Below are 49,916 nucleotides of genomic sequence, written 5' to 3'. Positions count from 1 at the left end.
GCTCCCGAGCACCATGCGCCGAGGGCACGGCCAGGGGAACGTCGCTTCGCTCCGAGGGTGCCCACGTGCGCCGGAACGGGTGCCCAGGTGCCAGCGGAACGGGTGCCCATGTGGAGCGGAATGCGCAGGAGACGCTGACCTGCGGCGCTGCAGGTCTCCTTTTGCGAGGCCGCCTCCCGTTCTGCGGCGCCGCAGGTCCCCGAATGCGCTCTGGGCCCTCCGTCCTGCGGCGCTGGAGGGGGCGCTGCGACCTTGGCTGGCAGGGTCGCCGCCGGTCTTGACCCTGGCTGTTCGATGAACTGCGCATCGCGCAGTTCATCGTCCTGGGTCCAGCGCCTCGCTGGTCCGGGTCCCGGGGCGGACAGCCCCGGGTGGGGCCTGGGGCAAAGCCCCAGCACGGCGCCCCCTACGCAGCTCAGCCAAAGAGCGGATGGAGCGGAACGAACCCGAGGTAAGCCTTCGCCGCCAAGGGTTCGTCTGGTGCCAGGACGAGCTTGATCCCGAGCGTGGTCGACACCGGGCTCGCGATGCGGTGGCTGGGGAGGGCGAGATGCGCGAAGGGGGGGAATTCGAGGAGGGCGTCGTGTTTGGCCGGTGTGCATGCTCCTCGGGCGACGAGGTCGTCGAGGAGGGGGCGCCAGCGGGGATCTCCGGGGAGATGATGCAGTTCGAGGCCGAGCGTTGGCAGGACGCCGGCGCTGACGTCCAGGTGAAAGCCGAGCTGCGTGGCTTCGGGGACCAGGGCGGCGAGGAGCGAATCGAGCTGGGATCGATCGCCGGGCCATTTGATCTGGTCGAGATAGGCTGGGAGCTCGTCGCGGGGGATCGTCGTGACGAGACGGAGCGCGTCGAGGCCGCGGGAATCGAGGGGCGCGACGTGGAGGATGCGGCCTCGGCGGGGCAATCGTTTGATGACACGGACGGCTGTGTCGAAGGTGGCGCAGGGGAGCGGGTGCCCGAGGAGGAGGGAGGTTGCGCGGTCGAGGAGGTCGAGACGGACGGCGCGCCCTCGCTCGTCTTGCTCCTCCGGCGGCTGCTCGTCGATGATGTGCCGCTCGATGCAGGGGAAGGGGAGCGGCGTCGGCGCGGCGCTGGGCTCTCCTTTTACGTCGAATTCGAGCCACAGGGCAGGCACCTCGGCGTGGAGCAGGGACGCGGATGCGGCCCATTCCTGGCAGAAATCGAGGATGCCGCGCCAGGCCGGCGTGCCCCGGGCGGGAGCGTCGCGCAGCAGGGCCCGATGTCCATCCGCGCGCGCGAGCAGATACATCAGGAAATCGACACGCGTGGTTTCGTCGAGACGGCATTCGAGGGCGATGCCGGAGGCGGCTTTGGGCAGCTCTCGCGTGACGGCGTGGAGCGCGCGCCGGGCGGCGGGGACGAGCAGCGCTTCGGGGACGAGGGGCGCGACGAGGTCGAGTGTCGCGTCGGGGGCGACGATCACGGCTTGCCTCCCTTCGATACACCACGAAGCTCGAAGCCGAGATAGAGGGTTTCCAGGGCCTGCAGCGCGGCGCTCCCGTCCCCTTCTTCCCGCCGGGGATTCGCGAAGGCCCAGTACACGCCCTGGGGCGCGTTTGGGGGGAGGGCGAAACGCAGGGTGACCTTCTCTCGACCGGGCGCGGTCTCCACCACTTGCCCGATGTTCCCTCGAATGCGGATCTCCCCGTGCCGCAGCTCGCATTGCGTGAAAGCGCCCTGGAGCTTCGTCCCGAATACGGTGAGGAGCAGCTCGCCGTCCCCGGGCTCCCAGAAAAAGCCGGTCACCGTTTGTCGGCCGTAGACCCAGGGCAACGGCGTCGGCGCCAACATGTGAACTCTATGTCTAGCTCCACGCCTCTCCTCCGCGAATGCTTCGAGGATACGACGTGGATCCCTCGACAGCAGGAGTTCCTTCTCCTCCGACGAGAGATCCTGCCGCTGGGATACGACCGCGACCGGATCCCGCCGGTAGGCCTCCTGGACGTCCGGGTCCTGCGCCAGGCTCATGATGAACGCGAGCAGCATATGTGCCTCCCCCTCCGCTTTGCAGAAGCGAACCGTCAGCGCGCGCGATGGTAAAAGACGTAATTGGAGGCCATGGTGCTCGCGAGGGCGATGTCCGGCGCCGGTGAATGCGTGTAGCGGACGCGGATTTGCTCCCCGGGCGCGAGGCGCCGCGCGAAGGAGATCCAGTTGTCCCCGGGGACCACGACGTACGCGCCGCGGCCGAGGAGAGCGCCGTCGCGGCGGATTTCGAGGATCTCCTCGACGAGCTGCGCCGAGAGCGTCAAGCCCGCCTGCGGCTTTTCGATGGCGAAGGACTCGACGGCCTCGGTGTACCCGCTCCGATCGAGATCGGCCACGGCGATCGCCTCGCCCACGCCGCACGTGCTGGAGGACCACGCGGGGGTCGGTTCGAAGGCGCGCGACGTCCCCAGGAACATCACGAGCGGCGCTCCGTATCCGTAAAACTGCGGGCCCCACCGGCTCGCGAGGAGGTCGAGCGCGTCGTCGCCATTCACGTCCGCGAGGCAGACGCCCGCGCCCCAGCCTGACGTCTCCGACGTCCAGATGGGATCGGCGCTGGTAAAGGGCCAGTAAGCCATCAGGCGCGAATCGCTGCCGATGCCGCTCGCGCAGCTCGCGGGCGGGGGCGGGCTCGGGTGGAGGTTGCCCACATAGGCGGGGGGCGTCTCCGGCGGACGCGCGGGCGCGAGATCGTCGGGGGGGACGATGTCCTTGTAATGGTCGTTGTAGAACGTGACGATCCCCCGGCGGCCGCCGATCGTCCCCACGTCGACGAAGAGCGGGATGCCGCGCTCGACGCGCGCGGTCCAGGCGGCGGACGTGTCGAGGTGGACCTCGCCGTCCTCGCCGAGCGCCCCCCGATACACCGGGAGCCCCCGCGCGGCGACGAGGAGATCGAGGAATCCGTCGCCGTCGATGTCCGCGAATTTCGGGGCGAGGGCGTGCATGCGCGCGCTGGAGGTCCATGCAGGCGTGCGCGACAGCTTGCCTCCCTCGTTCTTATAGATCCGCACGCGCCCGGGTTTGGGTTTGGGCTCGGTGTCGCGCTCGGTGTCGAGCTCGAAGGCCACGCCGACGGCGAGATCGAGGTCGCCGTCGCCATCGTAATCGCCGAGCGCAGCGCCGAAGCTCGAATACCTGTCCGTGGTGCGAAAGCTGGGCCGCCGTTCGAGGGCGCCGCCGCGATTGAAATAGACCTTCGTGTACCCCAGCGTCTTCGCGTCGATCCAGGGGCCCACCGTGACCGCGACGTCGACGAACCCGTCGAGATCGATGTCCCCCACGGCGACGCCGGCGTGGTAATCTGTGTCGTCGGAGGACCAGCTCGGCTCGTTCGGGAAGTTGCCCCGACCGTCGTTGCGATACACGGTCACCGGGCGCTGATTCAGGTCGTTTCCATTGGCGACGACGAGATCCTTGAACCCGTCGCCGTCGATGTCCGCGAGGGCAGCCCCGAGCGAGTTCATGGTCGTGTCGGCGGAGCGATACCCCGGCTCCGTCGGATAAGGAGGCGTGGCCCGCGGAGGTGCCTGCGTGACGTCGCCGCCAGGCGGTGGCTCGGAAGGCGCCGTCACGAAGAGCACTCCGACGAGCGAGACGCACACCCATCCTACCCCGATCCTGGTCGCGGTGCCCCATCCCATCGCTGTCGCTCCCCTCATTGCGGTGGTTCGATGCCAAGGCCGGGCGCGAAGATCGCGGCCCAGCGATCGGGCCGCCGTACACCTCGTTGCGCCATGACCGTGTCGGCGACGGCCACGAGCGCGCCTCCGGATTCGCCGCCGGAGAGCTCGCCCTTGCGGCGGCGCGCGCAAGCCGCGTGGAGCACCATCTCGGCCCTGTCGAAGCCACGAATGGCGGCGTCGAGGTAGGCGAGGGCCTCGTCGTCCTGCCCGCGGAGCCGCGCCACGGCGGCCCGGAGCAAGGCCGCGGAGGGAGGCGCGTCGGCGCGAATCTCACGTTCGAGCCGCGACGCGATGCGCTCGGCTTCCCGCGCGAGCCGCGCGCGAAGGCGCGGGGGAGCCTCCGCCGCGGTGGCGATCGCGGTGCGCGCGCGGAGGAAGAGCATATCGATCCGGGACGGTTGCACGCGGAGCTGTTGCGAGCGGACAATCGCCCCCCACGCGTGGAGGACGCGCGTCCGTGCCATGGTCGCGTGGCCTTCGTAGAGATCCGCATAGGCCTCGATGCGGAGCGCATACATGTGCTGCACGTGCATACCGCCGCGGGTCCAGGACGCGACGCCCTCGCGCACACGGCGGCGCGCCTCCTCGACGTCGTCGGCGGCGATCCTCGTCACCGCGGACGCGCTGGAAGCGCTGATGGCCGCGAAGAGATTGCCGAGCGACGTGGCCTCGTGATGCCAGGCCGCCGTGCGCTCCGCGAGCTCGTGCAGGCGTCCCATGGCGTCGAGGGCGATGACGGCGACGACGTGCGCCATGTTTTGATATTTCGCGAGGTCGATCCTCCGGCTGCGGAGATGGCGGCCGATGGCGTCATAACGATCCAAGGCCTCTCGCCAGCGTCCCTCGATCATGGTGGTCGCGGCGCCGTACATGGAGACGGTCTCCATGAGGTCCGGATCCCCTGCGTCATTCGCGATTTCCGCCGCCCGCGCGAGGAGGCGCGCCCCCTCGGCCACCGCGGACGGCCCGCCCTGCAAGAGCGACAATTGCGCATACGTGCCGAGCGCCTGGGCAACCCGCGAAGGCTCGCCGGCGTCGAGCGCGAGACCGAGTCCGCGTATCAAAAACGCGCACGATCGCAGCGGATCGACGTCCGTCAGGGCCATGCTCACCGCCATGCAAACGTCGATCCGGGCGAGCACAGCCGGAGCGACGTCGGCGGCGGCGCGAGGCTGGAAATGCGTTCCGCGGCGCCGGATTCGAAGGACGCCTTTGAGGGCCATCATGGCAACGCTGGCCGTCGTCCGGGGCGGACGCAGGCCGAGCCCGGAGAGGAACGTCGCGAGGACACGGTTGCCCTCGTCGAGGTGCCCGCCGACGAAGAGTTGCTCGATTGCGCGACGTTGGAGATCGAGCGCCTCCTCGGGCGAGGCGCCGTCGGCGCATTCCAGGTAGAGCTCCGCCGCTTCCCGGCACCGGCCCGCATTCGCCAGGGCGTGGGCCCGTCGGACCTTGAGCTCGTGGGTCGTCTCCGGGGTATCTGCGGGTCCGCCGCGCCCCCAATCGAGCGCGAGCGCGTAGAGCTCTGCCGCGTGGGCGAAGGCCAGCGCGTCGCTCGCCCGGTCGGCCGCGGCGATCGCGTAATGCGCCGCCTTGTATCTCTCTCCGGCACTCTGGAAATGCATCGCGAGCTCCTCCGGTTCGACCTCGGGCGACGTCTCCAGCACGGAAGCCAGGCGCTCATGTCGCGCGGCGAGCGCCTCGACGTCGAGCGCGGCGAGGATCGCATCGCGGAGACGTTCGTGGGAGACCTCGCAGCCCGGGCGCTCATGCACGCTGCATACCCTGAGCAACCCCGCCGAGCGTAACGGCGTCAGCGAAGCGAGCGCCTCGTCGGCGAGCTCGGCCGCGGCGAACGCGATGTCTTGTTCGAGCGGGCGCCCGGCGACGGCCACGATTTCGAGCAGCCGCCGCGACGGCGCCGGGGCCGCGCTGAGCCGCGCGCGTATCGCCTCACGCAGATCGACCCGCGGCGCGGCGCGTGGCCCTGCCGCGCGGACGTGCCGCGCGAGCTCCTCGATCGAGAAAGGATTGCCCTCGGATTCACGCACGATCGCGCCCGCCGTCGCCTCGTCCGCCGAGGGCCCGAGGTGATCCCGCGCGAGCGCGAGCGAGAGATCCTGTGGCAAGGGCCCGAGGTCGACATCGTGGAGGCGGATCCTGCCTCCCGCGGCGGCGACGAGCTGCCCGAAGCGCGCCACGAAGACGCTCCGAAAGACGTCGTCGTCGCTGCGGTGGCAGGCGAGCAGGAGCATCGGCGGCGCGTCGGGGGGCGAGAGGAGCTCGAAGAGCAGCTCGGCGCTGTCGACGTCGCCCCATTGCAGGTCGTCAATGCAGAGCACGAGCGGGCCACGCGCGGCGAGGCGCCGGAGGAGGTCCTTGAGCGCCTGAAACGCGCGAAGACGCGCCCGCGGCGGATCGAGGGCCTCGGCGCGCTCCTCCAGCGGGGCGGGGTCGATGAGCCCGAGCACGGGGAAGATTCGCTCGAGGTCGTGCAGATTCGGCGGGACCAACGCCCTCGCTTCCTCCGGCGGAAGACTTTTCACGTGACGCGCGAGCACGTCGACGAGGCTATCGAGCGCCTTGTACGGCACCGATTCGCGGTCGTGGCAACGACCCCGGAGGACGAGGACGCCCTCCCAGCGCCGGAGGGCCGCGAGGAACGTCGACGCGAGCGCGCTTTTTCCCACGCCGGACGCGCCCGAGAGGCGGACGAGCACGGCGCGGCCGGCCGTGCTCTCCCGGAAGGCCTCGAAGAGCGCCGCCCTTTCGTGCTCGCGCCCGACGAGCGCGTGCCTTTGCCGGATCTCGACGAGCCGAGGGTGCGCGACCTCGGCAGGCCCCTCCGCCCCCTGGAGCCGAGCGGCGATCTCCTCGTCCGACGGCCGCATGCGGGGATCGCTGCGCAAGAGCGCGAGGCAGAGCGCTTCGAGATCCTCGGGCACGTGCTCGGCGACGAGCGACGGGGGCATCGGGCGGGTCGTGAGCTTGCCGCAGAGGACATCCTCCACGCTGCCCTCGAACGGGAGATGCCCGGAGAGCGCCTCATAAAGCATCACGCCGACGCTGTACCAATCGCTGGCGCGGCTCCCCGGCTCGCCCAGGATCTGCTCGGGCGCCATGTACGCAGGCGTGCCGACGATGCCCTCGTGCAAGGCCGAGAGATCACCGGACGGCAAAGGCGAGAGCTCCCGCGCGAGCCCGAAATCGAGGATCACGACCCGGCCCGCCTTCGTGAGGAGCACATTCGACGGCTTCAGATCGAGGTGCAAGACGTCGGCGGCGTGGAGCGCGCGCACGCCACGAACGAGGCGGGAGAATACGAAGCGGAGCCGCCCCACGTCGAGCGGGCGCATCGCCGCGCGCAGGAGAGCGCGCTCTTCGACGTCGCGGGCAGGCTTGCGTCGCACGAACGACGCGGAGAGGTCGCCCGTGCGGCCCGGGACGAAGCTGCTCAGCAAATGTTCGCCTTCGACGAACTCCATCGAGAGCAGCCAGCGGCCCTCGTCATAGATGAGCTCGTGGAGCATCACGAGGTTCGGGTGCGTGATGTCCGCGAGCACGCGGAACTCCTGCTTGAAGCGGAGCAGCGCCGCCGCGTCGTCCTGGTAAAGGACCTTGAGGGCGACGCGCGCGCCGTACCGGAGGTCGATCGCCTCGTACACGACGCCGAACCCGCCGGCGCCGAGGCGGCGCAGGATCGAGAATCGTTCGCTCGATTCGTTCTCTTTGCGTGGAACGCCCATGATGTCCGCGACGCGCCCGGCCTCATGGAGCCGGGGAGGCCGTTCCGCATCCGGCGAGCCCCGCGAATTCACGCGGCCACGTCGGCCGGCCCGGCGCCCGCACTTCGCCCATCGACCCGCGCGTGGCGATCGACAAGATTGTTGGATAACAACATGGGCTCACGCGCAGCGCAGATCACGGAAACCATCCCTCTCCCGCCGGGCGGACGCGAGGTGGGCGCGCCCCTCCGGCAGGCGCGCACCTGGCCGACCTTGCTCGTCTATCATCGGGATGGAACGGAGCTCGTCGAGCTCCGGCCGGGCGCCCGGCAGGTCATCGGGCGGACGTCCCCTTCCGACGTGCAAATCGACGACGATAGTTTGTCGCGTCAGCACGCTCGTTTCACGCTCCTCGAAAATGGGGGGGTGCGCGTCGAGGATCTCGGCTCGCTGAACGGCACGTGGGTGCAGGGCGAGCGGGTGACGGACGGCGTGGCGCGGAGCGGCGACGAGGTGATGCTCGGACGCGTGATCATCACGATCGAGGAGCGCGCGCCGGAGGCGAGCCTCTTGCCCGGTCTGTCGAGCTACGAGCGGCTGCGGAGCACGCTCGAAGAAGAGGTCGTCCGGGCGCGGTTCTTCGGGCGCAGCGCCGCGATCCTGATGGTGCGGGCGGGCGGTCGCGAGGGCGCACACGTGAGTCGATGGCTCGCGCGCGTGGAAACGGAGCTGCGCCCCATCGACAAGGTGGGCCTCTATAGCCTCGACGCCGTGGCCGTCCTCCTGCCGGAAGCGACGCTCAGCGCCGCCTGCGACATCGCGCAGCGGATCAGCGAGCCGAAGGAGGGAGGCCCGACGTTGCTCGTCGGCGTGGCCGCCTCGCCCGAGACCGCGACGTCCGCCGAAAAACTCCTCGAAGGCTGCCGCGCGGCCCTGCAACGCGCAGCGCCCGGGCGGCCCGTGCATGCAATGCCGGGCGGCCCGTGGACAGGGGGAGGACCGTCCGGACAACCCAATACGGGCGAGCAGCCCGTGGTGGAGAGCGCGGCCATGCGCCAGGTCTTCCTGACGGTCGCGCGGCTCGCTCGCTCGTCGATCCCGGTCCTTTTGCAGGGCGAGACGGGGACGGGCAAGGAGGTGATCGCGCGGGCGCTGCACGAGCAGAGCCCACGGCACGCCCGGCCGATGATATGCGTGAACTGCGGCGCGATCCCGCAGCAGCTCGTCGAGAGCACGCTGTTCGGCTACGAGCGCGGCGCGTTCACCGGGGCGCTGCAACAGCAAAAGGGCATTTTCGAGGCCGCGGAGGGCGGGACGGTGTTCCTCGACGAGGTCGGAGAGCTGCCGCTCGCGGCGCAGGCGGCGCTCCTGCGCGTGCTCGAGACGAGGCGCGTGGCGCGGGTGGGCTCGACGAAGGAGATCGACGTCGACGTGCGGCTCATCGCGGCGACGCACCGGGACCTCGAAGCGATGGCAACGTCCGGCAGCTTTCGATTGGATCTCCTGTTCCGCCTGAACACGATGACGCTGGACATCCCGCCGCTCCGGGAGCGCATGGAGGAGATCGAGCCGCTCGCGATGCGCTTCTTGCAGCTCGCCAACCAGGCGAACGAGCGCCGGATCCAGCGCATCCAGCCCGACGCGCTCGCCCTCCTTCGAGGGTATGGGTGGTCGGGCAACGTGAGGGAGCTGCGCAATGCGATCGAGCGGGCCGTGGTCATCGCGGAGGGGGATTCCATCTCGGTGCACGACCTGCCCGAGCGCGTCCGCGCGGCGGGGCGGCTCAATGCGCACCACGAAAAAGAGGTCCTCGTCGCGTCTGCGGAGCCCGCCCCGGCGAACGACGCAGGCGGGCTCCGCACGCGAATGCAGAATTACGAGGCGCAGGTCATCGTGGAGGCGCTCCGGGCGTCGCAGTGGAACCAGACGGAGGCGGCGCGCCGGCTCGACATGCCGCTCCGGACGCTGGTCCACCGCATGAAGGTGCTCGGCATCAAAAAGCTCGGATTCGGGACGCCCGAGCCGCCCTCGCAACCGCCCCCGTCCGACGACGAGGGTGGGAGCGACGACGACCTTCCCGTGTGAACCCGAACGCGTGCGCGGCGTGGGGGAGGGCTTGTTCCCGCGCCCGCCGCGCCACGCCGGGCTCGGTCGGGAGCTCGACGACGAACGTCGCGCCCTTGCCCGGCGCGCTCTCGACACGAATCGAGCCGCCGTGCGCCTCTGCGGCCGCGCGCGCGATGTAGAGGCCGAGGCCGAGGCCGCCGAACCGTGAAGGAGAGACCGCTCGTTCGAATCGCTCGAAGATGCGGGCCTGGTCCTCCTCTGCGATGCCAATGCCGTGATCCTTCACGAGGAGCCGGGATCCGCCTTCCACCTGCGCGACGTCGATGGCCACGGGCCTGCCTTCGCCATACACGAGCGCATTGCGGACGAGGTGCAGGACGAGCTGCTCGACGAGCATGCGGTCCCATTGCCCCCGCGGCGCGCCGGAGACCTTGATCGTGACGAGCGCGCGGACGTTCGGGCGCGGCTCCACGCGGTCGACGATCTCGCCGACGAGCGTGGCGAGGTCGACGTCCTCGCACGCGAGCGGGAGCTCGCTCGCCACGATTTGCGTGGCGTGCAGGAGCTCGTCGCAGAGGAGGGCCAGCCGCCCGAGCTGGCGGTCGAAGGTCTCCACCATGCTCGGAATGCGCGCGGGCACCTCTTCCGGGTGCTGCGAGAGGAGGCGGCGAATGTGCTGCGCCTGAAGCCGGAGCGCGGTGACCGGGGTCAAGAGCTCATGGGAGGCGAGCGAGATGAACTCGTCACACGGCGCCCGCGTGCAAGGCGGGGGTTGTCGTGCCTCGATGGGGGAGCCCGATCGGGCAGCGAGGACTGGGGAGGGATGCCGAGCACACATGGTTGGACTCCTCGACGGTTTTCCCTTGGGCATCGACCGTGCCACGGCCCGCGCCCCTTTCTTTGGCCGGATCCACGCGTAACGCGCATTTGATCGTGCCTGCTCGGTCGCTTGGCCCCTTGCGTGGTCAGGCAAGAAAAGGGGCGCGCTGCCGCTCGGTCGCCTCGGCGCGCGCCGCAGCGGGCCTCGAATTCCCCGCGAAGCGCGTCGATCCTCGAGCGCGCGGGGCGTGGATCGCGCCTTGCTCGGGCGCCCCTCGACCAGAACGCGTGATGCGCGCCGAGCGGGCCCTCACGCGAAGGGAGCCTTCGTGCGTTTTTCATCCCGAACCGGGGTGCGGCTCGGCGCCGTGCTCGCCCTCGCCACCCATGCGCATGCAGCGTCCGCCGAAGCGGACCGGGGCAGGGCTTCCGAGGCCAAGCGCGCGGCGCCCTCCAAGACGCCCTCCGCGGGGAGTTTTCTGCTCTTTCCCCCCGGGGTGGTCGTTCCTTATGCCTCCACGTCGATCGACGGCGCCCCCTCGGGCGAGCGCCAGATCGACCTCGGGCTCGGCGTCTTGTGGGGCGCCACGGACGACCTGCAAATCGAGGCGCACCTCGGGCCGATTCACCTCGGTCCGGCGCAAGGGCAGGGGCCGCATCGCCTCGTCATCACGCGCGGGCTCCTGCACACGAGGCGCTTCGAGCTCGGCGGCAGCCTCTCGATGTCGCTCGACACGAGCCGCCGCATCCCCGTGCTCTCCACGGTCCAGCCCGGCCTCGTGGCCGCGGCCGGCGCCGAGGAACGGCTCTGGTTCGACGCGGGCCTCCACCTGCCCATTTCCACGGGCCCCGAGCCGCGCCTCGGATTGTCCCTCCCGATCCGCGCCCACGTGCCGCTGTCACGCCGCGTCGAGGTGCGAATCGAAAGCGGGCTCGACGTGAACCAGCTCGGAGAATCGCCGGCGGTCGTGCCGCTCGGCATTGCATTGCGGTACAGGGCCAAGCGCTTTTTCGTGTTGCCCCACGTCAGCGGGCCGCAGTTTTACACGCCAGGAACCGGGCGCGTGGATGCCGGCACGTTCAGCGCCGGCGTCATCGTAGGGATTCCGTTGAAACGCTGAGGTGGGCCGCTCGGCGGCTCCGTCTTCGAGCGGCCGGGCGCCGTGCGGGTCCTTGGACCGGCGCGGGTTCGACCCCACCGAGGCGCGGATTATACTGCGGATATGTCCAGAGGGCAGGACGAGCCCGCGGCGTTCGGACCCTACCGTGTCCGAGGCACCCTCGGGCGCGGGGGAATGGGGATCGTCTACTGGGGCGAGCACCGGGACACGGGGCAAGAGGTCGCCATCAAGACCGTCGAGGCGGCCTTTGGGCAGGTGATCGCCAGCATTCGCCGCGAAATCCACGCCCTCGGCCGCGTCCGCCACCCCGGCATCGTGCAGATCCTCGCCCAGGGCGTGGACGACGGGCGGCCGTGGTATGCCATGGAGCTGCTCCGCGGACGCACCTTGCGCGCGCTCATCGAGGCGCGGCGCCCGGGCGAGCCCCTGTCGCACGAGGAGCTCGCGACGATCTGCGGCGTCATGCGCCGCCTTTGCGAGGCGCTGTCGTGCCTGCACGGCGCCGAGTTCGTTCACCGCGATCTCAAGCCGGAGAACATTTTCCTTCGCGACGACGGCGCCCCGGTGCTCGTCGATTTCGGGATCGCCGCCAGGTTCTCCGGAGCGAGCGGGCGCGACGCGCTCGAAACGGGCGTCGTGACGGGCAGCCCGCCCTATATGTCGCCCGAGCAGATCCGCGGGGATCTGGTGGACGCGCGGAGTGATCTGTATGCGCTCGGCTGCATCCTGCACGAATGCCTGACCGGCCATCCGCCGTTCGAGGGGCCCACGCCCCGCGACGTGATCGGAAAACACCTCGGCGAGGTTCCGGCGCCGCCCTCGGCGAGCGTGCCCGGCCTTCCCGCGGCGCTCGATCGCCTGGTCCTCGTGCTGCTCGCCAAACGGCCGCAGGATCGAATGGGGTATGCCGAGGACGTGGCGGCCGCGCTCGCGGCGTTCGCGCCCGCCGAGCCCACGCGCCGGTGCTGGGCCGAGCCTTATCTCTACCGGCCGAGCTTCATTGGGCGGCACGACGTCGTCTGGAAGCTGCAAGCGCACCTCGGCGCCGCGCGAAGCGGGGAGGGGCGGAGCGTGTTCATCGGCGGCGAGAGCGGCATCGGCAAGACGCGCCTCGTCGCCCAGCTCGCGAGCCTCGCCCAGCGGGCGGGTTTTACGGTGGTGACCGGGGAATGCGTGGCGTTCGGCGCGCACGGGGCCGGCGCGGCGCCGCTCCATCCGTTTCGACCGCTCTTGCTCGCGATCGCCGACCATTGCCGGCACACGGGCCCCGCCGAGACGGCGCGTATCCTGGGCGAGCGCGCGACCATGCTCGCCGCCTACGAGCCCACGCTCGCCACGCTCGCGCCCGCGAAGGCCGCGGCCGAGCCGCTGTCGATCTTGCCCTCGCGGACGGCCCGGCAGCGGGTCGTCGCCGGCCTGACCGAGACGTTGCTCGCTTACGCCGAGACCGAGCCGCTGCTTCTGGCGATCGACGATCTTCAATGGGCGGACGAGCTCTCCCTGCGATTCTTGCGGGACCTCGTGTTCACGCCGCTCGTGGGGCGGCGCATGCTCGTGGTGGGGACGTACCGCACGGACGAGGTGGGCGAGGCGCTCGCGGGCCTGCTCGCGGCGCCCGGCGCGAGCCGCGTCGAGCTCGGCGCCCTCGATCCGGCGAGCACGCGGCAGGTCGCCCGCGACATGCTCGCGCTCCCCGAGATGCCCCAGGCCTTCCTCGATTTCCTGGCCGACGCGTCCGACGGAAATCCGTTTTTCCTGGCTGAATACTTGCGCACCGCCCTGTCCGAGGGGCTCGTCTACCGGGACGCCGGCGGCGTGTTCCGTATCGCCGCGCGGGGACAGGATCCGAGCGCCGTGCGCGCGGCGCTCCGTTTGCCGCGGTCGCTCGCGGGCCTCCTCGAGCGGCACCTCGCCGGGCTCGACGCGCCGAGCCAAAGGCTCGCCCGGCTCTCCGCGACGATCGGGCGCGAGGTGGACGAGGAGGTTCTCCGTCGCGCGGCGGGCCTGCCCGAGGCCACGCTGATGGACGCGCTCGGCAGCCTGCGCCGCGCCTACGTGCTCGAAGACGGCGGCGGCGGGCGGCTCCGGTTCCTTCACGAAAAACTCCGCGAGCGCGCCTACGCCGAGATCCCCGAGGACGAGCGGAGGGACGTGCACGCGCGCGTGGGGCGGGCGCTGGAGGAGGTGTATCCGGACGAGCAGCGGATCGATCACGTCGAGGCGCTCGCGTACCATTATGGAGAGAGCGGGCAGATCGAGCGAGCGGCGCATTATGCCGAGGAGGCCGCGGCGAAGGCGGCACGCGCGTACGCGCTCGACGACGCGCGGCGGCGGTACGGCGATACGCTCGTGTGGCTCGAAAAAATCCCCCAGACGGAGGACGTGTCGCGGCGGCGCGTGAGCGCCACGGTGCGCTGGGCGGAGGCGTGCTTGTACGAGCCGTCGCTCCGGCAGATCGAGGTGCTCGCGGAGGCGCGGGAGATCGCGGCAAGGATCGGGGACGCAGGCGGGGTTCTGCTTTGTGATTACTGGGCGAGCTGGATCGCGTATGCGCTCGGTGATCACGCGGGGGCCATTCGGATCTCGGAGCGAGCGATCGACGAGGCGCGCGCGCTCGGCGATCACAAGCTCCTCTACCAGCTCGTGCTGAACCTGGGGCAGAACTACGCCGCGGGCGGGGCGTACGACGAGGCCCTCGCGTCCATCCGCCAGGGCATTTCGATGAAGGAGCAATCGCCCTGGGGCGGGCGGACCGCGGGGTGCGCGTACGGCTACGGGTACCTGGGCATGATCCACGGCGACCGCGGCGAATTCGCGGAGGCGCACGCCTACCTCGACACGGCGCTCGCCATCACCGCCGAGCTCGGGCGCCGCTCGCTCGAAGACTCGGTGCTCGTGCAGCGCGCGATGGTCGAGGGGTGGCAAGGCGCCTTCGAGGCGTGCGCGGCGACGGCAACGCGCGCGCGGACGCTGGCCGAGATCCTGGGCGCGCCGTACGTCGCGGCCATGAGCAACACCGCCGAGGGCCTTTCTCTCTTTTCGCTGGGCAAGCGGGAGGACGGGCTCGCGCTCCTGCGGGAAGCAGTGCAATGGATCGAGGCCACCGGGACCCGGCTCAACGTCTCGTGGAGCTACGGCGCGCTGGCCGAGGCGCTCGCGCTCTCGGGGCGGGCCGAGGAGGCGGCCACGTATGCGCGCGCGGCGCTCGCGCGGGCCGAGGCGGGGGATCGCATCGGGCTCTCGACCGCGCACCGGGCGCTCGCGCTCGCGACGCGCGGGGACGCGGCGCGCGAGCACCTCGATGCGGCCCTCGATGCGGCGCGCCAGAAAAAATCACCACGCGAGGAGGCGCTCGCCCACCTCTGCGCGGCGAGGGTGTTTCACGACGAAGGGACGCCCGCCGCGGCGCAGGAAGCGGCCGCGGCGCTCGCTGCGTTCGAGGCCATGGGAATGGCCGGGTTCGCCGGCGAGGCGCGCGCGCTCCTCGAATCGATCGCCCTTCCGGGGAGCACGCGCGCGGCATAACATAGGGGGTCAGGCCCCCAGGGTGAGCAGCGGGGCCGCGATTTCGGCCATCAATGGGCCGGCCAGGAATCGCCCGATACAAGCGTGGGATCCGTGGCCGAAGAGGAGATAATGCTCGTCCGGGCGGCCCGGCTGGAAGGCCTCGGGGTGTTCGAGGGCCTCCTCGTCGTCCATGGCCGAGCCGAGCGAGACGATGACCCGGCTGCCTTTTCCGATCCGGGTCGCGCGGGGCGTCCCCGCGGCGAGCTCGCAATCGGCCATGGCGGTCCTGTAGAGCAGCGACGGATAGGGGTCGAACCGCGCGGCTTCGAGCAGGATGTCTTTCAGCCGATCCATGTCCCGCTTCGTCGCGGCCTCGCGCGCTTGCTCGCCGGCCTCGCGCGCGCCTTGGAGGTACGCCAGGGCATGGAGGAGGGTCATCGCGGTCGGTATGATCGTCCCGGAGACGAGCCCGCCCAGGGTTCGACGAATGCCGGCGCGGTCGAGCCCGTGCGCCGCGGGCAGCACGAGGAGCCGGCCGAGCACGTCGTCCTCCGCGGAGGTTCCGGCGGCGATCGCGGCCTCCCGCGCGCGCAGGAGCTCGTCGAGGTACTGCTGGAATGCAATGCCGGCGGCGGCGCCGGCGGCCGCGCGCTCGTCGTTCGGGAGCGGGAAAAAGATGTAGGCCGACGCCACGCTGAGCCAGAGGAACAAATCCTCGTCGGAAGGCCCGGGGACGCCGAAATATTCGCCCGCCGTCCGCACGACCGAGGCAATGACGACCTGGGGAACGAAGTTTGGCTCGCCCTTCGCCCGTTTTTGGGCGAGATCGAGGAGCACGTGCGTGACGAAGCGGGCGCGTTCCAGCACGCGCGGCAGATCCCGCGGCCGGAGGACGAGGCGCGCGAGGGATGCCTCGCGCTTGTGGCGCTCGCCGTCGAAGCCCAGGAGAAACGGCCCCACGGTGGCCGCCATGCGGGCGTCGTATTCCTGGACCGAAAAGACCTCGGGTTTGGCGAGGACCTCCTGCACGTCCCGGAAGCGCGACACGAGCACGCCGTGCGGGGTCTCGAAGATCGGCGCCTGCTTGCGCAGCGCGCGCCAGCTCTCCGCGGTGTCGCAGAACGGCCGCCGCGCGGTCACAGGGTCCAGCAGACAGGCCTCGACGGAATCCTTTTTGTCCTCGTCGTTTTGCGCGAGCGTATAGGATTGGAGGAACGTTTCGATGGGCTGGGTCTCGGGTGGGGCCACGTTCACGAGGTAACGGAGCGCGTGGATGCCGGGCACGAAGAAATACGCGCCGCCACGCGCCCGGACGAAGCTTGGCAGCCCGCAGAGGGTATGAACGGAGGCAAGCTCGCCGTTCGGGCCGGCCACGGGCACGGTAAACGTCCCTTGGGAGAACGAAGATCCGACGACGGGGTCGTGGACCGTGCTCGGCTCGCCGCTGACGTTCCCGTTGTTCAGCCATTGCTGCACGATCTCGAACTGGAGCGAGAGCGATGCGCAATAGGCGATGAAGATGAGCCCACGATCCACGTGGTCCTCGCCCTGGCCCTCCGGCAGCGGCGGGCCATAGGCCATCCCGCGTCGGAGGAGCCGGTGCGTGCGGACCGCGGTGCGCCTCGCGACGGGCATGGCGTCGCGCGGGTTGGCGCGCCGGATGTGCGCGCCGAAGGGGCAGCGGAGGCCCTGCGGATCCTCGGTCCGGTAGGCGAAATGGTCGCGCCGCTCGGGGGGCATGTTCGGTTCGTCCTTTTCGGGGGCGAGCACCAGCGGCGCGCCGCTCCGCCACCGCCCCATGAGCTTCGCGGCGACGAGCTCCGCGTCCATGCCCAGCATCGCCGCGTTTTCCGCGACGAACCGGCGGAACCCGGGCACGTCCTGGCGCAGCTTGCGCAAGGCGAGGTACGTGCCATTGCGGCGCAGCTCCTTCGGGGTCGGGCGGGAGGCGACGGCGCCGAAATCGTCGGGATGATCGAGCAGGAACGCGCCGGGTTCGAGTACGCGCCCCGGCGGCGCGCCGCTCCCATCGCCGGCCACGCTCGGGTTGCTGCCGCCGTCGGCAAACCCAAAATGTTCCCGTCCGCCTTCGAGCCCAGCCGCCGTCTGCACGTGGAGGATACGCGTCCGCGTGGCCTCGATTTCGGCGCAAAGCTCGCTTGCACGCGCGTCCGCCTCGGCCTGGCTGCGCGCATAAACGATGGCCATCGCGTGCAGGGGCGGCGCGCCTCGCGGCAAGAGGTCCCAACGATCGGGCGCGTCCTCGCCGACGTCGCCGAGGAACGCCGCGCGTTTCTCCATTCCCTCGCGAAACTCTTCCGGGAAGCTGTCGAGCTCCTCGGCGGCGAGCCCCAGCGCCTCGAGCCCCTCGAACGTGAACGCGAGGTTCAGCGTGGAAGCAGGTCCCGGCGGCGCAGTGCGTGCCGTCGTGATGTCGGGGATCTTCGCGGCGATCCACCGCCGCCCGGCGGCGACGTCCTCGAAATGCAGGAACACGAAGCGCGCGTGGCGCATGCCGAACGTCTTGCCATAGGAGAGCAGGAGGTGGCCCTGCACGTCGTCGAGCTCGATCCTGGATTCGTCCTTCGTTTTCATGATTGTTCCCCTGCCAGGCTCGCCATCACCTGCTCGAAATTGCGCTCGATGGGATCGATCTCGGCCGGCGAGAAGAGCCGTTTCTCCCGGAGATCCCGGAGGCTCGCGCGTATGTTGTCCTCAATCGACAGGAGGAAGCGGCGTTCGGCCTCCTCGTCGACGGCGGAGAGCCGCGCGAGCCCCCGTTCGAGCTCGGCGAAGAGCGCGCCGAGATCGCCGCCGCAGTGGACCTTGCGCCGGAATGCTTCGAGTTGCGCATGCTGCGCCTTCCACCACCGGACGTCGACGACCGTCACGTCCGGGTTCGCCGCGTGGAATCGGTCGGCCTGCACCATGTGTCGCTTCACCCAGGCGACGAACGGCTCGAACTGCGCGGCCCCCGGGTAGCCCTCGCAATGCATCCAGACGAGATCGAGGCCCCAGGCCATACGAACCGAAAAATCCTTCAGGTACGGCTCGAGCTCGCCCACGAACATCGAGACGAACAAAAGCCGCCGGCCACCGTCGAGGATGGACCACTGGGCGAAATGCACGGAATCGATGATGTCGAGCACGCTCGGCCCCGCCTCCTTGCTCTCCGCGGGCCCATGCAGGACGCCCTGGAGGCGCTCGACGTACCGGAGCGCGGGGAGCGAGGGGACGAAGCCCTGCAAGATCGGCGTGACGAGCACGAGGGATCGCACGCGCGGGGGCGGGGCGAGGGTTTCCATTTCACGCATGACGTCTCCTTGTTCGTTCGTCCGGGCGGAATGCCCCCGAAACACTCATACTTCGGGCGTGAACCGCAGCTTCCCCGCCGGGCTGAGCCTTCGCTCGGCGAAGAAGAACTCCTCGGTCGGGTGGTGCTGTCGCCAGGTCTCCTGGAGCTCGGACCACCGGGCCATCAGATCGACGAGCGCATCCATCCGCGCCCGGGCCTGGCGGAACCATTCCTCCTCGGAGGGGCTCACGGCGCCGTACCACGGTCGGTCGTTGCGATACGCATCTTGCTCCTTTTCGAGGAGCTCGTGGAGCTCCTGCCGGAGGCCACGCGGGGTGAAACGCTTGCAGAGGTGCCCGAGCTCGACCTCCATGCGGGACATCAGGAGCAACGTGCGCACCCATCGATGCTGCGGGAAATCGAATCGCTCGAGGAAGAGGCGCCCCGCGGTGTCGCCCTTCTCGACGAGCCTCGCGATGGTCGCGACGTTCATGTCCAGGTTGAGCCCGCCTTCGTTTTTTTCGAGGAAGACGTGGGCGACACGCTCGCGGTAGCCGGGCAGCGCCGCCTGGCTGTCGTCTCGGAAGCTCTGCGCGAGCTCGAAGACCGCCCATAAAAAATCCTTCATGTCGGTGATCTCGCGAAACGATGGGCTCGACGTGTGGCCGTCCCGCGGCTCGGGCAAGGACACGTCCTCGTCCTCCGCGTGGCGGCTCTCCTTCGAATGCGGCGCCTTCTCCCGCAGGTTGATCCCGAAGGTCGGAAAGCGGGGGAACCAGCTATCAAAGAAGTGGATCGGGAAGTTGATGCCGATGCCGCCGTCGCTGAACCAATGGCGCCGGAGCTCGCCCGACGCCTCGACGGCGTAGAGCGGCACCGCGCAGAGGAGCACGGGGAGGCTGAGGCTCATGCGCATCGCCACGATCACGGGCAAATGCTCGTCCATCGGGAAGACGTGGTAGCCGGGCGGGAGCGCTGCGCCCTCGGGCGCGGGCGCCGTGTCCACCATGAAGCGGACGACGCTCTCGGGGAAGAGGCGGCGCATTTCGTGCTCCGCGAAGACGAACGAGCGGTCTTTTTTGATGGTCCCGTCGAGCTCCTCCTCGGGCACCGCGCGTGGCTGCCGGACGTTGAGGTCGGACGTGACCGCCTTGAAGCGAATGCCTCTCGCATGAAGCATTCCCACGGTGAGGGGCCGGTCTTTGGGCAGGCCGGCCATCTCCTGGAGGCCCTCGTGCATCCATGCGGTGAGCGGGACCTGGCCGGAGATCACGTCTCCCTCGGTGGATCCCGTGCACAGGCCAAACAGGCTCTTGCCCTCGTCGCCGTGGACGTACCGGGCGCTCGCGAGGAGCGTCCCCGCGATTCCACCGAGATAGGCGCCGGAGACGAGGAAAACCCCGCAGAGGGACAAACCTAGGAGCAGGGGGAGCCACGAGAGCTCGGCCGCGCGCGCCGTCGAGGCGTCGTGCAATACGAACGTGAAGAGCGCTGCGGCCGGGGCCACGACGATGAGGGCGGCGAGCGCGCCGGCGCACGCGCCCCACCGCCGCCCCCGCGTGTAGCCTTCGCCGGGGCTTTCGGCGCAGATGGAATCGAGCTCGGCCTTTCGCATTTCCGCGAAGAGGCGCCGAGCGGGGCGGCGCATGCGTCCTTGCGCACCGTCGCGCCGCTGCCGGTCACGCAGGCGCTTCGCGAGGAGGAGCACTTCGAAGATCGGGCGCGCCCGCGCGGTCGGCTGGAAGAGGCCCATCAAAAAGCCCTCGCGGTCGAGGTCTTCTTGCATGCGCTCGAACCGGGCGAAGCCACCTCCGTCGGCGCGGCCATACTCGGCCGCTGCGGCGGCCGCGGCCGCAATGGCTCCGGCCGAGGCGCCGCCAATGCAACGGAAGCGGCGCTGCTTGGCGAGCCGGAGGACGGCCGACGGATACACGACGCCGCTCGTGACGCCGCCCTTCATGACGAGGTCACACCGAGCGTCGTCGTCGTCCGGCACGCGCCGGTAGACCTCATTGCAATCGCTGCTTGCTCGATCGTTCATACCGCGTTCCCCCCCACGCCTCACGCCGAAGTTGCAACCATGAGGCCACGCGCGCCGCCGAGCGCCCCAGCGGCCGCGGCTTGTTCGAGGGGCACCGAAACAACACCCGCCCGCGTCGATCTCGCGGCGCTCGGCTCGGCTGTTGTTCGTGGGAGGGAGGCGGGAGCAGGGGGGGCAGAACCTTGCGTGATCAGGCAACGCGGGGCGCTTCGGCGCGCGCCCAGAAGGCGCGCAGGATCCGGAGCACCTCGTCCGGCTCCTCGACGTGCGCGAACGAGCCGCTGCGCTCGAGCACGCGAAACTCGGCCGAGGGCGCGAAGGTCAGGAACTGGCGCTGCAGGGCAGGGTAGAGCGCCCGGTCGAAGCGGCCGGCGAGCACGAGCATGGGGACGGCCACGTCTTTGAGCCGCGGCCGGAAGTCCGGAATGCGGGCGACCTCGCCGCCGATGATGAAATCGACGTCGTCCCCGCAAAACAGCGGATAGAGCTCTGCGTTGCGGGCGCCCGGCTCCGTGGCGAGCCGGCGGGCGCTCTCGGGGTTGAAGAACCGCACGAGCGGCGCGGCCACGGCAAACTCCCGCTGCATGCGCGGATCGGTCGAGGCAATGCCCTCGGCGCGCATCGCCTCGATCCGCGCCCAAACATCGGGGCATTGGTTCGCGAGCTCCCGGTTGATGTTGGCATGGTTTTGCTGCCACATCTCCGGGCTGTGCAGGCTGTTGGCGAGCACGAGCGTGCGTACGAGGGCCGCGTGGTCGAGGGAGAGCGCCTGGGCGAGGAGGCCGCCGTACGAAAATCCGTACAAATGTACGGGACCAACGTCGAGGGACCGGAGCAGCGCGGCCACGTCGGCCACGTCGCTCTCGAACGTGATCGCCCGCAGATCGGCGGGGACGTCCGAACGGCCACGCCCATGAAGGTCGACGTACACGACCCGATGGTCCGCGGCGAGCGCGTCGAAATGCGGGTGAAAGATCACGTGCGACCCGGCGGGGCCGAGGCCGGAGAGCAAGACCACGGTCTCGCCCGCGCCGGCCTGCTCCACCCAGAGGTGATGCCCGCCGACGTCGTGGAGCCGCCCGTCCGGGTGAACGAACGATCGAGGCTCCACGGGCGCGGCAGGTTTGTCCGTATTCATGCTTGCGCTCCCTTGGAATCGTCGAGCCAGAGCCGCCGCTCGATGTCACGGATCTTGTGGTAATCGGCGTGCACCTGGGAGCGGTCCGCGTGCGCGAGGACCACGAAGCCGAGGTCCAGGCTGCCGAAGAGATCCCTCGTGGGCTCGAGACAATCGCCGTTCCGGAAGCGGATGGCCGAGAAATGGTGGCTCACGAGCGACTCGACCTCGCCGAAGACCTCGACGTTCCGCACGATGCCCGGCCTCCGGACGATCAGGAACACCACGAGGACGTGGGTTTGCAGGCCAAACCCCTCCCGGACGTGCCCGAGCCGGGCGAAATAACGCACGGTCCGGTCCACCTGGCTGTCGCCGGTCGCGACGCGGCAGAACCTCGGCTGGCCGCCGCCGTGCGGGCGCGCGCCGATTTCGATGAGCCGCGGGCCCTCGCGGGTGAGCATCAGCTCCACGTGCGCCGCGCCGAACCGGATCCCGACCGCGTCGAGCACGCCGCGCGTGTAGCCGATCAAGCGCTCGATCCCCGGCGTCTTCGGGGACAACCATTCCATGCGCTCGTAGACCGCCATGTACGGGCCGTTGTCCACCTTGTGGTAGCGGCACACGTCGGTGACGGTGTGGTTTCCCTCGTAGCTGAACGTGTCCACCACGTATTCGGTGCCGGTCACGTATTCCTGCACGAGGAGCCGATCGTTGACGATGCCGAGGCGGTTCGGGCGACCCAGCATCGAATCGAAGACGTCCCGCCACCCTTCGCCGCGGGGCACGCGGGTGACGCCGTCGGTGCTGGCGCTCTTCGGCGGCTTGATCACGAGATCCCGGCCGGCGAGGCTCGAGCGGCGCAGCCACGCCTCGGCCTCGTCGGCGTCGCTCGTGCAGAGCTGCCGGAGAATGGGGAGGCCGGCGCGGGCCACGGCCGCCGCCATGTCGCCCTTGTGCCGGCGCGCGCTCGCCTTCTCGGGGTCGTTGGCGACGTCCGGGACGACGAGGGGCGCGAGCGCGTCCGCGAGCTCCACGCCGGACTCGCAGCCCGGCAGCACACACCGGGGGCCGAGGGCCCGCAGGCGCTCCACGAGGGGCTCGAGGTCCTCGCTCGCGGTGAGGATCGTCTGGAAGTGCTCCGGCCGGTAGGAGGCCGCGTAGACGGCCGGCGGCGCGGGGCTCGACACGACCGCCACCACGGGGACGCCGGCCGCTTTGAATGCGGGCGCAAAGAGAGCGCCCGAGGAGTAGGGGTCGACGATCACCGCCGGCCCATTCGGGTCACTTCGAGGCATGGTCGCCCTCCACGCAGGCGAGCCGCGCCGCCCGGCTGCAAAACCTTGCCCACGCGTCCTCGACCGCAGGGCAGAGCCCTCGCGCGCGGACGGCCGAGTGCACGAGCCCGGGCTCGATCACGAGGTCGACGGGGATGCCATTCTCGCGGAGGCGACGGGCGTAGTTTTCCGCGTCGACGCAGAGCGAGTCGAGCTCGGCGCCCATCAGGTACGCAGGCGGCAGGCCATGGAAGGCGCCGCGGACGAGGGGAGATACATATGGATGCTCGATCTGCGCGGAATCGGGGGTGTAGCAGGCTGTGTAGTATTCCATTTCGCCACCTGTGAGCAGCGGCGCGTCGGCGCCGCCGCGGCGCCAGCGGGTGAAGTCGAGGACCGGGCTGATGAGGGCCTGGCCGCGGAGCGAGGGGCCGCCGCGGTCCCGGGCCATCATGGCCACGGCGACGGCCATGTTCGCGCCGGAGCTGTCGCCGGCGATCACGATGCGGTCCGGATCGACGCCGAGCCGCGCGGCCTCGACGACGATGCCCGAGAGCGCGCCATAACAATCCTCCAGGGCCGCCGGGAACGGGTGCTCGGGCGCCATCCGGAAGTCGGGCGCGACAGTGACGAGCCCTGAGCGGCTGGCAAGCTCGGCGACGACGGTATCGTGCGTCTCCAGCGAGCCGACCACGAACCCGCCGCCGCGAAGGTAGACGAGCAGGCCGCGGCCCACCGGGGCACGCGGGCGGTAGACGCGTACCCGCACGCGCCGCCGCCCGTGGGCGACCACGTCGTCGGTGAGGGTCACGTCCGGCGGAATTTCATACGGGAACTCCCGGGTGAGCCCGAGATAGAGGGCGCGCTGCTCCGCGAGGGGGCGCGTGTAGAAGTCGGGCGGCATGGCGCGATTGCATCGGTCGATGAATGTCTGGAGGCCGTCGGCGAGGTGCATTCAATCCTCCTCGGGGGCGCGCGGGGCGCCGGTCGGGGTCGAAGGGCAGGGCGAAAGGGCGCGGCCACGCGCGGCGGCCCAGCGCTGGGCCAGGCCGTCGCGAATGCCGCGGCGGAGCAGCACCGGCAGGCAGAGGCAGGTCCCGAGGCCGCCGATCCACACGGCGCCGCGGAGGCCGATGAGCTTGATGGCGAGGGACGCGATCAGGCTGCCGAGCGGGATCGTTCCCCATAACAAGAACCGCTGGACCGCGTTGATCCGGCCGAGCAGGTGCGCAGGCGTGGCCGTCTGGCGCAACGTGAGCGAGGTCGGGCCGAACGCGCCCTCGCCTGTGCCATGCAGCACGCTGGCCGCGACGAGGGCGACGGCCGAGCCCGCGCTCCCGGCGACCGGGATGAGCACGAGGCCCGTGACCGACACGCAAGCGCTGACGACGAGCGTGGAGGCGACGCCGAGCCGGTCGACGAGGCGGGACGAGAGCAGGTTTCCGATCGGGAAGCCGAGCGCTGCCGCGCCGACGACCACGCCGCTGCCGGTCGGGCCGAGGCCCAGCACGTGGCGGCAATAGAGCACGAGGCTCGCCTCGATCATGCTGAGGAAGAGCACGTAGACGGCGCCGCACAGAATCACGGGCTCGAGCTCGGAATGGCCGAACACGAAACGGAGGCCCTCGCGGATGTCGTCGAGCATCCAGCCGGGCTTGCGGGCCCTCGGCGCGCGCGCCGGCTCGCGGTGCCGGATCGCGGCGACCGAGAGCACGGAGAGCACGAATGAGCCTGCATTGGCGGCCACCGCGACGACGGGCCCGAGGACGGCGATGACGGGCCCCGCCAGCACCGGTCCGAGCGTCCGCGACACGGATTCGGAGAAGAACAGGCGCGCGTTGCCCCGCTGCAAATCACGCGCGTCCGGGAAGAGCTCGGGCAGATACGACGTGTACGCGACCTGGAAAAAGAGCGTCGCCGTGCCGGCGAGGCCGACGAGCACGAGGAGCCACGGCAGCGAGAGCACGGAGGTGGCGGCGAGCGCCGCGATCGTCAAGAAGATCGCGGCTTGCGCGGCGTCGCAGAGGATCATCGTGCGGCGCCGCGGCAATCGATCGACGACGGCCCCGGCCGGCAGGCCGAACAGCAAAAAGGGGACGAAGAGGGCAAAGGGGAGCAGCGCCGCCTCCGCGGCCGAGGCGCCGATCACCGTGACGGCCAAGAGCGGCAGCGTGAGCACCATGAAGTGATCACCGAGCAGGTTCAGCGACTGGCCGGCCCATAACACGCGGAAATCACGCCGGGCCGAGGCGGCGGCGTCGCTCGTCTGTGTCGTCATCTCATTGTCCTCCTCCCGCAGCCTTGGATGCCACCTTGGCGTGCAGCTTGATCGCGTGCGCGGCCACCTGGGCGCCGACGGCGCACTCCATGGCCGTCTTTCCGGACAGGACCACATACGCATACCGGCTCGTGACATGGCCGGCCGGCGGCAGCTCGAGGTGTTGCCCGGGCGCCGCGAGGGTCGCCGCGACGTCCACGGACACCGGGAGCGCGGTCTGGTCCACCTCGACGGCGGAGACCGTCGTGTCCTCGGCCGGATAGAGGAAATGCACCGAGGCGACCCGCAGCCGGGTCGGCGTGATGCGCAGCGGGCGTCCACAAGCGACGTCCACCGCGACTTGCCCCGGATCGATGCCGGTGGCGACCCAGCCGACGTAGGGGATGAGGTCGCCGCCCAGCCGGGCGTTGATTTCGATCACCTTGGGACCGGCCTCGGTGAGGCGCAGCTCGGTATGCGTGATCCCGGTCCGGAAGCCGACCGCGCGGTGCGCCGCGTCGAGCACGCGGAGCAGCGCCGGGTCGAGCAGGAGCGGATCCCGCGCGTCCACGACGTGCCCGATTTCCTCGAAATGCGGGGGGAAGCCGAGGAGCTTGCGCGCGATGAAGAGCGGGACCAGACGGCCGTTCACCCACGCGGCGTCGACGCTGATCTCCGGCCCTTCGAGGTATTCCTCGATCAGCACGCTCGCGTCGTAATGGGGTACGCCGTCCTCCGTGGACGTCCTCGCGTGGTGATAGGCGGCGGCGAGCTCGTCGGGGCTCTCGACGCGGCTCACGCCAATGCTCGCGCCGAGCGCTCGTGGCTTGACCACGACCGGATACCCGATCTGCCACGCCGTCTTCGCCGCTTCCTCGACGGACGATACCAGCTTGGAGATCGCCTGCGGCACGCCGGCCGCGGCGAGCGCACTGCGCGTCTGATGTTTGTCACGGCACCGGCCGACCGCGACCGGCGAGGTGCCCGGCAGCCCGAGCGCCTCCGCGACGCGGGCCGCGTGCACCATGCGAATCTCGTCCCAGCAGATCACGCCGTCGATCGCGATGCGCGCCGCGACTTCGCGGGCGGCGGCGATCATGGCCTCCGCGTCGAGCGTGTCGACGATCTGGTGATCCGCGATGTACGACCGTTCCCACGTGGGTTCCCGGTCGAGGAAAAGAAAGACCCGCGCGGACGCGGAGATCATTCGCAGAAGGTACTCGCGGTACAGGTGATAGCCGCTGCTCACGAGCAGGATGGTGGGGCGGCCGTTCGGGTCTGCGTTCGGGCGGGTCGTAGGCATCGTGGTCTCCTGGTTTCTCGTCGTGGGGCCGAGCCCCTCGGCGCCGGCTCCCTCAAGCCTCGTGCCATCGGGCCCGGATCCCCTCGCGGCGCGGGATCCAGCGCATTTGTCGCGGGGTTTGTTGGCCGGACGAACGAAGCTTGCTTGCACGGTCACGCAAAACCCTGCAGGGGAACGCAATGCCGCAGCACGCTCGGGCTCGGCAGGTACGCGGCGCGGCGGCGCGGGTGGCGGCGCGCCGCACGGCCCGGAACGCCGCGAGTTGTGTCTGGCACACGGAATGCTGTGGGGAGGCTCGCGGCACACTGCCCCAAAGGAGGACACCTCGTGAAGTTGTACAATGGAATGGGCGCGCAGGAAAACCCGACCGCGTCCGCTGTCGGCCCGCAGTCGAGCAAGGAGCAACGGCGAGCGCCTCGCGCGAAGCTACGCGTCGTGGCCGATCGAGCGCGCGCAAGCGCCCTCGTCGAAGAGGGCCGCCGCCTCGCCGCGAGTTTTCAACTGGAGCGGGCCCTCGAACGATTCGAGGAGGCCTCGACGCTCGACGAAGGCAACGAGGCCCTCCTCCTGACGATGAACGGGCTCCAGCGCAAGCTCATTCCGCGCTGGCATTTCGCGATGCTGAACGATCACGAGCGCAACCAGGCCTTCGAGCGAGCGCTCGGGACCGCCATCGGAGACTCGCATTGCACGGTGCTCGACGTGGGCTCCGGGACGGGGCTCCTTTCCATGATGGCGGCACGCGCGGGGGCAGGGGCCGTGTTCACTTGCGAGTCGGTCGCGGCGATCGCGCGGCTCGCGCGGCGGATCATCACGGAGAACAAGCTCGACCCTCACATCTCGGTCATCCCCAAGGCATCGACCGACCTCGTCGTCGGCCGGGACATGCCGAGGCGCGCCGATGTGCTGGTGACCGAGACCGTCGATTGTGGGCTGCTCGGCGAAGGGATTCTTCCGATCGTCCGCCACGCGCGGGAAAAGCTCTTGCGACCCGGGGCGACGATCATCCCGGGGCGGGCGAAGGTCCGCTTCCAGCTCCTCGAAAGCGACGCCGTCCACCGCAACAACTTCGCCTTCGAGGCGGGCGGCTTCGACGTGAGCCTGTTCAACCAGGTCTCGACGAAATCGTATTTTCCGGTGCGCCTGCGCGCGCACCCGCACGTCTTCCTGAGCTCCGCCGCCGAGGCCTTCGAATTCGACTTCGCGCGGGGTCCCCTCGATCCGCGCACCTGCGCGGTCTCGGTCACGACGAGCCGGCGCGGCCGCGTCCACGGCATCGCGTTCTGGTTCGAGCTCGACCTCGGCGGCGGGGTCGTCCTGACGAACGCCCCGACGAACCCCCAGAGCCACTGGATGCAGGCCGTCCAATGTTTCGAGGCGCCGATCGACGTCGAGCGCGCCGAGGTCGTGACCGTCACGTGCAGGCACGACGACACGAGCCTTCGCTTCTCGCTCTCTTGATACCCAAAGCCGATTCCCCACGGAGTGACGATGCAGCACAAGAAACACATCCCCTTGGACGAACGCTCGAAATCCCCTGTCGTCGAAGATTACGACGTTTTCGCCCAATGCCTGCAGGCGTACGGCGAGAGCGACCTCTACGCCGACATCGAGACCTGGCTCGTCGAGGACAACCCGTACCGCCGCCCGCTGCGACCGCACGTGTTCAAGTACCTCGACTTCCGGAAGCCGCTCACCCGCGAGGAGCTGCTCACCTACACGAGCCTGACGGCGAGCCGCACGCTGCTCACCCTGTACGAGAGCGACTTCGTCCTGCTCCCGCGCCGCGACCTTGCCTCGAAGCGCGCCGATCTCGAGGAGTTTTACGGGCGGCGCGCGCAGGTCCTCGGCGCCGTCGTGCGGCCGTGGCTCGAGTCGTATCTGTTCAGCTTCCTCGACGACACGATCTCGGTCTCCGGGCGCTGGACGCTCGCCTCGATGAAAGAATATTTCGAGAGCTTCCTCGCCGAGGAGCGGCGGCGCACCGAGTGTCCCATGGCGAGCACCCTCCTCGCCTCCGCGGACCCAGCGCACGCGGCCCGGACGTGCCTCCTCCAGCTCGCGGGGGATTTCCTCCTCGAATCGTCGGCGATGGGGCGGAACGCGGGCGGCCATTACGGGCCGCTCCAGTCGGAGATGTTCAAGATCCTCATCGACGAGCTCGGCTACGGCGTCCACCAGACCCGGCACAGCTCGCTCTACGAGGGCGCCCTGGAGAGCGTCGGCCTCGCCTCGACGCCACACACGTACTGGCAGTTTTACCTGGGATCGTCGCTCCTCCTGAACAACTACTACAATTATGTCTGCCGCAACCACGGCCGGTTTTTCCGGTACCTCGGCGCGCTCTTCCAGGCCGAGACCGCCTTCATCGCGCTCTGCCGACGCATGGCGGACACGCTCCGCCAGATCTTCGGCCCGCGCGTCGATGTCCGCTACTTCCAGGAGCACGCCCATATCGATGGGCACCACAGCCGGATGGTCTACGACAAGATGATCCTGCCGGCCGTGGAGATGTTCGGGGAGGGGATCATCCCGGACATCGTGCGAGGGTTCGAGGAGGGCAAGCTGCTCACCGACATTGCGACGCAGGACTTCATCGATCAGGTCGCCTGGTCCGACGGCAGCGCCCACTGGAAATCCTTGGCCCCGGCGATTCACCGGAACATCGAGAAGAGCCACGACAAGCCGAGGGTGCAGCGGTTCGTCGAGCCGCGCGGCGAGCTCTCGGTGACGCACGTGCACGACGGCGACGAGCTATGCTTCATCCAGTCCGGCACCATGCGGTTCGTGACCGGGCACGAGCGGTCCGTGCTACTGCACGCGGGGGAGGGCACGGTGATCCGGCGCAATCGGCTGCACGGCGCGATCATCGAGTCCGACGAATGCACGTACGACATCCACTCGATCGGCGAGGTTCAGCGATGGCTGTCGTGACATTCGATCCGGGTCACGCGCGCTTCGTGATCGCGGGGAACCTGCGCTTTTTCCTGAGCACGACGGACGGGCACGTCTTTCACCTGCTGCGGGCGGCGTGCCCGCACCGCGGCGGGCCGCTGCACCTCGGGCAGCTCGACGCGGACGCGGGCACGATTCGTTGCCCGTGGCACGACGGCGAAGTCTCGCTCCGATGCCTGCAGCGCGACGCCGCGCCGCTCGTCGTGCGCCCGGGCAGCGCCACGGCGGTCGTGCCGGATCCGGGCGGCGAGCCCATCACGGTCGACGGTCGCCTGGTCCTTGCGACGCGCCGTTGACCGGATCCCGCGCCGGGTGTAGGCTCGGCGCATTCAGGTGGCGCCATGAAGGTCTTCCGGTAGCAACGCGGTCCTCTCGCCGGGCGGGTCCCTCCGCCGCCCGCGTTGCTTTCCCCGGCGCGCTCCATCGCCGTTCGTCCCGCGCTCCCATGGCGCGAGCGAACGAGCCTTGCGTTCGACCTTCGCCCCCGAGGACCTCATGGCGCCCCGTCTTCCGCTTACGATCAAGCTCACCCGCCGCGCCGTCGCGCGGCGCGACCTCTTCTGCGAGCTCGTCCAGAAAATCACCAAACCTTCCCAGGCCGAGGCGGCCTTCGCCTTTCATGCATTCGCGTTCAAGGCCGACGAGCACACATTCGCCCGTGAGCTCCTCTCCCGCCGCACCGAGCTCTGGCTCTTTCGGGCAAACCAGCGCGCCTTTTGCGGCGATTTTCTGGCCATCGACATGTCGAACCCGCGGCGGGCGCGCCGGCGGGCGTACGTGATCGAGCTGAAACGAGGGATGCCCGTGCGAATCGGCGGCGGCGCGGTGGGGCTCCAGCTCCAGAATGCTGACAGGGCCGTGAAGGCGCTCGCGCGGGAGCGGGGCTTGCTCGGGGACGAGGCCACGTGCGTCACCGTGTCGGGGGACGGGGCCGGAATCCTCGGGATGTTCACGTCACCGCGTCCGGCGACGGAAGACGCATAAGAGGCGTTGTTCGCGACGAGCCGCGACGTCTCGCCTCATTGCGTGGCCGAGACCACGAGCGCGCGTCAAAATCATGCTCACGGCTGGGGCAAAAAGACAGCGGTGCTGTATGAGACCGCGCCCTACGGGAGAGGTCATGGCAAAGTCGAAGAGCTGGCCCCATTTGTCCCGTGCATCGGATCTGGCCCTGCCGCCGAAGAGCCACGCGCTCGGCGTCGTCCTCTGCGATCCCGAGGGCACGATCGCCGCGTGGACCGGCCCGATCCTCGGCCGTCGGAGCGTCCACGGCGAGCGCGCGTTCTGCGCCTTCCGCGGCAACACGCTCGTCGTCGGCACCGAGCACGGTGACGTCGGCGTGTATACGCTGCCTGCCTGAGAGACTGGGATCTCCGCAGATCACGCGATTTCTTTCCAGTACATGTCGTACGACGACGTGATGTCGCCATTGATCCGCGACGAAAGGTCGTCGTACACGCGCGTCACGAGGACGCCGCTCGGCGCGCGGAGCGCCCGCAGCCGATGCACGGTGCGCCCTCGCTGCGTCTTGTATTCCGGCGGCAGCGGGCCCGCGCCGCCGTACCGCGCGGCGATGGCGACGAGGCGGATGCCGAGCGGCCGGCAGAACGCTTGCTCGATGGCCTCGACGATTGCAAAGCGCAGCCATGGGAGCTGGCGGCGCAAATAGAGGCCGTTCAAGAGAAGCGCGGGGCGATCCTCGCAGAGCCCGAAGCCACCAAACACGAACCCTTGCGCCTCGGCCACGCCCGCGTGAGGCGCGCGCACGAGCTGAAAGCAGAAGGAGAGCGGGTCCTTCCAGAGCGAGAGCACCATGTGCTTGGTGCTCTTTTCGTCTCCGTACCTGTACATCCAGCTCGTGCTGTTGAAGCAGCAGGGCACGCAGTCGGCGAAGCGCAAGAACGCCAAAAAATCGCGCCGTTTGTCCAGGTACCGAAGCGTGAAGACGCCGCTCGATCCGAGGGGCAGCGGGCGCGCGAGCGCGGGCACGGGCGGCGCGCCCTGGACGAGCGCCTGCACGGCGTGCTCGGCGCCGGGCAAATGCCGGCGAAGGCGCAGGATCGGGCCGCCGGCGACGACGCCGACGTCCTTTTGGAGTTGAACCACGAGGTCCGCCCAATCGTTGGAGCTCCAGACCTCCGTGTGGCGCCCCGGTGATACGGGGCAAACAGCGGAGAGCAGCCCCATCCGCTCGGGCGCCTTGACGAGACCACGCACGAAGTCCTCGACATCCCCACGGAGCAACGTCTCCCGATGTTCGAGGATCTGTCGCACCCGCGCTTCGCCGGTCGCCGGCAGATCGGGCGTGTCCACGAGCGCCAGCACCTCGGGGCCGGGGGGCGTGCCGACGTCCCGCGCGAACGTCTGCACGAAGTCGGCGAGCCATACGGAAGCCGCTCGATCGCCGAGGCGCTCGGTGAGGTGCGTGAAGGCGCTGTCGTGCCCCTTCGTGGTGCCGGGCGGGAAGAGGCCCTGCGCCTCGATCTGCTCCGCGGCCCAGGGCGCCTGCCCATCCCGCGCGAAGACCTCGTACCGCTCGACGAAGACCTCCGTCGCGCGCTGCGGAGCGAGCGCGGCGAGCGCGTGGAACAGGGCTTTTCGGAGCTGCGAATGCCCGCCACGTTCCATGGATCGCACGAGCGCGTGGTGCTGAATGGTGGTGGCCTGCTCTCCGCCGAGGTTCTGGAGGCACCGAATGCGCGACGTCGTGGCGACACGCGCCTCCTCGCCGCGCACGGGATCCATGTCGAGCACGCGGCGCAGGTGGGCGCGGGCCGCGTCGATCAGCGCCACGCGGCGCCGTTTGCGGCTGCTCGTGAGCGAGATCCCCTCGTCGTAATGGGCGCGCGCGGCGCCGAGGGCGTCACGGAAACGTGGATCCTGACGACAACGATCCCAGCTCGACGCAGGGCCGAGCACGCCGAGCGCGAAGGCCGCCTCGGGCGTGACGGGGCCGTCGCCTTCGAGATCGGCGAGCGTGTCCCTCTGCGTGGGAGCGTTCCGGAGGAGAGCAAGGCAATGCTCCGTGATCCACGTGGCGTTGGCCTCTTGCTCCTTCCACCAGCGCACCACGTGCGGCTCTCCTTTGTCGGGAAAAAGCAGGTCATTCCAGTGTCCGGCATGAAACAACGCGCGTCGCAACGAAGCATCCGCGAAAGCGCGATCCACGAGCTCGCGCGGGAGCAGATCGTCGCGATCGTCGTCCGTGCGCCCCCAAGAGAGCGCGATCCGCAGGAGCCATGCGTCGCGGGCCAGCGTGGTCTCCATCGGCTCGGGCTCGCCGACGAGCCGCGGCGCGTGCAGCGCGGCACGCCGTGACGGGCGGAGCAGCGCCATTGGCAATGCAAGCACGCGCGCGATGGTACGGCGTACGAGGCCCGCGTCGAGGTCGAGGCGCGCGAGCAAGAGCTGGATCGCAGGCCCGAGCGCGGGATCGTCCACACGCTGGAGCCTGCGCCGCGCCGAAAGCCGATCGCCCTGATCGGCGAGAAAGGTCGCGAGGGCGAGCTCCGCGCGACCGCGTAGATATCGCCCCGGCGCGTGCGCGAGCAACGTCTCGGCGTGATCCAGGCGTCCCGCGTGGAGCGCGCCCCCGATCAGGCCGAGCCAGCCATGGTTCCACGCATTGCGATGGCGCACGGCGCGCAAAAGGTCGATGGCCCCCGCGGGCCCGCGTTCCGGATACATCGCCATCGCCCAAAGCGCGCGCGCCTCCTGTCCTTCGCTGCCTTCGATGCGAGGCACCATTTCCTCGGCGAGACGAAGCGCATCCCCGCCCATGACGAGCAGCTCCCGCACGAGCGGCAAGGACGGTCGATACAGACGCGCCTCCTCCAGTGAATCGAGGTTTCCCACGAACGAACACGCGCGCTCGCGCCCCGGGTGATGCTCGAGTCCATCCTCGATCCGCGCAAGGGCACGCGCGCGCACCGCGCCCTCGGGCAAGGCCCTTGCGCGTTCGAGCGCCTCTCGCCGCCGTCCGCTCGCAAGCTCGACGCTGAAGCGATGCAGCCGCGCAGCTTCGACGCTGCCGAAGAGCCCTTCCGCGCGCGCGGCGATCCGCGTGAGCGCCCGCGGCGTGAGGCACTCCTCTGCGGCGAACCGCTCCTCCAGATACGCCACGAGCAGCGCTCCCGCCGGGCCCGCCTCACAGCCTTCGCGCGCGCCGACGAGCGTACGAAGCTCCGCGAGGATCCCGCCGGAGAGCTCGCCTTCACAGGTCGGGGCGCCCAAATATCGCCGCTCCAGCGCGCGCGCCGCGGCGGCGAGGTGAATCAAAACGACGGCGCGCACGGCGGGCCGACGGAGCTTTGCAGACACGGATACCATTCGACGGACAAAAACGATCCCGCGCGCCATCGAGCCCGTGGCAAACGGGTTCGACGCGCCATAGACGGAGTCCATGCGCTCCTCCTTCGGGGCGGAGGCGGACGGATGGCGCGCACGCGTGACGCGGCTTCGAATGGCCAGCAGTTCACGTGCAGCGCGCAGCCGTCCCCGTCCGCCCTGGGTACGAGAGACACCAGGGGCGACGATTGGGAACGGACGGCCCGCGCTTACACGAAGAAGAAGAACATGGCGGCGGCGGGAGTTTGCAGGCGGGCAGGGCGTCTTGTCAAGCGCCCCCGCGGTCGCTTGCGTGCTGCGACGCGCGCGCCCTGGTTGGCCCTCGGACGCACTACGGCTACCATGCGCGTCCCCAATGAAGGAGACCTTCGACCTCTCGGCCAACCAAGCGCGGCGTATCGCCCTGGCAGCACAAGGGTTTGGCGAAGCGCGGCCGGCCAGCGTGAACCGGCGTCACTTCGCGAAGACGGCGGAGCGACTCGGCGTGATCCAGCTCGACAGCGTCAACGTCATCGTCCGGACCCACTACCTGCCCGCCTTCTCGCGGCTCGGCGTGTATCCGCAGGCGCTCCTGGAGAAGGAGGCCTGGGGGAACAAGCGCTCGCTCTTCGAATACTGGGGGCACGAGGCCTCGCTCCTGCCGCTCGCGCTCCAGCCCTTGCTGCGATGGCGCATGGCGCGCGCGGAGGCGGGCGAGCAATGGGGCGGCCTCGCGCGCTTCGGCAAGGAGCGGCGCCCGTACATCGAGAGCGTGCTCGCCGAAATCGAGAAACGAGGTCCGGTGACGGGCGGCGATTTCGCCACCGGCCCGCGCGGCGCGTCGGGCTGGTGGTCCTGGTCCGAGGGCAAGCGCGCGCTCGAATGGTTGTTCTGGGCCGGCTACGTCACGACCGCCACGCGGCGTGGCTTCGAGCGCGTCTACGATCTGACCGCGCGGGTCCTCCCTGCCGAAATCCACGGCATGCCCACGCCGCCCGAGGCCGACGCCCAGCGCGCGCTCGTCCGCATTGCGTCCCGCGCCATGGGCGTCGCGACCGAGGCCGACCTGCGCGATTACTTCCGCCTCCCTTTGCAGGGCGCTCGCGCCCGCGTGCAAGAGCTCGTCGAGGCCGGCGAGCTCCTGCCCGTCAAGGTCGAGGGGTTTTCCAAGCCGGCCTACCTGCACCCCGAGGCGCAGACGCCGCGCAAGATCGCCGCCCGCGCATTGCTCTCGCCGTTCGACAACCTGATCTGGTTCCGCGACCGCACCGAGCGGCTCTTCGGGGTGAAGATCCGGCTGGAGATCTATACGCCGGCCGAGAAGCGCACCCACGGGTATTACGTTTTGCCTTTCCTCGAAGGCGACACGATCACGGCGCGCGTGGACCTGAAAGCCGACCGCAAAGAGAAGGTGCTGCGGGTGCAGGCCTCTCACACCGAGCCGGGCGCGGGCCCGGACACGCCCGACCTCTTGGCGGCGGAGCTTTCGAGGATGGCCGCGTGGCTCGGCCTGGAGCGGGTCGAGGTGGCGCGACGGGGGAAACTCGCGGGGGCGCTCAAGTCCGCTTTGAAGGGCCTCTCTGCGTGACGAAGGCGCCACGACGCCGCCCGCCATCCCGAGCGGTCCGTGGGATCCCGCATGAGGTCCAGGCGCGCCCCGGCCAGGTCCACGCGCGCCCCGGTCAGGTCCACGCGCTCCCCGGTCAGGTCCACGCGCTCCCCGGTCAGGTCCACGCGCTCCCCGGTCAGGTCCACGCGCTCCCTGGTCAGGTCCACGCGCTCCCTGGTCAGGTCCACGCGCTCCCTGGTCAGGTCCACGCGCTCCCGGCTCAGGTCCACGCGCTCCCCGGTCAGGTCCACGCGCTCCCCGGTCAGGTCCACGCGCTCCCCGGTCAGCTCCACGCGCTCCCCGGTCAGGCATCTCCCGTGGTGGAGCAGCGGCCCGGGACGCCGACGCGTCGGACGGGCCGCTTCCGCCGTCCGGCACCTGAAGAGTGTGGGTCCTGGACGAACCTCGGTCGGCCCGTTATGTCGGCTCCGCGGAGATCTCGGGCGAGCCGGGCCAGGTGATGCCCACCCTCTGAAGCATGCGTTGAGCGCCAAGCACAGGCTTCGAAGCGGGGGTGGGGAGGGGATGAAGGAGCGTGGCGAGTTCGTCGGTCGTGAACTCCGTGGGGCCCTTCAGCCTCCGATCGACCACTGCGTCCATGATCGCGTGTGCGGGGGCGTCTTGCGGGCGGGCGTAGTCGACGACGATCCCCCCAGGGCGTGGATAAGACGAAGCCTCACAAGACAGCGGCAACAGCCGCCCGTTGTGGAGCAAGCCCCACGCGGCCAGCCGGGAGGCGCCCAGCAAGGTTGGGTCGTCGAACATCGTGCCGGCGACGTGATCGCCGAGCAGCCAGAAGCCGACGCCCGCATCCCTCTGCCCATGCTCGGGTCCCACTCCAAGCATGTCGACGGCCATCACGAGCGCGGGCTCCAGCTTAAAAGGAAGCTCCGGCAGCGCCGCGCGCACGTCGTCCGGGCCACCCGTTACCGCGTCGACCGACAGGCCGAGCTGCTCGATCGGACCGGCCCCTAGCTCGTACGCGAGGCCAACGACGCCCGCCTCGGTCCACGCCACGACCTCGTACGCTCCGCAGCCGTCGTCGTTGCGGAAGGTGCCCTGCTGGAGGTCGCCGACCCAAATCGCGCCGGCGGCGGCCGGGAAGGCAAAGCGCGCGAGCCCAGCGAGGGCGCCTTCCACGTAGGCGCGCAGAGCGGCGCGGACGATGGCGTCTCGGTCGAAGACGAGGCGTCCGAAGCGAGGGGTGACCCGTTCGATCATCGTGTTTCGCCTAGACCTCGTTGGTGGCGGCGTCAACGTGCTCGCTGCAAACGTGCCAGCCGTGTCACGGCGTGTACGGCAGAACCTTGTTGATCTGATCCACCTCGTCCTCCGACGGCGGGTTGTTCGTTAGATGCCTGTTGAGCTTGCCCGAGATGACCGCCGCGTTCTTGTTCGAGTTCGTGCCCCACGGGCATAGGCGCTTGTCCTTCCTGCGCACGACGTGGTGCACCTGCGCGGCGTCTTGGTCATTTGGGGACGTAGTTTTATCAGCCGGAGCTTTGAGGACGAGCGGCTCGGTGCAGGTCTTTGGCTTGCAGTTCTCATCCACTCCACAAGGGTACGTGAAGCCCGCGAGGTCGGAGTGAATCTCGCCCTTGTGGTGCCGAATCGCACGTTGATCGGCCGAGCGACAAGGGAAAATGAACCAGGGGGCTCACGATACGCCCGGGAACCGAGCGTCCCATGACGGTTCGAGCTCGACGTGAATCCAATACCACCCATGGCCCTGAGCATTGGTCTCATCTGGGAAGCGCTTCGCTGGGGCGTTGCCCCAGGCCCCACCCGGGGCTATCCGCCCCGGGACCCGGACCAGCGAGGCGCTGGATCCTGGGTCGATGAACTGCGCATCGCGCAGTTCATCGAACGGGCCGAGTCAAGACCCCGCCAGCCAAGACGGCAGCGCTGACGGTTCAGCCGGCAACGCGGTCCCAACGGCCTGTGGGAAGAACTGCGCATCGCGCAGTTCTTCCCCAAAGGGTCCAGGGCGGGCCCTGGTTCGGGTCGAGGGGCGAAGAGCCCCCGCGGGGCCCGGGGCAGCGCCCCGGCGCGGCGGCTTGCGATGAGACCAATGCTCAGCCCATGGCCAGGACCGGCAGGGCGGCCAGGCCGGCAATGCGATGCCGTTTGGTTCCTCAGGAGGCTCGTGGACGCTTCACGAAATGACTTCGCCTCACCGCACAGCACTCGCCGCGCCCGCGGTCGCAGCGCGGTAAGCAGCAAGAGCCTTTTGCCAGTCGGCGACGGCGTCCACCTGCCGGAGCGCGGCTTCGAGCGCGGCTTGCTCGCGCAGGTTCACGAGCAGGAGCGTGCCCTCGCCAAGCTCGAAGCGCCGAAGCTCCTGCTCGGCGAGCTTGCGCGCGACATCGACCTCCGTGCGCGCCACGTCCGCGCGTTGCTCGGCCGCTGCGAGCGCCGAGGCCGCGTCGCGCACGTCGGCCACGACACGATCCCGCTGGAGCCGCGCCTGGGCCTCGATCCGCGAGACCTGCGCCGCCGCCGCTCGCTCGCGCCCGCTGGCGACGCGGTTGAGCAGCGGGATGTCGACGACGACGGCGGCTTCGAGCACGGGCTTCGCTTGCTTGGGATCCCCCGGGCCGAGGTCCTGCGAGCCCACGATCACGAGGTCGATCGCGGGGCGCTTCTGGTTCTCGGCCCAGCGACGCTCGACCTCGGCCTGCTCTTTCTGCGCGTCGAGGCGCTTGAGCTCCGGCCTGCGCTCGATCGCCTCCCGCTCGTCCGCCCGGACACGCGCGACGTCGAGCGGCGTGGGCTCGGGCAGACGCCTCGGGAGCCGCGAGGCCTCGGGCAGGAGGGCCGAACCATCCGGGGCCCGCAGAAAAAGCGAGAGCTCGATGGCCGCCTGTTCGAGCGCGCGCTGCGTGGAGACGAGCTGCGCCCTGCGCTGGAGGATCACGCGCTGGTTCTCCTGCCGCTCGAACGCGGGGACGTCGCCCGCCTCCACGCGGCGCGCGAGCCCCTCGTCGCGCACGAGCGCGAGGTCGAGCCACGTGCGCGCGACGGCGATCCGCTGGCCCGCCGCGACCCAGTCCCAGTACCGGAACGAGGCGACACGCGTGGCCTCGATCCGCTGCTGATCGGCGCCCTGGGTCGCCGCGTCGACGCCGAGCTCGGCGCGCTGGATGTTCGCGCGGCGCCGATCGATCGGGCCGTCGCGCCAGAGGTTGAGGCGCGCGCCGGCGCGCACCTCGCCGTACTCGTTCGTCGCGAGCTTGCCGTCGTAGACCGGGAACTCGCCGCGGCCGATGCGGTAGCCGGCGAAGACACTCGACCCCCACCACGGCAGCGGCTGCTCGACGAACGTGTCGATCCGCTGCGAGGGATACCCCCCGATCGGGATCACGGCCGCGGTCGTTCGCCAGGATGGATCAAACCCGCCCGACGCGGTCATCCGATCGGCCTCGGCCGCGGCGCGCTCCTGCGCTGCCGCGAGGATGAGCGGGAAGCGCTGCTCGACCGAACGGACGAGCTCCTCCAGACGGAGCTCGCCGACGCTCGTCGAGGCCGTCGTCGCGGGGCCCTCGGGCGCCCGCGCGGACGTGGTCGCGTCCGTGGCCGCCGAGGGCGCTTGTCCCCTCGCGACGCCCGGCCACACGAGCGCGAGCGCGAGCGCGAGGGTTCGTACGGGGCTCGTCACTTGCCGCCTCCCTTCTTCGTGTCGCCCTTGGACCCGTCCGCGGGCGGCGCGGGCCACTGGGGGGGAAAGCCGTTGAACTGGCGCCAGAGCTCGTAGCCGAGCGAGACGCGGTCGAGCAGGATCCAGCCGTTCGCGCGCGTGCCCTGCCGCAGGTATTGCTTGCTGGGCCAGGGCGCGTCGCCGTCGGACACGACGACCACGCGGAACTTGCCAGCGCCGTCGTCCGTGGCGTCGACGAACGCGACCTTGCCGCCGTAGGTACCGACGGCCGCCGAGGGCCAGCCGGAGAACTGGATGGCGGGCCACCCCTCGAACTGCAGGCGCACCTTGCGCCCCGGCGTGACGAGGTTGACGTCGTTGCCGTCGACCCAGAGCTCGACGGCCACGTCGTCGGTGTCGGGGACGAGCATCGCGAGGACCTCGCCCGACTTGATCATCTCCCCGCCTTGTTTGGCGACGACCCGCAAGACCGTGCCCGCGCGTGGCGCCTTCACGCTCTGGGTGAGCTGCCGGGCGAGCCGCACCTCCATGCGCGCGAGCTCCGCGGTCGCCACCGCGATCTCGGCCTCGGCGGTGGCGCGCGACGCCGTGGCGTCGTTGATGGAGGCGCTCGCGTCGTTCTTGATCTTGGAGAGGTCCGCGGCGAGCGCAGCCTCCTCCGCGCGGGCCGCCGAGAGCGCGGCGCCGGCGCGATCCTTGTCGGTGCGCGCGCGCGCCTCCTCGAGCTCGGCGAGCTCGACCTGCCGCTTCGACGAGAGCCCCTCCTCGAAGAGCGATCGCTGTCGGTTCAGGTTGAGCTCGGCCGTCTTGTGCGCGGCCTCGGCCGCGACGATCGTCTGCTCGGCGGCGCGTGTGCGATCCTTGGCCATCTTCACGCGGGACGAGGCCGCCGCGAGCGCGCTGTCGCGGGAGGACGCGAGCGACTCGATGCGGCCCTCGACGGCGCCGGTGCGCGCGCGGGCCGCCTCGATGCGCGCGTCGACCGCGGCCTTCTCGCGTTCGAGGCGCGGGACGATCTCGGGATCGTTGTCGGAGATGTCGGCGATCGGCGCGCCCTCCTCGACGTGGTCGCCTTCGTTCACGTACCAGCGCACGACGCGGCCCTCGACGGGCGCCTCGATCGTCTGCTGGCGGTCGAGCGGGGCGAAGGCGATCACCCGCCCGTGCGCGGGCGAGTTCTGCTGCCAGGGCACCCCCACGAGGGCGACGGCGACGAGCACGAGCAGCGCGATCAGCATCCGCGCGATCGTGCGCGTCAGCCGCGGCGCCCGGACGAGGCGCAGCACGTCGCTCTCGCCTTCGAGGGCCATCGTCGGGTAGGGCTTCGAGCGTTCGGGCATGGGGATCTCGTTCTCTCGCATGCGCCCGTTCAAGGGAGGTCTCCCGCGCGCAGGGGGCGCACCCTGCCCGCGTCGAGCATGAAGATCTCGTCGCAGCTCCGGAGGACGTCGCGGTCGTGCGTGATGGCGAGCACCGTCCACGGCGCCTTGCGGTCGAGCAGCGCGGCCTGGATTTCCTTGCGCGACGCGGGATCGAGCTCCGCGAGCGCCGTGTCGAGCACGACGAGGCGGGGCCGGCCGGCGATGACGCGGGCCACGCAGAGGCGCATGGCCTGCCCGCGCGAGAGGAGGGGCCCGCCCGTCGGCAGGTGCGTCTCGAGCCCCTCGGGCAGCGCCGCGACGTACGCCCAGAGCCCCACCGCTTCGAGCGCCGCGCGTACGTCCCGGGTCTGGACCGCGGGCCGGCCCACGCGCACGTTCTCGGCGATCGTGCCGTCGAAGATCTCGACGTCGCGGATGGTCGCGATGTACTCGCGCAGCGAACAGAGATCGATGTCGCGCATATCCGTGCCGTCGATGTCGACGCGGCCGCGCGTGGGCGCGCGCAGGCCATACAAGATTTGAACGAGCGTGCTTTTCCCCGCGCCGCTCGGGCCGACGACGGCCACCCGCGCGCCGGGCTCCAGGCAGAGCGAGACGTTTTCGAGCAGCGGCTCCTTGCCGGGGTACGCGAACCCGACGTCGACGAGCTGCACGCGCGCGCCCTTCTCGCTCGGCGGGACCTGCGCGCCGCCGGGCACCTCCAGGGGCAGATCGACGAGCTGCCCGAGTTTGTCCACGCCCGCGAGCAGGTCGTAAAAACTCTCCAGCGTCTTGCCGAACTTCGCGATGCCGGCCACGACCGTGGTCACGATCAGCTCCGCCGCGACGAGCTGGCCGAGCGTGAGTTTGCCGCCCATGACGAGCCAGCCGCCGACCCCGAGCAGCGCGGCGCTGGCGGTCGCCTGCACCACGAGGGATCCCACGATCTGCCGGAACAGCACCTTCCAGTGCTTCTGGCGCGCGCCGAGCCACGTGTGGAGCAGGTCCTCGGCGCGGGCGCGCGCGAAGCCCGCGGCGCCGCCCGAGCGGAACGCGGCCGGGTGGCGCGCCATCTCCTCCAGCCACGCCGCGACCGCGTACTTCGCCTTCGACTCCTTCACGGCGGTGTACACCGCGCCGCGCCCGAGCCCAAACACGACGAACGACACGGCGAGCACGAGCGCGACGTCGAACGCGAGCAGGAGCGGGTGGTAAAACGCGAGCACGAGCATGCCCACGGCCGTCTGCAAGACGATGGAGACGCCGTCGACGAGGAGCGTCGCGGCGCCCTTCTGCACCGTGAGCACGTCGAAGAAGCGATTCACGAGCTCCGGCCCGTACGTCCCCCCGAGCGCGTCCGATCGGACGCGCGGCAGCCGGTGCGCGAGGTCCACCGCGACACGCACGAAGATGCGCTGCTGGATACGCTCGACGACCCACGCCCAGAGCGCGCGCAGGATGCCGGCGAACGCGAGCCCAACGAAGACCAGCAAGGTCAGGACGACGAGGGGCTGGAGCATCCCGCCGAACGCGACCGTGTTCACCAGCGCCTGCACGCCGATGGGCGCGGCGAGCGAGACGATGCCGACGCCGATCGCGTAGACGAGGGCGACGCCGATGTCGTCGCGTTCGAGGCGGAGCAAGGAGACGAGCCGTTTCCACGGCGAGGGCGCGCTGGGGCCGCCGGGACCGCCGCCGCCGAGCGTCCCCAAGGGTTCGAGGGGATCGGCGATGGCCCACGTCACGGCCTCGGCCTGGCTCGCCGCGCCCACGATCGCCGCGAGCCTCTCGGGCCCGGCCCACGTGGGCTTGTCCGCGCTGCCCGCGGGCACCACGAACACCGCGCCGGGGCGCTGCGCGACGATGCCCACGGCGTACACGGGTCCGTTCGCGCCGGCCGCCAGCGACACGGCCGGCACGAGCGCACGCGCGCCGGCCACGGCGTCCACGCTCGATCGGCGGAGGGTGCGGATGCGCAGGCCGACCGTGGCGCCCGCGCGCGCGAGCTCGTCGAACCAGGCGTCCGGTCCCACGAACGCCTTCTCTTGCCTGGCCTCGTCGAGCGCGCGGCGTGCCGTCGAGCGGTCGACCTCGACGCTGGTGTTCTGGCCCAGGAACTCGAGCGCTTGGAGCAGGGGCTCCGTGAGGTCGGCATCCCCGGCGGCCTTCACCGCGGCCGAACGCTCGTCCGACGACGGAGGCGGAGTTGTTTCCTGCGTCTCCGGCGGCGGGGGCGGCGCGCACGGCGGGGGCGGCGAAGGACGGCGGGGGGGCGGGTCGATGTCCGGGGAGGTCACGGGTGCCCGGCCCTTTTCACCTCCCGTGCCAGCCGCGGACGAGCCTCCCGCCGCCCGTTCTGCGGGGCTTCGCCCGAGACACCGTGCGACGCCCGGTCCCAGGTGCGACGTTGTGTCGCACTGGGACTCACGTCTCGAAGGTCACTCTTCCTCGCCGAGCCAGCGCTGGATCGTGCGGCGGTTGATCCCGAGCGCGGCCGCGGCGCGCACCTTGTTGCCGCCGAAGCGCTCGAGCACGTGCTTCACATAGGCGCGGTCCACCTCGTCGAGGGTCATCATGCGTTCGGCGGCGCTCGCGAAGAGGTCGGGCGTGCTCGGCTTCTGCACCGTGGGCGGTAGATCATCGGGGCTGATCCACTCGTCCTGGGCCAGGGCGACCGCGCGCTCGACCGCGTTCTCCAGCTCGCGCACGTTGCCCGGCCAGTCGTAGGCCATGAGCACGCGCGCCGCCGCGCCCGAAAACCCCTGGAGCGAGAGCCCGGCGCGCGCCTTCGCGCGCCCGAGGAAGTGCTCGGCGAGCGGCAGGATGTCCTCGGGCCGGTCGCGCAGGGGTGGGATCGCGATCTCGATGACGGCGAGGCGATAGAAGAGATCCTCGCGGAACCGGCCCTCCTTCACGGCCTTGCGCAGGTCGTGGTTCGTCGCGGCCACCACGCGCACGTCGACGGGCGCGCTGCGCGTCGCGCCGAGCGGCCGCACCTCGCGCTCCTCGAGCACCCGCAGGATCTTCGCCTGGAGGACGAGCGGGAGATCGCCGATCTCGTCGAGGAAAAGCGTGCCCCCGTCCGCCTCGACGAAGATGCCCTTCTTGTCCTGGCGCGCGTCCGTGAAGGCGCCCTTCTTGTACCCGAAGAGCTCGCTCTCCAGGAGCGTCTCGGGGATGGCCGCCGCGTTCACGGCGACGAAGGGGGCGTCCTTGCGCCGGCTCGCCTCGTGGAGCGCGCGCGCGACGAGCTCCTTGCCGCTGCCGCTCGGCCCCGTGACGAGCACCGTCGCCGGGGAATCGGCGACGCGCCGCACGACGCTCGTGATGTCCGCGAGCGCGCGGCTCTTGCCGATGATGCCGCGCAGCGCGTTCTCGGTCGCGAGCGCCCCGCGCAGCGCCTCGACCTCGCCCCGGAGCCGTCGGGCCTCCATGGCCCGATCGAGCGCGACGCCGAGGACCGCCGGCTCGACGGGCTTCGTGAGGAAGTCGTACGCCCCTTGGCGCACGGCGCGGACCGCGATTTCGATGCTGCCGAAGGCGGTGATCGCGAGGATCACGATGCGCGGGTCGGCCTTGCGGGTCCACTCGATGAGGTCGATGCCGCTGCCGTCCGGCAGGCGCATGTCCGTCAGGAGGATTTCGATGTCGTCGCCCGCTTCGATCCGGGCGCGGCCCTCGGCGATCGTGGCGGCCCGGGAGGCGCGTAGGCCGCGCTTTTCGGCGATGCCGACGAAGAGCTCGGCGAGGGGGGCGTCGTCTTCCACCACGAGTAGGTTCATCGGGGGGCGCTTGGCGGGTTCCATCCGGTCCTCGTGGTGTTCGAGTGTGGCACGGCGCGGCTGGTTCACCCTTCGAGAACGGTTCTGGCACACCTGACGCGGCGTAACGCGCGGGATCCGCGTCCGGCTGGCGACGGAGCAGCATCGTTGGCGCGGGGTGGTGCCACTTCGGACCGCGTGGCCGCCCTTGGGGCCCCCTCGCATCCGAGGGGGGGCTCGTGGGAACGTTTGTCCGGGGGTTTGTCTTGACACTGAGTCTGTGGTAGGGACGTCGGAACACCCCTCATGCGCGAGGAAGGGAGGAAGCTGTGCCCCGACGAACCGAAGCGAAGCCATTCTGCCTGAAGGTTGGCGCCCGTATCCACGAGCTACGAATAGAGCGCGGCATGTCCTTGCAGGACCTCGCCGTCGCTTCCGCGACATCCAAAGGCCACCTGTCGAGCATCGAGCAGGGCCTCGCGGCGATCACCATCGAGACGGTCGAGCGCATTGCACGCGCGCTCGACGTCCCCCCCTTTTGCATCATGACCTTCCCGGCGGACGACGAGGTGAATCGTATCGCCGATCTCGCTCGCAAGGTGCCGAAGGGCGAGCGCCGGAAGCTTCGGAAAGACCTCGAAGCGCGCGCGACGCACGAGCCTGCGACGTAAGCGCGGCTCCACGCAGAGGGCGGATCCACGAACGTGTCCCGCACGGCTCGGGATGCACCGTGCTTGCACGCAGCCTCCAATGCGGTGTCGATTTTCCGGCGGAGGGGTCGAGCCCGGTTCGTCCTCTACTTGATCTCGTAGAAGGGATGCAGGCAACAGAACGTGACCGCCCTCGTCACGTCACGCACGGCGCTGCCAGCGGGCGTCCCGCCAGTCGCCGCGCAGCTCCCGGGCACGTAGGCCAGGTCCGTGATCGCCTTGCCGGAGATGGCGTGGCCTACGGGAAAAATGTTGACGCACTGGTCGTACGGGGACTGGAGGCCGCCCTGCTCGGACTGCGAGGAGCATGCGGGCCCCTTGTAGAGATGCAGCGACGCCGTGCATCCACCTCCCTCGGGTTGACCGCATTCGCATTTGGCACATCCGCGCTCATCAACGACCCCGTCCTCCGGGAACATCTCGTAACGCGCATAATTGTAATTGTCTGGACAGGGAATATCCACGCCTTCACGAACGACGCACTGGAGCGACCCTGGTCCGGGATCGCTCACACAATACTCCGTCCCCCCGTCCGAATAGCACGCATCGTCATTCGTGTTGGACATGCATGCGAGGCCGGCGAGCTTCCACTCCGTTTTCTTCGTGATCGCGGGTGTCTCGCTCTTGGGGGTGCATGACTCGCTCGTCGGACCCGGGAGCGGGGACAACCACACAGATTGAGCACACGGCTCGCTCCCGCACTGCGCACCGGCCGGAAGGGCATTGTTGCTCGTACACGAGCCATCCCAACCGGCCGGTTCATCAAAAGGGAGGGAGACGACTCCACTTTCTCCACACGCACCGGCGCGGATCTCGATCTTCTCGGGCAACCCAGTACATGCGCCCGAAGCCCCGCATTCGCACGGCGCGCACTCCGCGGCTGGCGCGTCGAGGTCGGCGAAGAGGCGGAACTTCTCGCTCGAAGTGCCAGAGGGACACTCGGTCGGAAGGGCGCCAGGCGCCGCTACGAACAACGAGATCGCCATCTCCGTCCAGTAGCCCGCGTTGCCGCTCGGCACGGGAACACAGCGCCCCGTGCATGCAGATTGCCCCGCGTCGTCGGGGCCCACCTCTGCATCCGTCCCGGCGTCTCCCGCGTCCGTGCCGGCGTCGACGCACACGGGATCGGGGAAAGGGGCCTCGGGATCGCACTCCCCCGGCACGAAGGAGGGCACCGTGCTGCACGACGCAACGATAAGTCCGAAGCTGAAAACGAGCGAAAAAAGAAGAGCCTTTCGCATATTCAAAACTCCCATCCCCCGCCGAGTTGCACGCCAAGCATCACCGGCGGCTGATCGGAGAGGACCGTTGTACCAACGACCACCTTCACCCCGCTCGACAAGCCGAGGACATCGGCCGCCGCCTGGAGCGTGAAGGACTGCGTAACTCGAACCTTGGCGCCGATACGTCCACCCGCGCCGGGCTTGACAATCGAAAAATTCGCGGGTTTGTAGCTCTGCGCGGAGAACTCGACGTTGATCACGCCGAGGTGCCCGAGCGCGCAGCCGTAGAACCACCTGTAATGCCCGCACACACTCGCGATCCCGCCAGCGGTCATGGCGGTGATCTGATGACTCTCGACGCCCGACGTGAGCCATGCGGCGCGGCCTTCGAGCCCGATCGACACGGAGTCGTTCAACCGCAAACTGCCGCCGAGCATCGCGCCGACCGCAGGCATCCATGACGCGACACCGAACACGACGACCGGTCCGCCGCTCACGGAGCCGCGCAAGCCCGCCTTTTTCGGCTCACCCATGACGCCCCCGACGATCGGCTCCCGCGGCGGCGGCTCATCCTCCGGCGGCTCGTCGAGCGACGACAAGTCGGGCCTCCGCGGGCTCTCGCGCCGCAGCTTCAACGGAGGGGGGAGAGGCTCGGGCAACGCGCGGAGCGTCAACGTGATGCGCAGCTCCTGCCCCTTCCGCGCCGTGAACGTCTCCACCGCGTCCTCGTACCCATCGAGACGCGCCCGCAGCTCGTGCTCGCCGGGCGCGACGAACATGGACAAGGCCGAGAACCCGTCGCGATTCCTCGGTTCCCCGTCGAGCGTGAGCTTGGTTCCCGCGTGCGAGATCGTGACGTCAACCCAGGTCATCTCCGCGCGGGCCGCGTCGTACGCTTTCAAGAAGCCCTGACGTTCCTCTGCCGCGGCGTTCGTCGCACGTTGGATCGCGTCGAGCAGCAGATCCGCGGCATCCACGGGCTTCCCGAGCTGCACGAGGATGACGCCGAGGCGGCCGGCGATTAGCGGATCGTGGCGCACGTCGAGCGCGGCGGCGTACGCCCTCGCCGCGGCTGTCGCTCGTCCCGCGGCGCGCGCGCGATCCCCGTCGATCACGTACGAGGTGAAGCGCGCCTTCTTCGCTGCGTCTTCGAGCGCATCGAGCGGTACGGGTGACGCGTCGCGAGGTTCGTCGGCGAGCGCGGTGGTCGTTAGGCCGAGAAGGACGACGAGCGCAACACCTAGAGATCGCATGCGCGGCGCACGATAACGCGGCGCCCGGTCGAAGGCGAGAGGGGTGTACGGGACGAACCTCACTACCGCGGGCGGAAATCCGAGCCCTTTCTACGGGGGAGGACGAAGGGCTCGGGGTTCGTCGCGGTGGATCCTCGCGGCGCCGTCGGCCGCACATGGCGGCTGTGTGGAGCTGGCGTGACGCGCGGCAGCGGAGGCTCGACGTGAGCGGCCGGGAGGCCGTCCCCAGGCGACGAGCTCGGGGCCGCGACCCGAACGATATCCGCGGCCGATGCAGCGATAACGCGCGCCGGGCCTGTGGCCACGGCGTGCAGCTCGGCTGGTGCGGGCGCGGCTTCGCGCGACATGAACGGGTAGAACACCACGGCCATGAGCGCGGCCCACGCGTGCCCGAATGGATATACGTAATCGAACAGCCTTTGGAGGAGCGCCCGGCGTTCGAGTGTCGCGAGCGGCACGGGCGGGACGATGACGAAGGGGGCGTTGCCCAGCCGCAAGCGCAGGTACTTCCGTGCGCGGGACAGCGCCATCTTCGCGGCGTCCTCGGAGATGCCGAGCGCCGCCCCGGCCTCCTCGTGGGACCGCTCCTCGACGCATACGAGGTAGAGCACCGCGACCTGCGAGCGCGGCATGTCTTGTAAGACGTCCGTCACCAGGTTGATGGCCTCTCGCAACTCCGCCGTCCGTTCCGGCGAAACCCCAGGGGCCACCGCCGTCTCAGCGTGTCCTTCGTCCGGCTCGAACACCGCGTCGTAGCGCCGCGTGCCCCGGTGCGCTTCGCGGACGACGTTGCGCGTGATGACGGTGAGCCACGGCTTGGCGCCGTCAGGGTGCGGCATGTACCTCCAGAGGTTGCGCAGCGCGTTCACGAAGACGCGCTGCACCCTGCTGTTCGCGGGGTCCTGTGTGTACGCCTGACCATCGCCCACGAGGCGCGTGACCTATGGGCAGAGGTCAAGGATCTCGGCGACCAGCTCGGGCGGGTAGTCGGTCGGCTCGAAGATCTTCCCATGACCAGAACAAGGCCGGAGGCGCGGGCGGGTTACAGAAGATCGTCTCCGCCACCGGTGGCCCCTGGCGAACTGCGATTTAGAGCACATTCAAAGCGGTTCGCGCATCCCGCCTTGGTTCGCGCCGGACAATGGCCGTCTCCAGGAGGCTTCCGCCGATGAATTGCTGCCCGCGTCCGCCCCCACGTTGACGCTGCGTGAAGCACGGCGCCGATCGTTGTCGAATCGTTTGCCGCGATGGATGCATCGCGATTGGCTCCTACAACCTGTCCTTGCTCCGGTCGCAAGCGGGTGTTGCAGCGCGAGGCGCGCAGCATGTGTGCTCCCCGAGGGGTCTGGATCTGTGTTGTCAAACAGGATGGACCATGCGATACAGGCTCTTATGGGTGTCGGGGGTGTCGCGAACTTCCGGTTGAGCCACACGGGACGGCGTAAGACCCCGACATCATCGATCGAGCAGGCTGACGACCAGAGGGCCGCGATCAACGATGTGGGTATAGATCATCGTGGTTCGCACGTCGCTAGAGGCACATTCCGGAGGTTTCATGAGCAAAGTTCTGGCGTTGTTCAATCACAAAGGTGGAGTCAGCAAGACGACCACCGCGTTCAACTTGGGCTGGGCGATCTCCCAGAGGAACAAGAAAGTTCTTCTCGTCGATGCAGACTCACAGTGCAACCTGACTGGCCTGGTGCTCGGATTTCAAGAAGACGATGCCTTCGAACAGTTCTATCAGGCGTCTCCCTACTCCAACATTTCCGGTCTGATAGCTCCCCTGTTCAACAGTCAACCGGCACCGATACAGCACGCTCAACTCGCCGCGACTCGCTATCCAAACCTGTCGCTACTCGCCGGTCACATCGATCTCTCGGAGATCGAAACCCAGCTCGCGGTGGCGCTGACGACAGCGGCTTCGCTCCGCGCCCTCAAGAACCTCCCGGGTGCAGTATCCGCGATCATTCGCGACGTAGCGCAACAGAACCAGATTGATCTCGTCTTGCTCGACATGAGTCCGGCGGTCGGCGCGCTCAACGAGTGCCTTCTGATGGGCAGCGATTTCTTTATCATCCCTACGATGCCCGACTACTTCTGCAAGCAAGCCATCCACTCGCTCGCGAAAGTCATTCCACGATGGAATACCGAGGTGCAGCAGTTCCGTGATCCGTCATTGTCCTATCCGATTCCGACTCAGCCACCACGATTCATGGGCATAATCTCACAGAAGTATCGACCGAGAGGTGGCGCGCCAGGAGCCGGCTTCCAGCGATGGATCAATCGCATAAAGGAATCGGTCGACAGCGCACTCGTGCCTGCATTGACCCCTCTGCAAATGGCTATCGCTCCTGCGCAATTTCAGGCAGCGGGGCCTGGCGACACACCGTACAATCTCATCAATATCTCCGACTTCAACACGCTAGTTACGCAGTCGCAGAAGCACAGCGTGCCCGTCCCGGACCTCTCAGACGCGCAGATCGAACGGCAAGGAATGGTCCTTGACAACATGCGGGTGAGCAGGAACGAATTTCGAAACATCTTCTTCCAGCTTGCCGACAGCGTGATTGCCCTCACTGGGATTTGACTGTCTGCGTTAAGCTCATCCTAACAGCCCGTGGATCTACGCCACCCCAATCGCGAGCCCAACACCCCGCACATGACCCCGTCGCATCCCGTCCCACGCATCCCGGGAAAATCGTGCCAACCGCCTCGGCGTGCTCCGCACCAGAGCCACCATGGCTGCCCATATCACCAAAACTGCAAGGACGGAGCCCTTCCGGGCCGCGGCCAGACCCCGCGGCGTCCCTGCGCCGAGGATTTGGCGTAGCACGAGCCC

At 69.6% G+C, this 49,916-nt stretch carries 34 protein-coding genes; 11 read left to right on the top strand and 23 right to left on the bottom strand.

Annotated elements, in window-relative coordinates; genetic code table 11:
* Positions 1-415: 415 nt before the first annotated feature.
* The 4 genes from E8A74_RS45605 to E8A74_RS55255 form a co-directional block, all read right to left on the bottom strand.
* Positions 416-1,444, bottom strand: coding sequence for a hypothetical protein (locus E8A74_RS45605; protein ID WP_136935450.1), 1,029 nt, complete (start codon positions 1,442-1,444; stop codon positions 416-418).
* On the bottom strand, positions 1,441-2,007 hold the full coding sequence (locus E8A74_RS45600; RefSeq protein ID WP_136935449.1) for a hypothetical protein: 567 nt from the start codon (positions 2,005-2,007) through the stop codon (positions 1,441-1,443). The genes E8A74_RS45605 and E8A74_RS45600 overlap by 4 nt, the downstream gene beginning before the upstream one ends.
* A gap of 35 nt (positions 2,008-2,042) precedes the next feature.
* Entirely contained in the window at positions 2,043-3,584 is a 1,542-nt protein-coding gene (locus tag E8A74_RS45595) for an FG-GAP repeat domain-containing protein (protein WP_170229872.1), read from the bottom strand.
* Positions 3,585-3,667: 83 nt separating this feature from the next.
* A complete protein-coding gene (locus E8A74_RS55255; RefSeq protein WP_232380043.1) occupies positions 3,668-7,441 on the bottom strand; it encodes a serine/threonine-protein kinase in 3,774 nt (1,257 codons plus the stop codon).
* Between the two features lie 153 nt (positions 7,442-7,594).
* On the opposite strand from E8A74_RS55255, the gene E8A74_RS45585 reads away from it, so the two are divergent.
* Positions 7,595-9,505, top strand: coding sequence for a sigma 54-interacting transcriptional regulator (locus tag E8A74_RS45585; protein ID WP_232380042.1), 1,911 nt, complete (start codon positions 7,595-7,597; stop codon positions 9,503-9,505).
* Here E8A74_RS45585 and E8A74_RS45580 read toward each other — a convergent pair.
* Positions 9,414-10,199 carry a sensor histidine kinase gene (locus E8A74_RS45580; RefSeq protein ID WP_170229871.1) on the bottom strand — a complete coding sequence of 262 codons (786 nt, stop codon included), beginning with the start codon at positions 10,197-10,199 and terminating at the stop codon, positions 9,414-9,416. The two genes, E8A74_RS45585 and E8A74_RS45580, sit on opposite strands and share 92 nt — an antisense overlap.
* Positions 10,200-10,635: 436 nt before the next feature.
* Here E8A74_RS45580 and E8A74_RS45575 point away from each other — a divergent pair, with 436 nt between their 5' ends.
* Positions 10,636-11,427, top strand: a complete 792-nt coding sequence (locus tag E8A74_RS45575; RefSeq protein WP_136935444.1) for a hypothetical protein — start codon at positions 10,636-10,638, stop codon at positions 11,425-11,427.
* 102 nt (positions 11,428-11,529) lie between these two features.
* Positions 11,530-14,952 carry a serine/threonine-protein kinase gene (locus E8A74_RS45570; protein ID WP_136935443.1) on the top strand — a complete coding sequence of 1,141 codons (3,423 nt, stop codon included), beginning with the start codon at positions 11,530-11,532 and terminating at the stop codon, positions 14,950-14,952.
* A gap of 9 nt (positions 14,953-14,961) precedes the next feature.
* Here the strand turns inward: E8A74_RS45570 and E8A74_RS45565 are convergent, their stop codons facing one another.
* The 8 genes from E8A74_RS45565 to E8A74_RS45530 all read right to left on the bottom strand — a co-directional run bounded on the left by E8A74_RS45565 (position 14,962) and on the right by E8A74_RS45530 (position 26,221).
* Positions 14,962-17,529, bottom strand: a complete 2,568-nt coding sequence (locus E8A74_RS45565; protein ID WP_136935442.1) for a cytochrome P450 — start codon at positions 17,527-17,529, stop codon at positions 14,962-14,964.
* On the bottom strand, positions 17,526-18,248 hold the full coding sequence (locus tag E8A74_RS45560; protein WP_136935441.1) for a hypothetical protein: 723 nt from the start codon (positions 18,246-18,248) through the stop codon (positions 17,526-17,528). Before E8A74_RS45560 ends, E8A74_RS45565 begins: the two co-directional genes overlap by 4 nt.
* A gap of 45 nt (positions 18,249-18,293) precedes the next feature.
* Positions 18,294-20,189, bottom strand: coding sequence for a hypothetical protein (locus tag E8A74_RS45555; protein WP_476704308.1), 1,896 nt, complete (start codon positions 20,187-20,189; stop codon positions 18,294-18,296).
* A 271-nt stretch (positions 20,190-20,460) separates the two neighbouring features.
* A complete protein-coding gene (locus tag E8A74_RS45550; RefSeq protein ID WP_136935439.1) occupies positions 20,461-21,408 on the bottom strand; it encodes an alpha/beta fold hydrolase in 948 nt (315 codons plus the stop codon).
* Entirely contained in the window at positions 21,405-22,682 is a 1,278-nt protein-coding gene (locus E8A74_RS45545; protein WP_136935438.1) for an ATP-grasp domain-containing protein, read from the bottom strand. Before E8A74_RS45545 ends, E8A74_RS45550 begins: the two co-directional genes overlap by 4 nt.
* Entirely contained in the window at positions 22,669-23,616 is a 948-nt protein-coding gene (locus E8A74_RS45540; protein ID WP_136935437.1) for an alpha/beta hydrolase, read from the bottom strand. The genes E8A74_RS45545 and E8A74_RS45540 overlap by 14 nt, the downstream gene beginning before the upstream one ends.
* Positions 23,617-24,939 (bottom strand): MFS transporter, encoded by a 1,323-nt coding sequence (locus E8A74_RS45535; RefSeq protein WP_136935436.1) that lies wholly within the window; start codon positions 24,937-24,939, stop codon positions 23,617-23,619.
* 1 nt (position 24,940) lies between these two features.
* The gene (locus tag E8A74_RS45530; RefSeq protein ID WP_136935435.1) at positions 24,941-26,221 is read right to left on the bottom strand and encodes an ATP-grasp domain-containing protein; all 1,281 of its coding nucleotides are present in this window, start codon (positions 26,219-26,221) and stop codon (positions 24,941-24,943) included.
* Between the two features lie 327 nt (positions 26,222-26,548).
* Here E8A74_RS45530 and E8A74_RS45525 point away from each other — a divergent pair, with 327 nt between their 5' ends.
* The 5 genes from E8A74_RS45525 to E8A74_RS45505 all read left to right on the top strand — a co-directional run bounded on the left by E8A74_RS45525 (position 26,549) and on the right by E8A74_RS45505 (position 30,536).
* On the top strand, positions 26,549-27,682 hold the full coding sequence (locus E8A74_RS45525) for a 50S ribosomal protein L11 methyltransferase (protein ID WP_136935434.1): 1,134 nt from the start codon (positions 26,549-26,551) through the stop codon (positions 27,680-27,682).
* 30 nt (positions 27,683-27,712) lie between these two features.
* Complete coding sequence (locus E8A74_RS45520; RefSeq protein ID WP_136935433.1) at positions 27,713-29,155, top strand: iron-containing redox enzyme family protein; 1,443 nt, start codon at positions 27,713-27,715, stop codon at positions 29,153-29,155.
* Entirely contained in the window at positions 29,143-29,472 is a 330-nt protein-coding gene (locus E8A74_RS45515) for a Rieske 2Fe-2S domain-containing protein (protein ID WP_170229870.1), read from the top strand. The genes E8A74_RS45520 and E8A74_RS45515 overlap by 13 nt, the downstream gene beginning before the upstream one ends.
* 199 nt (positions 29,473-29,671) lie before the next feature.
* Positions 29,672-30,160, top strand: coding sequence for a hypothetical protein (locus E8A74_RS45510; RefSeq protein WP_136935431.1), 489 nt, complete (start codon positions 29,672-29,674; stop codon positions 30,158-30,160).
* 136 nt (positions 30,161-30,296) lie between these two features.
* Positions 30,297-30,536, top strand: a complete 240-nt coding sequence (locus E8A74_RS45505) for a hypothetical protein (RefSeq protein ID WP_136935430.1) — start codon at positions 30,297-30,299, stop codon at positions 30,534-30,536.
* Between the two features lie 20 nt (positions 30,537-30,556).
* Here E8A74_RS45505 and E8A74_RS45500 read toward each other — a convergent pair whose 3' ends face one another.
* On the bottom strand, positions 30,557-33,580 hold the full coding sequence (locus E8A74_RS45500) for a hypothetical protein (protein WP_136935429.1): 3,024 nt from the start codon (positions 33,578-33,580) through the stop codon (positions 30,557-30,559).
* A gap of 298 nt (positions 33,581-33,878) precedes the next feature.
* Between E8A74_RS45500 and E8A74_RS45495 the strand changes: the two genes are divergently transcribed.
* The gene (locus tag E8A74_RS45495; RefSeq protein WP_136935428.1) at positions 33,879-35,090 is read left to right on the top strand and encodes a winged helix-turn-helix domain-containing protein; all 1,212 of its coding nucleotides are present in this window, start codon (positions 33,879-33,881) and stop codon (positions 35,088-35,090) included.
* Positions 35,091-35,528: 438 nt separating this feature from the next.
* Here E8A74_RS45495 and E8A74_RS45490 read toward each other — a convergent pair whose 3' ends face one another.
* The 6 genes from E8A74_RS45490 to E8A74_RS45465 form a co-directional block, all read right to left on the bottom strand.
* Complete coding sequence (locus tag E8A74_RS45490) at positions 35,529-36,332, bottom strand: hypothetical protein (protein WP_136935427.1); 804 nt, start codon at positions 36,330-36,332, stop codon at positions 35,529-35,531.
* A gap of 64 nt (positions 36,333-36,396) precedes the next feature.
* Entirely contained in the window at positions 36,397-36,663 is a 267-nt protein-coding gene (locus E8A74_RS45485; RefSeq protein ID WP_136935426.1) for a hypothetical protein, read from the bottom strand.
* A 621-nt stretch (positions 36,664-37,284) separates the two neighbouring features.
* Positions 37,285-38,769, bottom strand: coding sequence for a TolC family protein (locus E8A74_RS45480; RefSeq protein ID WP_136935425.1), 1,485 nt, complete (start codon positions 38,767-38,769; stop codon positions 37,285-37,287).
* Positions 38,766-40,109, bottom strand: coding sequence for an HlyD family secretion protein (locus E8A74_RS45475; RefSeq protein WP_136935424.1), 1,344 nt, complete (start codon positions 40,107-40,109; stop codon positions 38,766-38,768). Before E8A74_RS45475 ends, E8A74_RS45480 begins: the two co-directional genes overlap by 4 nt.
* 29 nt (positions 40,110-40,138) lie before the next feature.
* Positions 40,139-42,427 carry a peptidase domain-containing ABC transporter gene (locus tag E8A74_RS45470; RefSeq protein ID WP_211365611.1) on the bottom strand — a complete coding sequence of 763 codons (2,289 nt, stop codon included), beginning with the start codon at positions 42,425-42,427 and terminating at the stop codon, positions 40,139-40,141.
* A gap of 141 nt (positions 42,428-42,568) precedes the next feature.
* Positions 42,569-43,912, bottom strand: coding sequence for a sigma-54-dependent transcriptional regulator (locus E8A74_RS45465; protein WP_136935423.1), 1,344 nt, complete (start codon positions 43,910-43,912; stop codon positions 42,569-42,571).
* 308 nt (positions 43,913-44,220) lie between these two features.
* Between E8A74_RS45465 and E8A74_RS45460 the strand changes: the two genes are divergently transcribed.
* A complete protein-coding gene (locus E8A74_RS45460; RefSeq protein WP_269749939.1) occupies positions 44,221-44,562 on the top strand; it encodes a helix-turn-helix domain-containing protein in 342 nt (113 codons plus the stop codon).
* Positions 44,563-44,687: 125 nt separating this feature from the next.
* Here E8A74_RS45460 and E8A74_RS45455 read toward each other — a convergent pair whose 3' ends face one another.
* From E8A74_RS45455 to E8A74_RS45445, 3 genes are all read right to left on the bottom strand, one after another.
* Entirely contained in the window at positions 44,688-45,065 is a 378-nt protein-coding gene (locus tag E8A74_RS45455) for a hypothetical protein (protein ID WP_136935421.1), read from the bottom strand.
* A gap of 779 nt (positions 45,066-45,844) precedes the next feature.
* Positions 45,845-47,077, bottom strand: a complete 1,233-nt coding sequence (locus E8A74_RS45450) for a PEGA domain-containing protein (RefSeq protein ID WP_136935420.1) — start codon at positions 47,075-47,077, stop codon at positions 45,845-45,847.
* Between the two features lie 62 nt (positions 47,078-47,139).
* Positions 47,140-48,006: an RNA polymerase sigma factor gene (locus E8A74_RS45445; RefSeq protein ID WP_136935419.1), complete on the bottom strand. Its 867-nt coding sequence runs from the start codon at positions 48,004-48,006 to the stop codon at positions 47,140-47,142.
* Positions 48,007-48,632: 626 nt separating this feature from the next.
* Here E8A74_RS45445 and E8A74_RS45435 point away from each other — a divergent pair.
* The gene (locus E8A74_RS45435) at positions 48,633-49,664 is read left to right on the top strand and encodes a ParA family protein (RefSeq protein WP_136935418.1); all 1,032 of its coding nucleotides are present in this window, start codon (positions 48,633-48,635) and stop codon (positions 49,662-49,664) included.
* Positions 49,665-49,916: the final 252 nt, after the last annotated feature.

It is taken from the genome of Polyangium fumosum (assembly GCF_005144585.1).
GTDB classification, from domain to species: Bacteria; Myxococcota_A; Polyangia; order Polyangiales; family Polyangiaceae; genus Polyangium; species Polyangium fumosum.
The sequence above is the reverse complement of the archived record's forward strand: the minus strand, read 5'-3'. Positions and strand labels throughout refer to the sequence as shown.

Bases quoted from the DNA above. Each gene is read 5' to 3' on its own strand.
- E8A74_RS45465 (WP_136935423.1), bottom strand. From the start codon at position 43,912: ATGAACCTACTCGTGGTGGAAGACGACGCCCCCCTCGCCGAGCTCTTC.
- E8A74_RS45505 (WP_136935430.1), top strand. From the start codon at position 30,297: ATGGCAAAGTCGAAGAGCTGGCCCCATTTGTCCCGTGCATCGGATCTG.
- E8A74_RS45515 (WP_170229870.1), top strand. From the start codon at position 29,143: ATGGCTGTCGTGACATTCGATCCGGGTCACGCGCGCTTCGTGATCGCG.
- E8A74_RS45435 (WP_136935418.1), top strand. From the start codon at position 48,633: ATGAGCAAAGTTCTGGCGTTGTTCAATCACAAAGGTGGAGTCAGCAAG.
- E8A74_RS55255 (WP_232380043.1), bottom strand. From the start codon at position 7,441: ATGGGCGTTCCACGCAAAGAGAACGAATCGAGCGAACGATTCTCGATC.
- E8A74_RS45540 (WP_136935437.1), bottom strand. From the start codon at position 23,616: ATGCACCTCGCCGACGGCCTCCAGACATTCATCGACCGATGCAATCGC.
- E8A74_RS45600 (WP_136935449.1), bottom strand. From the start codon at position 2,007: ATGCTGCTCGCGTTCATCATGAGCCTGGCGCAGGACCCGGACGTCCAG.
- E8A74_RS45510 (WP_136935431.1), top strand. From the start codon at position 29,672: ATGGCGCCCCGTCTTCCGCTTACGATCAAGCTCACCCGCCGCGCCGTC.
- E8A74_RS45520 (WP_136935433.1), top strand. From the start codon at position 27,713: ATGCAGCACAAGAAACACATCCCCTTGGACGAACGCTCGAAATCCCCT.
- E8A74_RS45490 (WP_136935427.1), bottom strand. From the start codon at position 36,332: ATGATCGAACGGGTCACCCCTCGCTTCGGACGCCTCGTCTTCGACCGA.
- E8A74_RS45565 (WP_136935442.1), bottom strand. From the start codon at position 17,529: ATGAAAACGAAGGACGAATCCAGGATCGAGCTCGACGACGTGCAGGGC.
- E8A74_RS45545 (WP_136935438.1), bottom strand. From the start codon at position 22,682: ATGCCTCGAAGTGACCCGAATGGGCCGGCGGTGATCGTCGACCCCTAC.
- E8A74_RS45535 (WP_136935436.1), bottom strand. From the start codon at position 24,939: ATGACGACACAGACGAGCGACGCCGCCGCCTCGGCCCGGCGTGATTTC.
- E8A74_RS45495 (WP_136935428.1), top strand. From the start codon at position 33,879: ATGAAGGAGACCTTCGACCTCTCGGCCAACCAAGCGCGGCGTATCGCC.
- E8A74_RS45555 (WP_476704308.1), bottom strand. From the start codon at position 20,189: ATGAAGGGCGGCGTCACGAGCGGCGTCGTGTATCCGTCGGCCGTCCTC.
- E8A74_RS45530 (WP_136935435.1), bottom strand. From the start codon at position 26,221: ATGCCTACGACCCGCCCGAACGCAGACCCGAACGGCCGCCCCACCATC.
- E8A74_RS45550 (WP_136935439.1), bottom strand. From the start codon at position 21,408: ATGAATACGGACAAACCTGCCGCGCCCGTGGAGCCTCGATCGTTCGTT.
- E8A74_RS45500 (WP_136935429.1), bottom strand. From the start codon at position 33,580: ATGGACTCCGTCTATGGCGCGTCGAACCCGTTTGCCACGGGCTCGATG.
- E8A74_RS45560 (WP_136935441.1), bottom strand. From the start codon at position 18,248: ATGCGTGAAATGGAAACCCTCGCCCCGCCCCCGCGCGTGCGATCCCTC.
- E8A74_RS45475 (WP_136935424.1), bottom strand. From the start codon at position 40,109: ATGCCCGAACGCTCGAAGCCCTACCCGACGATGGCCCTCGAAGGCGAG.
- E8A74_RS45450 (WP_136935420.1), bottom strand. From the start codon at position 47,077: ATGCGATCTCTAGGTGTTGCGCTCGTCGTCCTTCTCGGCCTAACGACC.
- E8A74_RS45585 (WP_232380042.1), top strand. From the start codon at position 7,595: ATGGGCTCACGCGCAGCGCAGATCACGGAAACCATCCCTCTCCCGCCG.
- E8A74_RS45570 (WP_136935443.1), top strand. From the start codon at position 11,530: ATGTCCAGAGGGCAGGACGAGCCCGCGGCGTTCGGACCCTACCGTGTC.